57 protein-coding genes (1 of these 57 cut by a window edge) are annotated in these 57208 nt (G+C 47.8%); 25 read left to right on the top strand and 32 right to left on the bottom strand.

Annotation, left to right across the window (positions count from 1 at the left end; genetic code table 11):
* The 5 genes from ABMB67_RS14405 to ABMB67_RS14385 all read left to right on the top strand — a co-directional run.
* Nucleotides 1-508 carry the 3' portion of a CYTH domain-containing protein gene (locus tag ABMB67_RS14405; protein WP_251224323.1) on the top strand. Its footprint begins 74 nt before the window's first position, so 508 of the gene's 582 nt are visible here — the last part of the coding sequence; its start codon lies off the left edge, out of view; the stop codon is at nt 506-508.
* Between the two features lie 22 nt (nt 509-530).
* Entirely contained in the window at nt 531-1208 is a 678-nt protein-coding gene (locus tag ABMB67_RS14400) for a lytic transglycosylase domain-containing protein (RefSeq protein WP_251224324.1), read from the top strand.
* A 350-nt stretch (nt 1209-1558) separates the two neighbouring features.
* Nucleotides 1559-1945, top strand: coding sequence for a globin domain-containing protein (locus tag ABMB67_RS14395; RefSeq protein WP_251224325.1), 387 nt, complete (start codon nt 1559-1561; stop codon nt 1943-1945).
* A gap of 15 nt (nt 1946-1960) precedes the next feature.
* The gene (locus ABMB67_RS14390; protein WP_285890548.1) at nt 1961-2890 is read left to right on the top strand and encodes a ClpXP adapter SpxH family protein; all 930 of its coding nucleotides are present in this window, start codon (nt 1961-1963) and stop codon (nt 2888-2890) included.
* A 170-nt stretch (nt 2891-3060) separates the two neighbouring features.
* Nucleotides 3061-3240, top strand: coding sequence for a hypothetical protein (locus ABMB67_RS14385; RefSeq protein WP_251224326.1), 180 nt, complete (start codon nt 3061-3063; stop codon nt 3238-3240).
* 71 nt (nt 3241-3311) lie between these two features.
* Here the strand turns inward: ABMB67_RS14385 and pepF are convergent, their stop codons facing one another.
* The 4 genes from pepF to mecA all read right to left on the bottom strand — a co-directional run bounded on the left by pepF (nt 3312) and on the right by mecA (nt 8917).
* Nucleotides 3312-5120 carry an oligoendopeptidase F gene (pepF, locus tag ABMB67_RS14380; RefSeq protein ID WP_251224327.1) on the bottom strand — a complete coding sequence of 603 codons (1809 nt, stop codon included), beginning with the start codon at nt 5118-5120 and terminating at the stop codon, nt 3312-3314.
* A gap of 89 nt (nt 5121-5209) precedes the next feature.
* Nucleotides 5210-6451, bottom strand: coding sequence for a competence protein CoiA (locus ABMB67_RS14375; protein ID WP_251224328.1), 1242 nt, complete (start codon nt 6449-6451; stop codon nt 5210-5212).
* Nucleotides 6452-6614: 163 nt separating this feature from the next.
* The gene (cls, locus tag ABMB67_RS14370) at nt 6615-8126 is read right to left on the bottom strand and encodes a cardiolipin synthase (RefSeq protein ID WP_251224329.1); all 1512 of its coding nucleotides are present in this window, start codon (nt 8124-8126) and stop codon (nt 6615-6617) included.
* 143 nt (nt 8127-8269) lie between these two features.
* Complete coding sequence (gene mecA / locus ABMB67_RS14365; RefSeq protein WP_251224330.1) at nt 8270-8917, bottom strand: adaptor protein MecA; 648 nt, start codon at nt 8915-8917, stop codon at nt 8270-8272.
* Nucleotides 8918-9370: 453 nt separating this feature from the next.
* Here mecA and ABMB67_RS14360 point away from each other — a divergent pair, with 453 nt between their 5' ends.
* The gene (locus tag ABMB67_RS14360; protein WP_251224331.1) at nt 9371-10033 is read left to right on the top strand and encodes a TerC family protein; all 663 of its coding nucleotides are present in this window, start codon (nt 9371-9373) and stop codon (nt 10031-10033) included.
* A gap of 190 nt (nt 10034-10223) precedes the next feature.
* On the opposite strand, the gene spxA is transcribed toward ABMB67_RS14360, so the two are convergent.
* Nucleotides 10224-10619 (bottom strand): transcriptional regulator SpxA, encoded by a 396-nt coding sequence (gene spxA, locus ABMB67_RS14355; RefSeq protein WP_251194619.1) that lies wholly within the window; start codon nt 10617-10619, stop codon nt 10224-10226.
* A gap of 351 nt (nt 10620-10970) precedes the next feature.
* On the opposite strand from spxA, the gene ABMB67_RS14350 reads away from it, so the two are divergent.
* Nucleotides 10971-12191, top strand: a complete 1221-nt coding sequence (locus ABMB67_RS14350) for an efflux RND transporter periplasmic adaptor subunit (RefSeq protein WP_251224332.1) — start codon at nt 10971-10973, stop codon at nt 12189-12191.
* Nucleotides 12192-12195: 4 nt separating this feature from the next.
* Nucleotides 12196-15261, top strand: coding sequence for an efflux RND transporter permease subunit (locus tag ABMB67_RS14345; RefSeq protein WP_354572485.1), 3066 nt, complete (start codon nt 12196-12198; stop codon nt 15259-15261).
* Nucleotides 15262-15402: 141 nt separating this feature from the next.
* On the opposite strand, the gene ABMB67_RS14340 is transcribed toward ABMB67_RS14345, so the two are convergent.
* The 5 genes from ABMB67_RS14340 to trhA form a co-directional block, all read right to left on the bottom strand.
* Entirely contained in the window at nt 15403-15528 is a 126-nt protein-coding gene (locus ABMB67_RS14340; RefSeq protein ID WP_285890550.1) for a hypothetical protein, read from the bottom strand.
* Nucleotides 15529-15570: 42 nt separating this feature from the next.
* A complete protein-coding gene (locus tag ABMB67_RS14335; RefSeq protein WP_251224334.1) occupies nt 15571-16146 on the bottom strand; it encodes a GNAT family N-acetyltransferase in 576 nt (191 codons plus the stop codon).
* 212 nt (nt 16147-16358) lie between these two features.
* The gene (locus tag ABMB67_RS14330) at nt 16359-17555 is read right to left on the bottom strand and encodes a putative glycoside hydrolase (RefSeq protein ID WP_354572484.1); all 1197 of its coding nucleotides are present in this window, start codon (nt 17553-17555) and stop codon (nt 16359-16361) included.
* 66 nt (nt 17556-17621) lie between these two features.
* Nucleotides 17622-17852: an excisionase family DNA-binding protein gene (locus ABMB67_RS14325; protein ID WP_251224336.1), complete on the bottom strand. Its 231-nt coding sequence runs from the start codon at nt 17850-17852 to the stop codon at nt 17622-17624.
* Nucleotides 17853-17977: 125 nt separating this feature from the next.
* Nucleotides 17978-18622: a PAQR family membrane homeostasis protein TrhA gene (trhA, locus tag ABMB67_RS14320; protein WP_354572483.1), complete on the bottom strand. Its 645-nt coding sequence runs from the start codon at nt 18620-18622 to the stop codon at nt 17978-17980.
* A 227-nt stretch (nt 18623-18849) separates the two neighbouring features.
* Between trhA and ABMB67_RS14315 the strand changes: the two genes are divergently transcribed.
* Both ABMB67_RS14315 and ABMB67_RS14310 read left to right on the top strand, forming a co-directional pair.
* Nucleotides 18850-19359 carry an HD domain-containing protein gene (locus tag ABMB67_RS14315; RefSeq protein ID WP_251224924.1) on the top strand — a complete coding sequence of 170 codons (510 nt, stop codon included), beginning with the start codon at nt 18850-18852 and terminating at the stop codon, nt 19357-19359.
* 355 nt (nt 19360-19714) lie between these two features.
* The gene (locus ABMB67_RS14310) at nt 19715-20710 is read left to right on the top strand and encodes a sodium:calcium antiporter (RefSeq protein WP_251224923.1); all 996 of its coding nucleotides are present in this window, start codon (nt 19715-19717) and stop codon (nt 20708-20710) included.
* Nucleotides 20711-20800: 90 nt separating this feature from the next.
* Here the strand turns inward: ABMB67_RS14310 and ABMB67_RS14305 are convergent, their stop codons facing one another.
* Nucleotides 20801-21364, bottom strand: a complete 564-nt coding sequence (locus ABMB67_RS14305) for a TlpA disulfide reductase family protein (RefSeq protein ID WP_354572482.1) — start codon at nt 21362-21364, stop codon at nt 20801-20803.
* Nucleotides 21365-21449: 85 nt separating this feature from the next.
* Between ABMB67_RS14305 and ABMB67_RS14300 the strand changes: the two genes are divergently transcribed.
* Complete coding sequence (locus ABMB67_RS14300; protein ID WP_251224921.1) at nt 21450-21632, top strand: hypothetical protein; 183 nt, start codon at nt 21450-21452, stop codon at nt 21630-21632.
* Here ABMB67_RS14300 and ABMB67_RS14295 read toward each other — a convergent pair.
* Nucleotides 21565-22722 (bottom strand): MGDG synthase family glycosyltransferase, encoded by a 1158-nt coding sequence (locus ABMB67_RS14295; protein WP_354572481.1) that lies wholly within the window; start codon nt 22720-22722, stop codon nt 21565-21567. The two genes, ABMB67_RS14300 and ABMB67_RS14295, sit on opposite strands and share 68 nt — an antisense overlap.
* 163 nt (nt 22723-22885) lie before the next feature.
* Between ABMB67_RS14295 and trpS the strand changes: the two genes are divergently transcribed.
* On the top strand, nt 22886-23872 hold the full coding sequence (gene trpS, locus ABMB67_RS14290) for a tryptophan--tRNA ligase (protein ID WP_354572480.1): 987 nt from the start codon (nt 22886-22888) through the stop codon (nt 23870-23872).
* A gap of 568 nt (nt 23873-24440) precedes the next feature.
* On the opposite strand, the gene ABMB67_RS14285 is transcribed toward trpS, so the two are convergent.
* From ABMB67_RS14285 to ABMB67_RS14275, 3 genes are all read right to left on the bottom strand, one after another.
* Nucleotides 24441-25187 carry a YjbA family protein gene (locus ABMB67_RS14285; RefSeq protein ID WP_251224917.1) on the bottom strand — a complete coding sequence of 249 codons (747 nt, stop codon included), beginning with the start codon at nt 25185-25187 and terminating at the stop codon, nt 24441-24443.
* A 97-nt stretch (nt 25188-25284) separates the two neighbouring features.
* On the bottom strand, nt 25285-25509 hold the full coding sequence (locus ABMB67_RS14280; protein WP_251224916.1) for a YuzI family membrane protein: 225 nt from the start codon (nt 25507-25509) through the stop codon (nt 25285-25287).
* Nucleotides 25510-25533: 24 nt separating this feature from the next.
* Entirely contained in the window at nt 25534-26361 is an 828-nt protein-coding gene (locus ABMB67_RS14275) for a DUF2268 domain-containing putative Zn-dependent protease (RefSeq protein ID WP_251224915.1), read from the bottom strand.
* 134 nt (nt 26362-26495) lie between these two features.
* Between ABMB67_RS14275 and ABMB67_RS14270 the strand changes: the two genes are divergently transcribed.
* The 3 genes from ABMB67_RS14270 (at nt 26496) to ABMB67_RS14260 (ending at nt 27370) form a co-directional block, all read left to right on the top strand.
* Nucleotides 26496-26774 (top strand): hypothetical protein, encoded by a 279-nt coding sequence (locus tag ABMB67_RS14270; protein WP_251224914.1) that lies wholly within the window; start codon nt 26496-26498, stop codon nt 26772-26774.
* 85 nt (nt 26775-26859) lie between these two features.
* Entirely contained in the window at nt 26860-26991 is a 132-nt protein-coding gene (locus tag ABMB67_RS14265; protein WP_285890624.1) for a hypothetical protein, read from the top strand.
* A 22-nt stretch (nt 26992-27013) separates the two neighbouring features.
* Nucleotides 27014-27370, top strand: a complete 357-nt coding sequence (locus tag ABMB67_RS14260; RefSeq protein ID WP_251224913.1) for a hypothetical protein — start codon at nt 27014-27016, stop codon at nt 27368-27370.
* 64 nt (nt 27371-27434) lie between these two features.
* On the opposite strand, the gene ABMB67_RS14255 is transcribed toward ABMB67_RS14260, so the two are convergent.
* From ABMB67_RS14255 to ABMB67_RS14245, 3 genes are read right to left on the bottom strand one after another with little or no spacing between them, the layout of a single operon-like run.
* Nucleotides 27435-28811, bottom strand: a complete 1377-nt coding sequence (locus ABMB67_RS14255; protein WP_251224912.1) for a hypothetical protein — start codon at nt 28809-28811, stop codon at nt 27435-27437.
* Between the two features lie 2 nt (nt 28812-28813).
* Entirely contained in the window at nt 28814-30100 is a 1287-nt protein-coding gene (locus ABMB67_RS14250; protein WP_354572479.1) for a DUF58 domain-containing protein, read from the bottom strand.
* Nucleotides 30097-31059, bottom strand: a complete 963-nt coding sequence (locus tag ABMB67_RS14245) for an AAA family ATPase (protein ID WP_251224910.1) — start codon at nt 31057-31059, stop codon at nt 30097-30099. The genes ABMB67_RS14250 and ABMB67_RS14245 overlap by 4 nt, the downstream gene beginning before the upstream one ends.
* Nucleotides 31060-31282: 223 nt before the next feature.
* Here ABMB67_RS14245 and ABMB67_RS14240 point away from each other — a divergent pair, with 223 nt between their 5' ends.
* Nucleotides 31283-31954, top strand: a complete 672-nt coding sequence (locus ABMB67_RS14240; RefSeq protein WP_354572478.1) for a PspA/IM30 family protein — start codon at nt 31283-31285, stop codon at nt 31952-31954.
* An 87-nt stretch (nt 31955-32041) separates the two neighbouring features.
* Here ABMB67_RS14240 and ABMB67_RS14235 read toward each other — a convergent pair whose 3' ends face one another.
* The 4 genes from ABMB67_RS14235 to ABMB67_RS14220 form a co-directional block, all read right to left on the bottom strand.
* Nucleotides 32042-32569 (bottom strand): hypothetical protein, encoded by a 528-nt coding sequence (locus ABMB67_RS14235; RefSeq protein WP_251224908.1) that lies wholly within the window; start codon nt 32567-32569, stop codon nt 32042-32044.
* Nucleotides 32570-32582: 13 nt separating this feature from the next.
* Nucleotides 32583-33035 (bottom strand): LytTR family DNA-binding domain-containing protein, encoded by a 453-nt coding sequence (locus ABMB67_RS14230; protein WP_251224907.1) that lies wholly within the window; start codon nt 33033-33035, stop codon nt 32583-32585.
* Between the two features lie 213 nt (nt 33036-33248).
* Nucleotides 33249-35798, bottom strand: a complete 2550-nt coding sequence (locus ABMB67_RS14225; RefSeq protein WP_354572477.1) for a septation ring formation regulator EzrA — start codon at nt 35796-35798, stop codon at nt 33249-33251.
* Nucleotides 35799-35898: 100 nt separating this feature from the next.
* Nucleotides 35899-38073: a type IA DNA topoisomerase gene (locus ABMB67_RS14220; RefSeq protein WP_354572476.1), complete on the bottom strand. Its 2175-nt coding sequence runs from the start codon at nt 38071-38073 to the stop codon at nt 35899-35901.
* Nucleotides 38074-38217: 144 nt separating this feature from the next.
* Here ABMB67_RS14220 and coaA point away from each other — a divergent pair, with 144 nt between their 5' ends.
* The gene (gene coaA / locus ABMB67_RS14215; RefSeq protein ID WP_251224904.1) at nt 38218-39174 is read left to right on the top strand and encodes a type I pantothenate kinase; all 957 of its coding nucleotides are present in this window, start codon (nt 38218-38220) and stop codon (nt 39172-39174) included.
* A 221-nt stretch (nt 39175-39395) separates the two neighbouring features.
* Here the strand turns inward: coaA and ABMB67_RS14210 are convergent, their stop codons facing one another.
* Nucleotides 39396-40220 carry a CAP domain-containing protein gene (locus tag ABMB67_RS14210; protein ID WP_354572475.1) on the bottom strand — a complete coding sequence of 275 codons (825 nt, stop codon included), beginning with the start codon at nt 40218-40220 and terminating at the stop codon, nt 39396-39398.
* 423 nt (nt 40221-40643) lie between these two features.
* Here ABMB67_RS14210 and ABMB67_RS14205 point away from each other — a divergent pair, with 423 nt between their 5' ends.
* From ABMB67_RS14205 to ABMB67_RS14190, 4 genes are all read left to right on the top strand, one after another.
* Nucleotides 40644-41231, top strand: a complete 588-nt coding sequence (locus ABMB67_RS14205; protein ID WP_354572474.1) for a cell wall hydrolase — start codon at nt 40644-40646, stop codon at nt 41229-41231.
* Nucleotides 41232-41802: 571 nt separating this feature from the next.
* On the top strand, nt 41803-42453 hold the full coding sequence (locus tag ABMB67_RS14200) for a hypothetical protein (RefSeq protein ID WP_251224901.1): 651 nt from the start codon (nt 41803-41805) through the stop codon (nt 42451-42453).
* A gap of 72 nt (nt 42454-42525) precedes the next feature.
* Nucleotides 42526-45051, top strand: a complete 2526-nt coding sequence (locus tag ABMB67_RS14195; RefSeq protein WP_251224900.1) for a CBS domain-containing protein — start codon at nt 42526-42528, stop codon at nt 45049-45051.
* Between the two features lie 261 nt (nt 45052-45312).
* Nucleotides 45313-46356 carry an LCP family protein gene (locus ABMB67_RS14190; protein ID WP_251224899.1) on the top strand — a complete coding sequence of 348 codons (1044 nt, stop codon included), beginning with the start codon at nt 45313-45315 and terminating at the stop codon, nt 46354-46356.
* Nucleotides 46357-46567: 211 nt separating this feature from the next.
* Here ABMB67_RS14190 and fabF read toward each other — a convergent pair whose 3' ends face one another.
* Nucleotides 46568-47806: a beta-ketoacyl-ACP synthase II gene (gene fabF, locus ABMB67_RS14185; RefSeq protein ID WP_251224898.1), complete on the bottom strand. Its 1239-nt coding sequence runs from the start codon at nt 47804-47806 to the stop codon at nt 46568-46570.
* A 39-nt stretch (nt 47807-47845) separates the two neighbouring features.
* Nucleotides 47846-48784 carry a beta-ketoacyl-ACP synthase III gene (locus ABMB67_RS14180; protein WP_354572473.1) on the bottom strand — a complete coding sequence of 313 codons (939 nt, stop codon included), beginning with the start codon at nt 48782-48784 and terminating at the stop codon, nt 47846-47848.
* A gap of 184 nt (nt 48785-48968) precedes the next feature.
* On the opposite strand from ABMB67_RS14180, the gene ABMB67_RS14175 reads away from it, so the two are divergent.
* The gene (locus ABMB67_RS14175) at nt 48969-49271 is read left to right on the top strand and encodes a hypothetical protein (protein WP_354572472.1); all 303 of its coding nucleotides are present in this window, start codon (nt 48969-48971) and stop codon (nt 49269-49271) included.
* 122 nt (nt 49272-49393) lie between these two features.
* On the opposite strand, the gene ABMB67_RS14170 is transcribed toward ABMB67_RS14175, so the two are convergent.
* The 4 genes from ABMB67_RS14170 to ABMB67_RS14155 form a co-directional block, all read right to left on the bottom strand.
* Nucleotides 49394-49669 carry a penicillin-binding protein gene (locus ABMB67_RS14170; RefSeq protein ID WP_354572471.1) on the bottom strand — a complete coding sequence of 92 codons (276 nt, stop codon included), beginning with the start codon at nt 49667-49669 and terminating at the stop codon, nt 49394-49396.
* 66 nt (nt 49670-49735) lie between these two features.
* Entirely contained in the window at nt 49736-50059 is a 324-nt protein-coding gene (locus ABMB67_RS14165; protein ID WP_251224894.1) for a hypothetical protein, read from the bottom strand.
* A gap of 94 nt (nt 50060-50153) precedes the next feature.
* The gene (locus tag ABMB67_RS14160; RefSeq protein ID WP_251224893.1) at nt 50154-50348 is read right to left on the bottom strand and encodes a ComZ family protein; all 195 of its coding nucleotides are present in this window, start codon (nt 50346-50348) and stop codon (nt 50154-50156) included.
* 67 nt (nt 50349-50415) lie between these two features.
* Entirely contained in the window at nt 50416-51378 is a 963-nt protein-coding gene (locus ABMB67_RS14155; protein WP_251224892.1) for a BMP family ABC transporter substrate-binding protein, read from the bottom strand.
* Between the two features lie 286 nt (nt 51379-51664).
* Between ABMB67_RS14155 and ABMB67_RS14150 the strand changes: the two genes are divergently transcribed.
* The gene (locus ABMB67_RS14150; protein ID WP_251224891.1) at nt 51665-53260 is read left to right on the top strand and encodes a peptide chain release factor 3; all 1596 of its coding nucleotides are present in this window, start codon (nt 51665-51667) and stop codon (nt 53258-53260) included.
* 248 nt (nt 53261-53508) lie between these two features.
* Here ABMB67_RS14150 and ABMB67_RS14145 read toward each other — a convergent pair whose 3' ends face one another.
* The 3 genes from ABMB67_RS14145 to ABMB67_RS14135 are packed head-to-tail and all read right to left on the bottom strand — an operon-like array spanning nt 53509 to nt 55417.
* Nucleotides 53509-53700, bottom strand: a complete 192-nt coding sequence (locus tag ABMB67_RS14145) for a hypothetical protein (RefSeq protein WP_251224890.1) — start codon at nt 53698-53700, stop codon at nt 53509-53511.
* Nucleotides 53701-54612: an NAD-dependent epimerase/dehydratase family protein gene (locus ABMB67_RS14140; protein ID WP_354572470.1), complete on the bottom strand. Its 912-nt coding sequence runs from the start codon at nt 54610-54612 to the stop codon at nt 53701-53703.
* Between the two features lie 58 nt (nt 54613-54670).
* Complete coding sequence (locus ABMB67_RS14135; RefSeq protein ID WP_251224888.1) at nt 54671-55417, bottom strand: alpha/beta fold hydrolase; 747 nt, start codon at nt 55415-55417, stop codon at nt 54671-54673.
* Nucleotides 55418-55687: 270 nt separating this feature from the next.
* On the opposite strand from ABMB67_RS14135, the gene ABMB67_RS14130 reads away from it, so the two are divergent.
* Nucleotides 55688-56062, top strand: coding sequence for a BlaI/MecI/CopY family transcriptional regulator (locus tag ABMB67_RS14130; protein WP_251192572.1), 375 nt, complete (start codon nt 55688-55690; stop codon nt 56060-56062).
* A 9-nt stretch (nt 56063-56071) separates the two neighbouring features.
* A complete protein-coding gene (locus ABMB67_RS14125; RefSeq protein WP_354572469.1) occupies nt 56072-57160 on the top strand; it encodes a M56 family metallopeptidase in 1089 nt (362 codons plus the stop codon).
* Nucleotides 57161-57208 lie beyond the last annotated feature (48 nt).

Genomic DNA, 57208 nt, shown 5'->3' with positions numbered 1-57208 from the left:
GGCAGTCACCCAGCATAATCATTATTTTGAAACCGCGTCATTCGCGTTGAAGGAACAAGGCGCGGCCTTGCGAGTGCGTGAAATTGCCGGGGCTTACACATTGACGTTAAAACAGCCTCACCAGGACGGAAAGCTCGAAACGCATCAGCCTTTAGATGCCGTTGAATGGGAGCAGCTGAAAGAAGAGCAGCGGTTTCCGAACGGGGATGTTTATCAGCAGCTCTCCTCGCTGAAGATCCCGCTGGCGGAGCTTGCTTACGCCGGAACGTTGACGACAAAGCGGATTGAGCTTGCATACAAAGGCGGTCTGCTCTGCTTTGATGAAAGTCATTTTTTCGATCAGGTCGATTATGAAATTGAATTTGAAGGAATGAGCCTGACCCATGCGGAAGAAACCCTTTCACAGCTTTTACAGCAATACGGGATTTCCGCCAGCCCGGCTGAAAATAAAGTGAGGCGCTTTTTCCGCCGCAAACATCAATTGGCTGACTTTGAACAGCATCCGTAATCCTTAGAAAAGAGGTGTCCATATGAATCTGTCGTTTCTTCAGCAGCTGAATGCCATTCAGTCATTGCCGTTAGGCACATCGTCTGCAAGCCGGCAAACGGAGCCGCTCCCCTCGCTTTTTTCTGCTTTCCTGCAGGAGCAGCTGAACTCGCTCTCCTTCCAGCAAGAAGAGGAAGTGAACAGAAAAGCCGATCTCTTTCTCGATCCCGCCCTGCAGCAGCGCTTCCTGCAATTGCAAAGCTCAGCGTCGGATCGGACAAGCTATCAGCCTGTCACACAGACCGCTGAACTGAACTGGACCACTACATTGCCTGATCGTTCAGCCCGCTTTCAGCCTTTGATTGAGGCAGCTGCCAAAAAATACGATCTTGATCCGAAGCTGATCCATGCTGTCATTCAGCATGAGTCCAATTATAATCCAACGGCCAAGAGTGCTGCCGGAGCAGGCGGGTTAATGCAATTAATGCCTGGAACCGCTCGGTCGCTGCAAGTCCAAAACATTTACGATCCGCAGCAGAACATTGACGGGGGAGCAAACTATTTGCGACAGATGATTGACCGCTACAACGGTGACATCAAGCTTGCCCTCGCTGCTTATAATGCCGGCCCGGGCAATGTCGACCGCTATGGCGGCATCCCGCCATTTAAAGAAACACAGGCCTATGTCCCTAAAGTTTATAATACGTATATGAACGTGTAATAAGGCAGGCGCTTCGGAGACGTGACAAATCTAGCTTTGACCAAGGGCAGGGCAAAAGGTAAAAACGACCTTTTGCCTTGCCCTTCTTTTTGTGTTGCTGTCGTTTTAGCTTATGTCAAAAGGGCTAGTCCTTCGCACGACAACGTTTGATGCTTCCCTCTCCTTATTCCTAAGCTCCAATGAAAACAACGGCTTCTCTCTGAATAAAGATACTATTTGCTCCATCTTCCCTGTGATCGAGACAGCTTGGAATCATGAAATTTGCCGTACGCGGCTGAGGTTGCTACAATATGTACATAGTTACTATTATAGATACTGAATTTTCTTACAGAGTAAGGAGCACTTATATGATGTCTGATCACCATCCCACACCTTATGAGGCTTTAGGCGGAAGCGAACAGCTTTCGGCTTTGGTTGACCGTTTTTATTCTTATGTTGGCAAGCACCCTGACCTGGCCCATCTCTTTCCTGAGGATTTGACTGAAACAGCCCGTAAACAGAAGCAGTTTCTCACCCAATTTCTCGGAGGGCCGGCCTTATATACAGAAGAACATGGCCATCCGATGCTTCGCGCAAGGCATATGCCGTTTGTCATTACCCCTGTACAGGCCGAAGCGTGGCTGGCTTGCATGAAAAAAGCAATGAATGATGTGGGAATTACCGGGCCGATTTACGACTATATACTTGAGCGCCTTACGATGACAGCCCACCACATGGTGAACCACCCCTCATCTTAGAAAGGAGAATGACCATTGAACCAAAAAGATACATCTTCAGCTTGTGATCAGCAGCTTGGCGTTTGTGGTCTCGATCCTACGCAAAAACATGAATGGAAGCGGCCTAAGCCAATTGAACTTTATACGTTTATTGATCCTCTATGTGCAGAGTGCTGGGGCTTTGAACCGACCCTTAAAAAGCTTCAGGTGGAATACGGTGCTTATTTTCGAATTCGCACACTTGTGGCAGGCCGCTTGCTCGCTTGGAATGCGTGCAAGCAATCGGCAACCGGTCTTGCCGCAAAAAAACAGGAGATTGCTTCCATTTGGGAGAAAACCGCCTCGCGTTCCGGTATGTCATGCGATGGCGATGTTTGGATGGAATTGGAATGGAATTCTCCATATTTAACGTCAATCGCCGTGAAAGCCGCCGAGTTACAAGGCCCTCACGCCGGTGCCCGCTTTTTGCGCAAGCTGCGGGAATACCTTTTTCTCGAGAAACAAAATATTACTGAAAAAGAAGTACTGTTGAAATGTGCGGCAGAAACCGGACTCGACTATGATGAATTTGAAAAAGACCTCAGTTCCTCCGCCGCGACAAAAGCGTTGCAATGTGACATCAAAACAACGAACGAAATGGGCGTCGAGGTGGTCCCGACCTTCGTTTTTTTCAACAATAATGTCGAGGATGAAGGAATCAAAGTAACAGGGCATTATGAGTATCACGTCTATGTCCAAATCCTTGAGGAAATGCTCGGCTTCACGCCGACTGCCTCTGCCCCGATCACGATTGAGCAGTTTCTCGAGCGCTACCGTTTTGTCGCCACAGCGGAGGTAGCCACTGTATTTGACTTGTCTGAGGAAGAAGCGGAGCGCCGTTTAAAAGCGCTTGTGCTCCAGCAGAAAGCTGAAGCGGTCCCGGTCAAACACGGCTTATTCTGGCGCATGATCAAAGAACCGAAATAATCGTATGGAGAATAGAAAACAGGAGGCTGGGCGAAAGGTTGTTTTTTTACCTTTCGCCCAGCCTTTTGTCTCAAGCTCGTTTTTGCCGTTAAACAGGCACTTCTATTGTTGAAGACTCGGACATATTGTGTGGTAGAGCCGATTTTGTAGACAGGGAAAGGAGACATATGATGAAATACTTTAGGCTTATTTCCGGACTGTTTCTCATGATCGTCAGCTTTTATTTCTTTCTTTTAGCGCTGATGAATTTAGTCCCTATCATCCTCGCCGGCCCGCTTTTGTTTCTTTCCATCGTCTGGACATTATCTCCGCTCGCTGCCTATAAGCGTTTCAAAGGCTTCCGTCCGTAAAAAAACCCTACAAGCGGCGCGCGGAGCCGCTGCCATTCCTCAAATGCCAAACAGGCTATCCCGGCCTCCGTTTATTCCGTCGCTTCCAGCAGCCGCTCCATCTCCGTCAGCGTTGCTTCAAAGACGGACAATGCCTGTTCAATTGGCTCAGGCTTTGTCATATCGACGCCGGCGTGCTTCAGAATATCGATCGGATATGCCGAGCTACCCGCTTTTAAGAAGTCGAGATAACGCTCAACCGCCGGCTGCCCTTCTTCCAGCACTTTCTTTGATAAAGCAGCAGCGGCGCTATAGCCGGTCGCATATTGAAAGACATAAAAATTGTAGTAAAAATGCGGGATACGCGCCCACTCAAGACCGATTTCCTCATTGATGACGATATCGTCGCCAAAATACTTCACATTCAGGTCATAATACGTTTGCGTCAGTAAATCAGGTGTCAACGCTTCTCCGTTCGCCGCCTTCTCATGGATCACATGCTCAAATTCAGCGAACATCGTCTGGCGAAAGACCGTTCCTCGGAAGCCTTCCAAATAATGATTCAGCAAATAAAGCTTTTCCTGCGGATCTGTTGTCTTTTTAACAAGATAATCATTCAACAGGGCTTCATTCAGTGTTGACGCCACCTCGGCGACGAAAATCGTATAATCGCCGTATAAATATGGCTGATGCTTACGCGTGTAATAGCTATGCAAGCTATGCCCAAATTCATGCGCCAAGGTAAACAAGTTATTCACATTATCCTGCCAATTCATCAAAATATAAGGCATCGTACCGTAGGAACCGGAGGAATAAGCACCGCTTCGTTTCCCGATATTTTCTTCGACATCGACCCAACGGTTGTCAAACCCTTCTTTAACGATCGACACATACTCTTCCCCTAGCGGCTCAACCCCTTTTATGACAAGCTCCTTAGCCTCTTCGTAAGAAAATTCCATTTTCACATCCTTCACAAGCGGCGTATAAAGATCGTACATATGGAGTTCATCAACGCCCAACACACGCTTGCGCAGCCGGACATAACGGTGAAGCAGGTCAAGGCGGTTATGGACGGCCTCGATCAGCTGATCATAGACCACTTCCGGGATGTGATTTTTACTTAACGCCGCCTGGCGCGCTGAATCGTATTTTCTGACATTCGCATAAAATAAATCGCGCTTCACCTGGCCGCTTAACGTGGCAGCGAATGTGTTTTTATATTTGTCATACGTTCCGTACACCGCTTTAAAAGCTTCCTCGCGCACACGACGGTCACTGCTTTCCAAAAAGCGCACGTATCGGCCATGCGTCACCTCGACCTCTTCGCCGTCTTCGTCTGTAATCGTCGGGAATTTCATATCGGCATTGTTCAGCATCCCAAAGACATTGCTTGGATTATTCGTCACTTCAGCAGCCTGGGCTAAAATCGCTTCCTCGTTCTCAGAGAGCACATGAGGACGCTCTTCGTTCAATTCGGCAAACATTTGCTTATAGAGCTGAAGACCTTCGTGATCACTAATAAATTGGTTAATCAATGTTTCTTCAAGCGCCAACAGCTCCGGAACGATAAAAGAGGCAGCCTGGCCGACTTGCGTAGCGAGGCTCGCGGCGCGGTCATGTAACCCCTGATAGAAGGAATTTGTCGTATCCTGGTCATAGCGCATATGGGCATAGGCGTACAATTTCCCGAGCTTCTCCGTTATTTCATTTTGCTTCTCAAGCGCAGCGTACATCGTCTCGGCAGAGTCACCTAATGTCTGCTTAAAAGCGGTTAACTGTGGAAGCTGGCTCTGAATTTCCTTGAAGGCTTGCTCCCACTCCTCATCCGTCGCAAAGATCGCCTCTAAATTCCACGTATTCTCAACTGTCACTTCTTCTCTTTTTTTGACACGCTTTGTCATAAATTGATCGGACCTCCATGTTGGCAAAAATTTAAAAATCAGGACGCCCTCCTTCTTAATCTGAGCAAGACGCCCCTTTTTGTTCTCTGTTATATATTCGCTTTTTTTGAATTGATTCCTTTATTGTCCCCGGAATTCTCCGCTTCATCCTCCAGCTTGAAACACTTCCGCCCATACGCCGCGTCCAGCCGGAAGGCTTCCTCGATTGTCCGTGGTATAACGATGTTCCGCGCTCGTTTAAAGCGTTCCACTCCCGCCTGCTCTAAATAACCAATTTGGCAAAGCCAGGACAGGTAGCCTTTCACTGCCTGAATCCAGCCTGCCTCCTCGTGAATCTGGCGTCTCGAAAAAAGGCCATTCAACATATAAGGCTGAATGCAGCGGCTGACCATTTGCAAGGTGAAGGTGTTACTCAACGGCTGGTGCTCAAGGCATTCGAGCAGGAGAAAGGTTTGCCAATAATAAGGAGGGGCTTCAAAATAATAATAATGCGGTGACGGCCAGCCGGCTTCAACCGGAAAGAGGTTACGCGAGAGAGAATAGCGGTATAAAAGCTGGAGGAAGTATGCTTCCAATCGACTTCGGTAAGAAAAGGGATGCTGATAGCGCCAATGCTTTTTGATTTCAAGCCATTTTTGCTTCACAGTGGGCACTTGTGCCGGCTGTTGGAAAAGATCGGCAGGCTGAGTCGCTTGTAAGGGGGATTGCTGCAATGTGGCGAGTGAACGGGTTGCGGATATGGGAGTGATGTGCTGGAGAAAAACGAACGATTGCTGTTCTGGGCAGTAATAGCTCAGGCTGAGGTTATCAGGGGGATAATGGCGAAATGCATGCCATTCGAAGGCTTGAATCGAGTAAGTGAAAGAACGTTGACGTTTGAGACGGTTACCGCCTAATAACCAGATCGGGCTAATGCCGACTTCATGATAGCCGCGAGAGCGCTTGGCGATTAAAGAAACGGGAATCGGGGAGCATTGGAATTCGATGGCATACAGCCGTTGCTGATAGCGGACGAGTAAATCGGGGCGCTGATGAATGAGCGGGAGATATACTTCCAGCCCTACATCGAGAGAATGGCCTTTCAGCCAGTAATAGAGCTGCTTTTTTCCTTCCAGATGATAGGGTGTCTCCGCCTCGAGCATCGCTTTGCACACCGACTTTGTGCGATGGGCGAAGTGCCACTGTCGTTTGCCGCCAAGCTTTAACAGGAGCGGCTCTTTGCACGAGCGGCAATAAAAGTCTTGTTCACGCCGGAGCTTCTTCAGTTCAGCCAGCTGCCAGCCTTCCAGGAGAGAAATCGTTGTACCATCCTGAAATTCTGCTGTAAACATTATGTCACCACCTTTATCGAACTGTAGCTGACTACTTCGAGCCGTTTTGCCAAAATCCTGCAAAAAAATTTTTATTCTCCATGAAAGTGAAGGTCTTTCATGGAGAACGTAACGAGCGAAGCCGGGGCCTTCCCTGCATCTTCCTGCAAATGTTCAAGTGACATTACAACAATGGTGACAACAAGCGCGATGTTGATTCGATCAAGCGATAAAAAATAGAACGATTGCGGAAAAGTTCAAAGCTGAGCTGGTTTGAGTGCTCAAGGTCATAGACAAAATCACTAACGAGCTTTGTGACGCTTTTCGTCCGGTAAAGATACGCGTTCACTTCAAAATTCAAATGAAAGCTGCGCATATCCATATTGGATGTGCCGATCGATGCCAGCTCATGGTCAACGATGATCAGCTTGCTATGCATAAAGCCGCGGTTATACTCATAAATTTTCACTCCTGCTTCCAGCAGCTCAGGGAAATAAGAGCGTGAAGCGTGAAAGACAATCCGTTTATCCGGCCGGTTGGGGACAAGGATACGGACATCTATTCCGGAAAGGGCGGCAATTTTTAACGCGCTCAATATGTCATCATCGGGAATAAAGTACGGGCTGGCGATCCAGACGTTTTTCTTAGCCGATGTAATCATCGAAAAGAAAAGCTTCTTATTGACTTCCCATCTCGTATCAGGCCCGCTGGCGATCATCTGCACGCCTCCATCGGCTTTCATCGACGTTAAAATAGGTGACAAATACGTCGGGTTGAGAATTTTTTTACCAGTTTGATAATACCAATCCTGCAAAAAAATCAACTGCAACGTTCGCACTGCTTCTCCCCTGACATAGAGATGCGTGTCACGCCAATAACCGAAGTATTTGTGCTTCCCTAAATATTCATCGCCGATATTAAGGCCGCCGACAAATCCGACAATGCCGTCAATCACAATGATTTTACGATGATTGCGGTAGTTCAATTTATGATTTAAAAACGGCAGCCTCACTTTCGCAAAAGCGGCTACCTCGACACCGGCAGCCTTCAGCTCCTCTATATAGGCTTTCGACAATCGCCAGCTCCCGACAGCATCATATAAAAAGCGGACTTCAATGCCGGCTTTCGCTTTCTCAATTAGCACCTGCTTTATTTCCTGGCCGATGCCATCATCCCGGACAATATAATATTCCAGGTGAATATGATGGTCAGCCATTCTCAGCGCCTGTAAAATATTGGCGAACGTTTCTTTCCCGTCAGTCAGCACCTTCGTTTCACTCGCAAACGAAATCGGATTGTGCCCAAGGCGATGGGCGAGCCGGAACAGCAGCTGCTGATGGTCTCCCATTTTCCGCAGCTGGTCTTCATTTAACTGCTTCGTTCCTTCAATTTGGCGAAACGCTTCTTCATCCTCAATCGCCTTCATCGAAAAGGAGCGCTGTTTCCGGTGATTCTGCCCAAACAGCAAATAAAAAAAGAACCCGAATAACGGGAACGCTGCCAACACGACGAGCCACGTTACTGTTTTCGTCGGATGTCTGTTTTCAAAGAAAATCACGACCGCGATAAACGCGACCGAAAGCGTAAAAGCAATACTAATCGTCCCGACAATCCATCCCTGTAAGAAAAAACGCGACATATACAAGAAAGCCAGAACAAGCGCTAAAAAAGCCAAAATATTGAATCGATTCTTCATATAAAGTCTCCTGGCTGAATACTTGGCTTATTCATCCGGAAAAAGCGGACAAAGGCTTTTCCCCCGAATCAACCTGCAACATTTTATCCAATCTGTAAAAAAAGCGAGCTGATTGCCTAAGTAATCAACTCGCTCTACCTGAATTACTGAGAAAAAGAAGTTCGAATCACCGGAAGTGCATTGGCCTTCACAATCTCTTTACCGTATTCCATTATTCTGTAAATCGAAATGTCTGATTCGAAACCATATTCCAGTATTTGACTAAGCATGTCATCCTGCTGATCTTCGTTATATGTTTCATCGTCGAAAATAACGTGAAGATAATAAGTACCTTCAAAATGATAAAGCTCGTTGTGCAAGTCGTTTATATGGAAATTATGACTTAAGGAAATCACATCTTCAAAATCGTTAAAGCCGATGACGATTTCTAGTGGTTCGCCAGTCTTGTCTACCTTGCCTTCAGCATTGCCAGACATCAGGTCAACCAGATCCTGTTCATCATGATCCTTATCATGCGTCACCGGAATTTCCAGCTTGACATTTCCGCCGGAAACTTGACCTCTCGTCACGACAATTTCAAGCCCTTTATCTAAGGCGTGAACTTGAATCCACAACGGACCGTCCAATTCAAATTCATCATTATCGCTGGCCTCGTTCATCATTTCGAAGAAGAGCTCTTCTCCACGCTCACGATTGTACCAGATTTCATCTCTGTCAAATCCTCTGTCTTCAATATCTTTATACGTGATAAAAAATTTAATGGTCGTATCATTGACGCGTTCAATATCCATGTTCGCTCTCCCTCCTACTCGAGTCATTGGTTAATGGATTCATCCAGCAAACACCTTTCTTACGTTATACCCGTAAACCTTTCGATCAATCAACCTTGAATGAGCAGAGAACGTATGGGCTGGCTGGTCAGCAAATGGATGATCTGCTTTCTTCTATTTTATGATAAATCCTTTGAAAATGGAAATCTAAAAGCTGCATTTTTCTCCGATTTTTCAGAAAAAAATACCCTTCAAGTCTGCAAAACCCCGCCATGACAGGATTTCCTCCATTCCATTTTCATTAAAAAACTTCTCCTTTTCTCATCATAAAATCACTGCCTTAACCATATGGTGATTCTATAGACGAATAAGACAAGCCTTTCTTAATTTTTTATTGTCACTGATACATATATGAATTGTCAATGATTTTTATGAAAAAATAAAATGTTTTTACTAAAGGATGGATGATCGAACGTGGATACGGACTTTCTTATTTCACTCTTTACCATCATTGGGGTCGATATCATTCTCGGGGGAGACAACGCAATCGTCGTTGCGCTTGCCTGCAGGAATTTACCGGCCTCAATACGTCATAAAGCCATTTTACTCGGCCTCGGTTTAGCTCTTATCATTCGCATGGGACTGACGATCATCGCCGTACACTTACTGGAAATCCCCTTTTTACTCGCAACCGGCGGCGCCTTGTTAATTTACATTGCTTACAGTCTGTTGACCGAAACAGAAAACGGGCGCGATATAAACGGCGGTACTAGCTTATGGAGTGCGATCAAGGCCATCATCATTGCCGATTTTGTCATGGGCTTTGACAATGTGATCGCCGTCGCCGGAGCCGCTCATGGAAATCCGTTGCTCGTCATGATCGGTCTGCTTTTCTCGGTCCCTGTCATCATTTGGGGCAGCAAGTTAATCCTGAATCTCTTTGATCGCTTTCCGATCATTATATATCTCGGAGCCGGAATCCTTGCCTATACGGCTTCAAGAATGATCACGCACGAGGAAATGCTTGCCCCTCTCTTTCAGCAATTCGACTTTTTTGCCCTTGGTCTGCAAATCATAATGATCGCCGGGGTGATTTTGCTCGGTGCTTATAAAAAAGCACTGTCTCAGAAGAACTAATTTTGAGAATACGAAGTCATTTGTCTAAAGCTGGCAGCGGCTTCGTTCAGCACAAAGCGAGCAGGAAAGAAATCCACTTTCCTGCTCGCTTTAAAATCATTGTGCAGACTCCACTCGCTGCTTCTGTGAGCTTGAGACAAAACTAGCTTTGGACCTACTGGCAATGGCTTCACACGCCACAGCCTCTGTTTCAGTTAACCAGACGCTGTGCTTCCTGAAGGTGGAATGTTCTCACCTTGCGCGGAAGGAAGCGGCGAATTTCCGCGTCGTTATAGCCAACCTGCAGACGCTTCTCGTCAAAAATAATTGGACGGCGTAGAAGGCCTGGGTTGTCACTGATGATTTGGAATAATGTTTGCAAGGAAAGAGACTCAAGCTCAACATCAAGCTCTTGAAACACTTTTGAGCGTGTTGAAATAATTTCATCTGTTCCATCCTCGGTCATTCTGACAACCTCTTTTACTTCCTCCACTGTTAATGGTGCAGCAAAAATATTACGTTCCTCAAACGGGATATTATGTTCTTCTAACCAAGCCTTTGCTTTCCGGCATGATGTACAACTAGGTGATGTTAATAAAGTGACCATGTACGGACCTCTCCTTCCAGGTTATGAGATCTATGTCGAGCTTGAATGCCATTTTACATGTCGATACTCTAATTATACAACTCTGTCTAACTTTTGTATAGAAGAAGTTAAACTTTTCTTCTAAATAGAGATAATGAAAAATACCCTTGCAATGTTCTTCCTAAACCTATTATACAAAAAAACTTTCTAAACATATATGTTTATTTAGTTAAAAAACAATTTTTTTCTCGATCAGCTCATAGTTGTCACATGATTGTCACACTTTATAACGAAAGATTCCTTATCGTTTCTTTAAAATATAGTACGTTTTGATAAGCTAAGATTTATACATTATTTACGGGGGTGAAGCGCATGAAAAAATGGGTAGCATCCTTATCCATTCTTCTGCTCCTGGCAGGTTGTGCGACGGAGGATATTACAAATGAGCAGACAGAGCGGCAGCAGCTTCTCGTTGAACTTGCCCCTGTTCAAATCAGCTCTATTGGGGAAACACTTGAATTATCAGGACAGCTCCTTCCTACTAAACAGGTCCCATTAGTGACGGCAATGCCGCTAAAAGTAACGGACGTACATACACAAATTGGACAAGCCGTAGAAGCGGGAGACCTGCTTATTTCCTTGGATGACGGGGAAGCGCGGCGCCAGGTTAACCAGGCCAATCAAGTACTTGATGAGCTGAAGCAGGCGTTGCATCAGGCTGAGCAGATCAATCAGTCTGTTGAACAAAACATCTCGGCGGCGGCTGATCTCGAAACTGAATTGCTCGCCTCAATTGAACGAGCTCAAGAGCTTCTACAAGCTTTGGACGAAGCGGAAGGTGCCGCTGATCAGCAGGCGCTGACCGATCTGCTTCAAGCAAGTCTCGATGTCTCCCTAAAGCAGGCGGCACTGACTCAGGCAGCTGGTGCCGGAAGTCTTTCTGCTCCGCTGAACACGGCAGAGCTGTCGATGCAAATCAATCAGGCAGAGGAAGCCGTTCGTCAGGCGGAAAGCGCTCTGGCTGAGACTCGCATTACAGCTCCGATTGCCGGTACGATCGCTCAGCTTGATGTTACGGCGGGGCAAACGGCTATTCCGAATCAGCCGCTGGCCATTGTCAGCGACTTGAGTAAAATGGATGCCGCTTTTGCCGTGAACAGCTTTCAAGTTGCCAGACTCGCTGCGGGGATGCCGCTCTCGCTCAGCATTGCCGGCTGGAACGAAACGATCGAGACAGAGCTGACTGCTGTGTCGCCGGTCATTGATCCGCAGACAAACGCCTTTATGGCCCATGCGACAGTTCCAAATGAATCTCAGCAGCTAAAAGGCGGCATGAGAGTGACGGCGACGGTTGAGCTCGGCACCGTGCAGGAGGCGGTCGTTATTCCTGCTGACGCCGTTCTTTATCAGGATGGAGAGCCATATACGTTTGTCGCCGAGGAAAATCGCGTGCGCAGGCAGGAGCTTGAGCTTGGCACGCGAGACGGCGCAAGCATCCAAGTGATAGACGGAGTGAACGAGGGTGACGAAGTGGTCACAGTCGGGAAAGAGCGGCTTACAGATGGAGCCGCGATTACAGTAAGAAGCGAGTGAAAACATGAATCTAGCTAAATTATCAGTATTACGCCCTGTCGCGATGGCGATGTTTATTATTTTTCTGATTATACTCGGAAGTGTATCTCTGCGTCATTTACCAGTCGATCTCTTTCCGGAGCTGACATTTCCCGTCGTGGCGGTAACGGCCTCCTACGACGGAGCCGGCCCTGAAGAAGTGGAAGAGCTGATTACGCAGCCGATCGAAGAGCTGATGGCGAGCATTCCGAATGTCGAGTCGGTTTCCTCGACTTCCCGGACAGGCGGTGCCTTGATCCTCGTCGCCTTTGATTGGGGCACGGATATGGATTTCGCCGCTTTGACGATGCGGGAACGAATCGACCAGGTGCGAGAGATGCTGCCAAGCGAAGTAGACGCTCCGCAAGTGATGCGGTTTGATCCGAGCATGCTGCCGATCGTCCAGCTCGCTATTACGGAACCAGGCGGAGATACGGCTGAAGCCAGGCAGTTAATTGAAAATGAAATCAAGCCGCGGCTCGATGCGATTGACGGTGTTGCTTCCATACAGGTTGAAGGTGGAAGTGAGCAGGAAATCCGGATTGACATTCAGCCTGACGTGCTTGCGCAATACGGCATAACATTACAAGACCTTCAACAGCTTATTGCCAGTGAAAATATCAATTTTCCGGCAGGTGAAGTGCACGACCAAAATCAATCTTTTCCGATTCGAGTCAGCAGTGAATTCACCTCGGTCTATGATTTAGAGCAGCTTCCCATACCGACCAATGCCGGGGTTGTACTGCTCGGTGATTTATTCGCCATCAGCGAAGCCACGGCGCCTCTCTCTCAGGAGAGCTATTTGAACGGCGAGCCGGCGGTCGGTCTTTCTATTTTGAAAGCGTCCGGTACGAATACCGTTCAGATCACGAGAGCGCTCAACGATGAACTCGATGACCTGAAGCAGCAGCTGCCCGAAGGAATCGAGATTCAAACAATCTTTGATCAAAGCCGCTTTATCGAGCAATCAATCAATGCTGTCTTTTGGAATATTCTCCTAGGGGGCGGACTGGCGGCCCTTGTTCTGTACCTTTTTTTACGGAACATCCGCAGCACCTTGATTATTGCCTTATCGATTCCGATCTCGATTATGACGACGTTTTTATTTATGTATTTCTCGGGTGAAACATTAAATGTGCTCACCCTTGGCGGACTGGCGCTCGGCGTCGGAATGATGGTTGATAACGCAATCGTGATTCTCGAGAATATTTACCGCAAACGCCAGGAAGGAGAAAGCTTGCGCGAGGCGGCGATTCACGGCACGGGGGAAATCGGCGGCGCGATAGTCGCTTCAACGCTGACGACCGTCGTTGTTTTTCTGCCAATTGTCTTCGTAGACGGACTCGCGGCCCAGCTTTTTAAACCATTGGCGCTCACTGTCGCCTTTGCCTTACTTGCTTCCTTGATCACCGCGCTGATCATTGTGCCGCTGTTGTCGTCGACGTTTTTAAGAACGACCGACGAGACATCCGTCTTTCAGGTCGGCTTTGAGAAAACAAAGGCCGTCTACAAAAGGCTGCTGGAATTCAGCCTGCAGCGGCCGAAACGGATTATAGCGGTTACCGCCGCACTCCTAGCCGGCTCACTAAGCTGTATTCCACTGTTAGGTACTGAATTTCTTCCGGCCCAGGATCAGAGCTTTATTAGCATCGACGTCCGCTTACCGCCAGGGAGCGCCCTGTCTGCGACTTATCAAGTGACGGAAGAAATCAATGAAAAGCTCGCTGCTTTTACAGAAGTTGAACTGGCCTACGTGACCGTCGGCGGAACGGACAATTTTTCTCTCGGTGCCGGCTCACAGACAAACAGAGCGAGCTACAGTTTACTCTTAAGCGACACCGATAGGCGGACTACATCCGACTTGGAGATTGCCGACTCCATTCGCAGTTCCCTCGCCGCTGTCCCAAATGCGGATATTCGCGTCTCGGCGAGTGATAGCGGGTTTACCGATGATCCGATTTCAATCACCGTAAAAGGCCAGGATCTTCAGACATTGGAACAGCTTTCTGAGGCGATTGTAGCGACTGTTTCAACAATTGAAGGCGTGCGCGAGCCGACGACGAACTATGCAGACGGCAATCCGGAGGTGACCGTGGCAATCAACCGGCAGGCCGCTTCCTCCTACGGTATCACTAGCGCGCAAATTGCTTCGACGATCAGCGACGCGACGCGCGGATTAGTGGCGACACGGATTGCGAGACACGGCGAAGAGCTAAATGTCCGACTCCAGGTCGACGATGCTTATACCGCCTCGCTCGAACAGCTTGAACAGCTGTTGCTGTCAACGCCGGGCGGAGAGCGGATCCCGCTTTCTTCTGTTGCAGCAGTCGAACGTGGCGAAGGACCGAGCACGATTAGGCGATCGGACCGGATGCGTGAAGTGACGGTCACCGCGTCAATTTTAAATCGCGATCTCGGCAGCGTTATTAATGAGATTGAAGAGGCGCTGATTGAAGAGGTTCGCCCTTTGCTGCCAAACGGGTACCGGATAAGCTTCGGCGGACAAAATGAACAGATGAACGATGCCTTCACGAAGCTAAGCGGAGCCATCGCGCTCGCCATTGTCCTCGTCTACATGGTCATGGCCGGGCGGTTTGAATCCTTCTTCTATCCGTTTATCATTATGTTTTCCGTGCCGGTTACAGCGATCGGCGTCATTTTCGGGCTGTTGCTCACCAATCAGCCGATCGGGGTCGGATCGCTTGTCGGAATCTTGATATTAACCGGGATTGTCGTCAACAATGCGATCGTTCTCGTCGACTATATAAATACATTGAAAAAGAATGGGTATAGCTCATACGATGCGATTATTCAAGCAGGACCGATTCGCCTGCGCCCGATTTTAATGACGGCGCTGACGACGATTCTCGGGCTTATTCCGCTTACGTTAGGCTTTGGCGAAGGGACGGAAATCCAGCAGCCAATGGCGATCGTGATCGTCTGCGGACTTGCTGTCTCGACCTTTATCACCCTGCTGTTGATTCCGGTTATTTATTATCTGACCGATCAGCGCAAGGAAAAGCGACGGCCACACGCGGAGACATTACATTGAGGCTGCCTGCAAATGGACTTCTTTCAGGCAGACGGGTAAAGAATGGAGCCGCTACCCTTCCCCGCCTCACGCTTACACATTCTGGATTTCTAACGAAAAAAGAACGTCTGAATAGGGACTAAGCCTTGTTCAGACGTTTTTTTATGCAGAATAGCGATTCGGTATCGGCTGCTGCTTTGTTTTTTCTTTCCAATTTTTCAGATTCTTTTTCAAAAAATCCTTCACAAGCTCACGTTTTTTCTTGCGGTTTTTCGTAATTCGTTTCATTCAAATCACCCACCTGTTTTGTTATGGTGAACGATTCAGCGCCTACACGGTCGGTTGATCGCTTGCTTCGGCTGCTTCTGCATTATAAGTGACAACCTGATCAACATCCTCATAGGATTCGCCGTAAAGCTGCTTATCCTTATACGTATGAATCGCCTCATACGTATGCTTGACCTTTTCGTAGATGCTTTGCTCAGACTCGTCCTGAGGTGACCAGTACAAAATTTCAAGCTCATTGACCTCATTTGTCGCAAGAGAGCGTCTACGATAACCAACAGACTGTGCATGCGTGAACCCTTCGCGATTGTAAAAACGTTGACGCTTTTTCGTGTCACTGTCTTCATAATCAACTGGTTCTACTTCAAGGATAATCGGCTTTTGCTTTTCTTTCAAGCGATTTAACAGCTTCTTTCCCAGCCCTTGGCCTCTTGCCTCCTTTGAGACAAATAAATAATCCACAAAAATAAAATCATCTGTTTCTACATACATCATAACATGATGTGGTCCTTCATCCTTATGGTAAATATCAGCTTTTTCTTTTAAAAGAAGCTCCATATGTTCTTTTGATTTCATCTCTTCAATCGGAAAGTACTTGCTTAGCTTTTCGTACCAATTCATCAACTCAGCTCCCGTTAGTTATCTTCATTAATAGTATATTCCATTCTTGCTAATCGTTAAACGCGATCAAATCAGCATTTACTGGAAAAAGCACGGTTCTGCTTTCATAAGGAAAACTAAGGTGGAGCATCCATAGAATAAACCCCGATTCTTCCGCTTTGCTCCGTTTCAGAAAAAGGCCTTGTCCCGAGCTGCATTCGGGACGAGGCCATCTACTGTTTATAGTCTACGCCCGCTGTATAGCGGTTTGTCGCGTTCCAGAGTAAAAACTCGTTAATGCCTTGCTCATTTAAAGCACGGATTTGATCTTCGACCTCTTCTTTTCCATAAGGCTGATAGTTACCTGATCCAAGCCAGCTTGCTGTAAAGTCCTGAATCCACGGGCGTGAAACAGGAGGATTGTCAAGCTGGGCGAGGATGCCATTTTCCACTTTCGCATATTCACGCGTCAGCTCATATGGAAATAAATCAGGCTTGTCAATGCCAAAATAAGGCGTCCAATGGCTTGGATAAATCATCGATGAGATGACATCTACTTCGTTTGCGATCTTGGAAAAATTTTGTCCAATGCCGGGCGCTTCCGTAATGGTGGCCGAGTAACCGAAAATATCGACCGATACATCAACATCATACTTTTCCAGCCGCTCTTTCGCATAGGAAACAAAATCGGTCACAGCCGCGACTCTGCTCTGCACATGATCGCCGTCACCGCCTTCATACTCTCCCACACTGTATTGCAGGACGTCATCCCGTCTTTCGAACCCTTCCGGAAAGCGGACATAATCAAATTGAATTTCCTGAAATCCAAGCTTCACCGCCTCTTCCGCGATCGCAATGTTATAATCCCATACTTCCTTTAAGAAAGGATTGACAAATGCTTCACCTCGTCCATTTTTCCATATCTTTCCGCCATCAAGAAAGGAGAGCTCCGGCTGTTGCTCAGCAAGTACCGAATCTTTAAAGACGACAATCCGGGCAATTGGGTATACCTCGTTCTCTTCAAGCGTCTTCATTAATTGTTCAGGGTCATGAATGTAGTTTTTCGAAATAGGATAAAAAGGGGAATCCTCTTCAGGCCGGTATGTTAAATGCCCATGATCCTCTTTAATATCAATGACCATCGCATTCAAATCTGTCGTATTGATCAGCTCAAGCAAATTCGAAAAGCGCTCTCCACCAGCCGAATTCCCGGTGACATAAATCCCCCGAACCCCGTCCTCCGGATAAGCAAACTGATAGCCTGAATCATATAAGAAGCGAGCGACATCATTTGGCAGTTCGAGTGCCGTTTTGGCTACTGCTTTATGCTGGTGCTCCTTCCCGGTTGCGATGCTTGTCCCCGTTTCTGCTGCAAAAGCCGTTCCTGCGCCCACTAAACTAAAGACACATATCAGCATGAGCATCTTCATCCATGGCTTCCCCATTTTCCATTCACGATCCTTTCTACGTAGCTTGCTCTCCAGATCATCTATGTATTAATCTTCATCCTTGGCATCCCAGTCTTCCGGAAGCGGCTCTTCCATTTCAGCTGCCAGCTGCTTGCGCTTTACATCAAGCTGTTCCTTATGCCACATGAATTGATCACGATTGATCAGCTGCTGCTTTCCATCATGAAAAGCCTTTATATGACCAAGCTGTATTTGCTGCTGAAGATAAGCCTCCGGCAACTCTAAATATTCTGCTAACTCTGCAACGGTAACGTACATCTTCCGTTCCTCCCTTCAAATTATACCGTCAGTCGACAAAGCTTGTCATCCTTCTACCCGAAAAAAGCCGTTTTAAAAACAAAAAGACAGCGTGCGGTCTCTCACCAGCTCGCTGTCTTCTCAGATCAAATCGGCAGTACATAGAGCAAGATCATAAAGAAATGCAAAACACTGCCGGCCAATACAAATGTATGCCATACAGCATGGTGAAACCTGAATCCGCGCCACACATAAAAGATCGTGCCAAATGTATAACAAAGTCCTCCAGCTACAAGCAAAACAACTCCCGCAAAAGGCATGTTCTCAATCAGAGGATTAATCGCAAATATCGCGAGCCAGCCCATTCCGATATAAAACAACGTCGACAGAAACAGGAAGCGCTTGACAAAGAAGATTTTAAACACAATCCCCGCCGTCGCCAGCCCCCATACAATCCCGAACAACGTCCAGCCAAGCGTACCTTGAACGACGATAAAAAGCAGAGGTGTGTAGCTCCCAGCAATAAACAAATAAATCGAAGCATGATCAAAAATTTCAAACATGTTCTTCAATCTGCCGGCAGGCAAGCTGTGCAGCATCGTTGAAGAAAAATATAGCATCAGCATCGTAACTCCGTAAATCGTAAAGCTGATAATATGAAGCGCCGTGCCGTGAACAGACGAAAACACAATCAGCAGCACAAGAGCTGCTAAGCTTAACAGGACACCAATTCCGTGGGTAATGGCATTTGCCAGTTCTTCTTCTTTTGAAAACGTATGAGTAGTCGCCATCTTTTCCCTCTTTTCCTCTTCCTTTTTATAGTATACCAAATAAATGGAGATCAATCGCGGTTTTTACATGATTTTCTGCATGATGGTTGCATTGACTGACATGCGTTAATATAATAAGTAAAACCGCGCAACAGCTTTACTTAAAATGCGTGAAGCCCCGGCGCCTGTCTCGAATCAGCCGGGAATTTTTCAACTTTACTGACCTTATATAGAAGGAGGAAGGCACGGTGAGATATGTTACTCTTGTCCAATTATTTGACCATCCGATTACGCAAAAATTTGTAAAACGTTCCGGCATGGCTCATGCTGTTGCTTGTGCTTACCATGCTTTTCGCTTGGCGAAAGTGCACCATGTTGATCCCGATATGGCAACAAAAGCGGCCTTTCTTCATGATATCGGCCACTACACATGGTATCGGGACGGCCAATGGGATTATCAATTATATAAGGAATATGATATTCATGCGATCAAAGGGGCGGAACGGGCGCATAAACTGCTGATCCGCCTCGGAGAACATCCGCGCATTGCAAAAGAAATTGCCCTGGCAATTCTGCTTCATACCGATTCCTACTTGCCTGAGGGAGAGCTTGAGCTGAAGCCGCTTCAATATGTAGTCGCACTTGCCGACGAAGCGGACGAGGAGCCGGGAGGAGAGCATCATTACCGCACGATTTCAGACGAACGGGCCCGCCACCTTCTCGGCGAACTAGATAAAAAAGTAGAAGGTGACATATAAGCGGCGTGGAACGGAAAAAGCCGCCGCTCTCCCCCGAATGCAGCTGAACCTGAAAGGATTCCCCACGCTTATCTGCTTCCTGCCAAATGACAATTGCGGTTTTCTATTGACGAATACCAGAGCTTCATGCTACATTTAGTCCAACACAACTGGATACCCGAAAAGGGGAGTAGCGACCAACTGGTCAATGAGTCGTCATGACAGTGGAATTCCACTCGGTTCATTGAGCTTTCTGGCATGATCTTTTCATGTTCATAAAGTACGCAAGACCTTTTTATGAGAGCAGCGATTTACGGGCAGACTCTCATAAAAGGGTCTTTTTTTGTGGTGTTTAAAGAAAAAGGAGGCAGCTTCAATGGTTTTTGTCTGGTTTATTTTAGCGGCGGTTGTGACGGTGATCGCTGCTGTGAAACTTTCTACTTACGCCGATACAATCGGGGAAAAGACGTCCCTCGGCGGGATGCTTGTCGGCACGATTCTTCTCGCTGGCGCCACCTCTCTTCCTGAAGTAACAACGAGCGTATCGGCGATTATTCTCGACAGTCCCGATATTGCTGTCGGAAATGTTTTTGGAAGCAATATGTTTAATTTATTAATTTTAGCCAGCTTTGATTTATATTACCGCAAACAGCAAATCTTCGCTTCCGCGGACCGGTCTCATTTTTATACGGCAAGTTTAGGCCTTTTGTTGGCGATTGCGGCCCTTTTGGCATTGACGCTTCGCCTGCCCTATGACTTTCTCGGCATCGGGCTTGATACATGGGTGCTAATGATGATTTACGGAGCAGGGCTCTGGCTGATCTCTTATTTATCGAAAAAGCAGCAGGCCGCGCCCCAGCAAATCGAGGAGGAAAAGGAATCGCCCTACAATCTGTCGGCCATTCCTTTAAAGCGGGCGATCATCGGCTTTATTATCGCCGCACTTGTCATCATGGGTGCCGGCACCCTTCTTACTATCAGCGGGGATCAGATTGCTGTCATTACCGGGCTTGGAGCAAGCTTTGTCGGCAGCTTCCTAATTGCCGCAACGACTTCCCTTCCCGAAGCCGTGTCCGTTCTTGTCGCGCTGCAATTGCGCAACCATAACCTGGCGATTGGTTCGATTTTAGGAAGCAATTTGTTTAATATCTTGATCCTTGGTGCTTCAGATGTGTTTTACCGGAAAGGGACGATTATTAGCGCCGCTTCCGATGTCCATCAGATTACCGCAGCGGCAGTCGGAATCCTTTCCATTGTCGTTCTATATTCACTCGTTCGTAAGCCAAGAGAGTCAGCCTTCCGCTACGCTCTCCCTTCCTTAATCTTAATTGTTCTCTACTTCGTCTCCTCCTATCTGATTTTTATTCAATAGGACGAGAGCTTTAAGCAAAACTCATGACGGTTCCACTCATTGTTTAGGGCTGGGAAAAGGGTAAAACAACCTTTTTTCCCAGCCCTCTCTTTACTCGCGCAGCAAAATCAGATCTTCCATCATCTCATAGGTCATCCCGCCGTTAATCCGTTGGGTGATGATGCCATGCTCATCAATGACAATCGTCGTCGGGATGCCGATGATTTGATAAGCTTTCAGCACGTCTCCTTCTTCGTCAAGCAGCGGATCAAAATAGGCGCGGAAATGCTGGAGAAATGGTTTGATTTGTGACTTGTCCGTTTCCTGACTTGTCATGTTGACCGCCAAAAAAGCGACATTCTTTTCCTTCAGCCTTTTTTCCATCTCGACGATAATCGGCATTTCTTCCTGGCATGGATGACACCATGTCGCAAAGAAGTTGAGCACGACCGGCTGGCCGCGATAATCGTCGAGCGCGACCTGCTTCCCTGTTAAAGTCGGCAATTCAAAGGAAAGCGCTTCTTGTCCAATTTGCGCCCCTGTTGTCACCTGGGCGGCCACTGCTTCCTCCACCTGCTGAAAGACCGTTGTTGATTGACTATACATAAAGCCGACTCCGCACAGTATGAGAATTAGAATGCTCCGATAAAAGGTTTGCCGTTTTTTATTGTTCATCCCATTCGCCTCTTCCCAGTAAAAATTGCTATAATGTAACCTATGTCCATCATGTCATAATCATGCAAAAGGAGGAGAAAAATCAATGACCAAACTACAGCTGGCTCAAGCCGTTGCCGTTATCGCCCTCGTTATTTTCGTCGTCATTTCCTATCAGCAGGATAACCGCAATGATTTGATCTTCTTTCCATTAGTCGGCCTCAACCTGATCCTTTGGATAATGCGCCTGCGTGAACGACGTCAGCAGCGTGATGCTGACCAAGCGTAATCGCATTAACAATTTCCTTAGCAGCGTACGGCTTTTTCCGTTTCTGTGCCGATTGGATCATTCTCTCTTTCACCCGCTGATTGGTTAAAATAAGGGCAGTCTGTTCAGAGATCTGGCGGCGCGTAAACGCTCTAAGCGCCAACCCCCACTCAACCACAATATTCGCATTCTGCTCTTCATGCCCCGGAATCGGCTCGTAAAGAACAAGTGGAGTTTCACAAGCAAGCGCCTCGCTGAGTGTCAGCCCGCCTGCTTTCGTGATCATAACGTCACTGATTGCCATATACGAAACAAAATGAGCCGTATACGGAATAATGCGTACCTCATGTTTAGAGGCAGCGGGGTTGATTTTCCGCGCCGCCTGCTCGTTGCGGCCAGTCATACACAATATGGTCAGCTGCTTATCGATACATTCCAGTTCTTCCAGAATGGTTTCGTAGCTAGAAATGCCGAAGCCCCCTCCCGCCACGAGAACCGTCGCGCGATCAGGAGGAACATTCTGCTTTTCCCGAAACAGAGCTGCCTCCATCGCAGTCGGCGGCTCTGTCGGAAATGGAATTCCACTAACTTGAAACAACGCGGGCGACAGACCGTTCTGAATCGCAAATCGCGGAGCCTGTTCATCGATCGTGAAATAACGGTTCACCTGTTTATGTAGATAGGCGCGGTGCAGTTGAAAATCAGTCACCACACTGTATAAGGGAATGCTGCAATTCTGCTTTTCCTTCGCCAATGCCAGCAGCAGCGTTGCCAGCGGATGTGTTGATATAATAAAGGAAGGATTATCCCTGGCGATGAAACGCTCGACCTGTTTTGTAAAAAGACGGATCATTTTCTCATAGGAAACAAGCCATTTTGGCGACTGAAAATTTTCCGAAAAAAGCTTCCCCCATACTTCTGGACGATAGCGCAGCAGCCACGTATAAGACATACGGACACTGTGGTGGAGTAATGGATGAAGCCAATGCAGCGTATCAATCACCCTTACACGCGGAAAGCCCCGTGCTTCAAGTTCCTTCCGCAATGCAAGCGCCGCCTGATCATGCCCTTTCCCAATCGAAGCGGTAAACACAACTGGAGCTCCTGACATCGATAGCACCTCTTTCTGTAATATGCGCCTTACTTATAAAGTATGGAAAAGAAATGCGTAATTATTCAACCGTCCTTTTGTTATGTTTCCGTAAAGGATTGGTGAAAGGACAGACATTATATGATAAAGTAGAAATCATGCAATGGTGAAAGGATGAACAAGAATGAAAACCGTTTTCTCTGGAATTCAACCGAGTGGTACATTAACGCTTGGGAATTATCTTGGCGCAATGAAGCATTTTGTCGAGATGCAGGATGACTATCACTGTTACTTTTGTATTGTCGACCAGCACGCGATTACAGTACCGCAGGATCGCTTGAAGCTGCGCGAAAACATTCGCAGTTTAGCCGCGCTTTACCTGGCAGCAGGAATTGACCCCGACAAATCAACGCTCTTTATTCAGTCGGAAGTACCTGCCCATGCCCAGCTCGGCTGGATTATGCAATGTGTCTCCTACATAGGTGAGCTGGAACGAATGACGCAATTTAAAGATAAATCAGCCGGCAAGGAAGCCGTTTCTGCCGCGCTCCTGACCTATCCGCCATTGATGGCCGCCGATATTCTGCTTTATGACACGGATATTGTCCCAGTTGGCGAGGATCAAAAGCAGCATCTGGAGCTGACGCGCGACCTGGCCGAGCGTTTCAATAAGAAATATAATGATATCTTTACGGTTCCTGAAGTGAAAATTCCAAAAGTCGGCGCCCGGATTATGTCGCTGACAGAACCGGAAAAGAAAATGAGCAAATCAAGCCCGAATCCGAAGAGCTTTATCTCCATGCTCGATGACGAAGCGACGATCACGAAGAAAATCAAAAGCGCCGTCACCGATACGGAAGGCGGCATCTACGTTGACAAAGAAAACAAACCGGCCGTCACGAATCTGATTTCAATTTATTCCCTTTGCTCAGGACTTACCGTTGAGGAGATTGTCGAGCGTTATCGCGATAAAGGATATGGAGACTTTAAAACGGATTTGGCTGAAGTCGTTGTCGAAGCGCTGCGGCCGATCCAGCAGCGTTATTACGAATTGATTCAATCGGAAGAGCTCGATACGATCTTAGACCACGGGGCAGAAAAAGCCAACGAAAAAGCGAACCGGATGATTAAAAAAGCAGAAAAAGCAATCGGCCTAGGCCGGAAAAGATGAGAAAAACGATTGTTCGCATGATTTTCTGAAGATGGCACTTTACATTGGGTAGCCCCAGTCTTTATTTGTGGAGAAGCAAAAAGCGGACATCTTCCAGGAGGACGGGCATGTTGAAATACTCCGACGTAGCCGGTTCGTTCAACGCCCGCCTGCGGAAAGCGTGCCCCCATCACGGTAGCGAGGTCAAAGAGCCGAACCCTGATTACGAAACAAAAAAGAGGCTGGAAAAAGGTTGTTTTTACCTTTTTCCAGCCTCTAAGCAATGAGCGGAACCGCCACGGACTTGTGGCGTGTGAAGCCATTGCCAGTAGGTTCAAAGCTAGTTTTGTCTCAAGCTCCCTCTTTAATACCCGTTATTCTTTTTCCAGATTTTCCCGACAAAAAAGGAAAGTCCTAACGTTCCAACGAGTAAAACGACTGTAAGGATTTGCATGACTGTATGAGCAAAAGTATCCGTGTTCATTTCTATCCCTCCTATGTACAGATGTTCTTCCTTCCCATTATAGGAGAGTGGTGTGGAATTGTAAATGGAGGTCGTAAAAATGTCAACGCTTGCTCACAATCTGCATTATTTTACGCTTTCCCCATGCTCAAGCTCCCAGAGCTTCTCGAAAAATGCCTGTCCGCGGACCATCGCTTCACATAGTTGATGATGCTTGCTTGTCCACCCCGGGCGAATCTCATCATAAAGCTGCTGCCACGCTTCTTCTCTTTCAAGCATCTGAATCCGCATATAATCACGCGGGTTCCATTCCGTATACCAATAGCGCACCTCGGCATCAGTCCCCGTCGTATAAAGCTGATCGAGCGCCATATAGAGCAGCTGCTTTAATTGACGTTCCTTGCGGGTCAATCCTTTCAGCTCGGCGGGATCCGGAGAAAGCATATGGTATTCCTTTTTCCCGATTTCATGCTCAATATCAAACTCTTTCATTTCATGCTGCTGCAATAGCTCATACACCGTTTGTTCCTGCCGCGGAGTCAGGCGGCTTTTGCGAATCGGTGTTTTATATCCCATCGTATCGACCGCGATCACTTTCTCGCCGTCTGTCGCCACAAAGCAATAATCAAGCTGCAGCCGTGACATGTTTTTTCGTAAATAGCTTTGCTGGTAAACCTCTGCCAGCAATTCATCAGGCAGTTCATCTAAATAATTTTCAAGATAATCAAATAGGCGGGCACTTACGAAAACAAGCTTCGCCTGATCCAGTACCTCGATCTTGTCTTCACTGCGCCATTCATGAAACTCACAAACGTTGTAGCCATTTTCTTCGCCTTCGAACCAGTTGACCCATACGTCTCGAATATGGACCATACTAAAGCCCCCCCTTACTTCTGAATCAATTTGGTATCCACAGTATAGGCAGACTGGAACCAGTTTATTCCACAAGCTGCTAATTCCTGAGAATAATTTATTTCGGAGGGCGACGACGTTTACGGGAAGAGGGGAACATGAGGGCACCTATCGTTAAAGCGACTCCGGCCAAAAAGAGATAAAGTTCAATTCGATTGACAAGAAAAGCGAGATACATCGTAAAATGATAGCCTGTCGTCAACAAATTTAAATACGCAAGTATGCTGACACCGCCGCCAACCGCCAGCAAAATACCGGTAAGCACAAAAAATAGCCGAATCAACTTAATCACCTCCCCTGCTCTTCTTTATCGTTCATGAAACTCCGATTTTGCCAGCAGTTCCTCCGCTGGACAAGGTAACAGCTTGCTCGTGGTCGCTTCTTCATCCCACGCCGTCGCAACAAGCCGGAAGCCAAAATAATAACCAAGCCAAAGTGGAATACCGCTTCGCTTGTCACCATATAAATAACGGTAATGAAGCTTTCTGTTTGGCAAATCAAGATGTGGCTTCAGCCATTTCTCGAACCATTCCATGCTCCATGACCGGTCGTAATATCTTGTCCATACTGCCGTGCGCCCCGAACCGAACTCTTCTTTCACTGCATGTTCGGCCAGCCCTTCCATGACGATCGACTCTAATAATGTAATCTCCTGTTCCGTCACTTTTGTATGACTCAGCCGGCAGCAATGATGATATTCATGAGTCAGCAAAACCCGCAGCTCTTCTTCTTCAATCGCCGGATGAATAAAGAGAATAACCGCTTCTGGTAATGTCAGCCCCATTTTTCCCCCGAGCTGGTCCTGCAAAAAACGATTGCGCTCCTCAATCGGCAGCAAATAAATTTTCACCTCGGGTCCCGTCCACTTTCGCTGCAACGCTCGGTATTGCTCCGCGACAATCCGCCATGGCTCCTCACGCTCCAGCCATTGGGAAGAAAGAGGCTGATCCGGCTGAAGCAGGCCGGCTTGCAGCAAATGATCCTGCAGCGCATGAACATCCTTTGTCTGAAAGACATCACAAAGCGGCTTGATTAGCGTTTTCCGGGCGACATCGACCTTTTCTGTTACGCTATCCGCCTTCTTCCACTGCTCAGCATACATCCGCAGCCATCTATCCGTTCGCACCACACCCATGCTTTTCCCTCCTCTAAATTACTATATGAGAAAAAATGATAATATGAACCTTCATCTGTCCAGGTTCATCATCAATTCATGGTTTTCACGTTTTGGCGATTATGTAAAAATAAGAAGAGGAGGAGGGGATCTCGATGGCTACGGGAAGAGAACAACAGCTCGCCACCTATTACCGCTTTACGGACGAGCTTAACGAAACGTGCCGGAAAACAAACGATTTAGCGGCCCATCTCGGGATTGAAACGAGGTATATCGAATGCTCATTGTATAGAGAACAGCTCGAACAGCTTGCAGAGATTCAAACCTATTTTCGAAAAGTGGGCATGAGCGCGGCGCAAACGACAGATAGCGAAATTTTGATGATGGCTCTCAGCCATTTCCACCAGTTTGTCAAGCATATTGAAAGTGAATAAGAAAGAAGCGGGGGCTTGCATCTTGAACAAAGTCAAGCTGTGACGAATAAGATGTAGGAAAATCGTGCGCAGAGTGGGTGAAAACATGGACGACAAATTCCAACGCGGTCTTTTGTTTGTCATGACAATTTTTATCGTTATCAGCTTCCTGCTTGACTTAGGAAATGGCGAACCGAGTGACGTCCCTGCCAGTCCTTTAATCGTCTTTAATTCTTAACTAACATAAGGAGGGGTTTTATATGTTTCCAAATGGCTCACCACCTCCTTATCGCAATCCGTATCTTTACGGTCAGGGGCAGCAGCAAAATCAGCAAGGGCCCCCGCCGAATCAATTCAATCAAAAAAAACAACAGCAAGCTAAAGCAAAGAACCTGGCATCACGGCTTACTCCAAATGAAATCGCTGTGATTATCGCCTTGTTAACCGATGCTCTTCACGTGCAGTCCATTCTTGTTGACAGAGATCAAACCGTTCAAGTCCTGCTTGAAGGCTCATTGCGAAAAAGATCCGAGCTCGATAAGCTTATTGATCAAGTCCGTGATGTTCCTGTCGGCGACTTTTTATCCTCTTTATTAAATAATCCGCCTCGAAAATAACAGCCAGGTTTGCTTCGATGATCTACGGGCAAACCTGGCTGATGATGGTTGTTCATTATTTTTCTTAAGCGCCACTATTTCCTGCCGTGCGCCTTTTTTTAAGCGATCTAGCGCCAAGCATGTTCAGTAACGGCGCGTAATCCGTTTCGGTTCCGATTTTCTCTCCCCCGTAATAGACGGCGTCATATTCCTGATAGAGCTGTCTCAGCATACTTTGCAGCTCCGCCTGCTCACGTCTTTCAGCGTCACTTTCCCCTTTTTGGTCTTCCGTCAGTCTGGAGATGATTCTGTCAATATAGTCCTTCGCCGTCTCCACCTTTTGACGTTTCAAGCCGTTTTTTCTCCCCCACTTATGGACTTTGGCATATGTCCAATAAACCGAATGAAGATAATAACGCCGGATACCGGCGCGCCATCTCCGTTTTAGCCTGCGCCCTAACGCCTGTAAGGAGCTGAGCAGCCTGCTCCATAAGGAAATGCGGGTAACGCGCAGCTTGCGTGGCTTGATCCCTTTTGGCGGCTGCCAGCCTTTCAAAAATCTGGCGACAACGATGAGAGCGAGGATCGCGACCACGCTGCCGAGGCCAATGACAATCCAGTGGATCGGAATGTTGAACGGCGCTTCCTCCATCGCTTCTTCAGGAAGCAGTGGCATCTCATTGTTCTCCGCCAGCAGCATCTCGCCGCCCGTTTCGCCTGGCAGCAAACTGAGCAGCCAGTGGAGCCATTTAAGCGCCAGAGCACCAGCCGCCGTCAGCCAGCCCCAGCCCGTGAGAGCAAGCGCATAAAGTCCGTTGCGAATGATCGGCAAAAATAACACAAAGCATAGCAGGGTGATGGAAAGCACAAATAACGAAAGCACCCCATGAAACCAGCGGGACTGGCCAACCGTCCTCACCTCTACCTCCTGTCCGGCCGACTGCGTATCGCTTTGTAATGTTGTCACCATTCCGAGCAAGCTGAGAAAAATGCTGGCGAGAAACAGAAGATGAAACGTTTCGGTCGCCCACCCGTTATAGGTGAAAATCCAGGCAAACATCACATAAAAGATAATATTCCCTTCAAAGCGCCGGAGCATATGGGCCCGCTTCGGTTCAAAAAAGACGAAGCTGCCACTGCGAACATAGAGAAAAAGAAGGGCGAGGCTCAGCGAAATCCCAAGAACCCAACCACCTTGCGGCACGGCCGCCAGCCAGTTTTGCCAAAGAATGAAAAGCAAAAGCGGCAGCTGAATCGCGATCACAGCGATGTAATGAACTCTGCCGGCAAGCCCTTTTGTCATAGCGTAGCCGAGGATTGCCGCGCCGAGCCACCAGGAGACCTGGAAGGAAGCGACACTTCCCCACTCGATACTCGTGAACAGGACGATCAAGTAATAAATCCATACCGCCTCACTAAGCAGCACGATCAATGATTTTCCGATGGATGTAAACAGCTGCATCGCTATCCTCCTTTCCTCGCCGGCTGCTGCACATACTCATCAAACGGCTTAGCAAGCCGGGTGAGCCTTTGTGAATATTCGCTCTCTTTGCTATAAAAGAACTGCACATCCGCCAGCCGGTTCTTTTCCTGTTCGTACCATTGATAATGCTCCTTCGTCACCGTTCCGCAAAAAAGAAATAGCGGCACCGAACGGGGCAATTCATAGCGCAGCTTCTGCAAAAAGTCTTTCTTTCTCATTTGGATGCGCGCTTCCATTTTTGCCAGTTGATCGAGGAAGCTTGTCAATTGAGCGTTTGGCTGTAGAGAAGCGAGCGGCTGTCCTTTGTAATCAAGCGCATTTGTGATAAATCCGATCATGATCCCCTGCTTTTCATAAACCGCGGCGAACGAGGCGATAATCGACAAATAGTTCTCAAATGCTTCTTGCTTTTGCAGCTCATATTTCTTTTGCTCACTCGGATCCTCATACGCCTCGGGCTGTACTAGAAAAGCTTGTACATCAATGGCGATCATCAGCTGCTCCGTCACAACAGGCTGATAAATATTGGACTGCAGCTTCCCTGTACGGGCGCTTGCCTTCCAGTTAAACTTCCGCCATTCGTCGCCCGGCTCATAGTCCCGAATCCCGGCGATCAGCAGCGGATCTTCCAGAAAGCCGCCCTGCTTCCCATTCATCCCCCATTGCAAGGATGGGCGAAAGGCAGGTGGCCGAACAGAACGCAAAGCTGGATAAATAAACAGCACCTGCCCGACTGGAAACGGCTTCTCCTGTTCTGAAAAGCGAAATCCGTCTCCCGATCTGAGCGTGACGTCCTGACATTCATACACACCGCGCCGCTGCGCCTTCCCTTCAATCGTCCACTCAATCCGCTGATACCATAACAGCCACAAAAAGCGCACGACATATGTACGTTGCTGTTTCCCCCAGCTGACAAGTCTGCTGCCAGCCAGTTCACATTCAAGCCATACTAATGGCAACCATTTATTGTTTGTGAGCGATGCGTCAATATGAAATTCCTCTTCGGCAAAGACGCGCGACGTCGAGAATGTCAGCTGTGGCTCCAGTCCTGTCAGCGCTTTCTTCTTCCACCAGATCATACAGAAGGAAAGCAGCAGCAAAAAAGTAGAGACAGCGATCAATGGCAAAAAGCGGAACCAAATCGCCAGCGCCAGCAAAGCCAGCAGCACCCAGCTCGCTTTCGCTTCAAACAGCACGCTCGTTTCCTTTACGGAAAACTCCTCTTCTTTGGTGGGAGGAGTCGTTTCCGTACGCTCGGCCTGGCTCATGTCCGGATCACCTGTTCCTCAGGAATAGCAACCTCTTTCAATAATTCCTCCAAAATGTCATCCTGCTTACGGTCGTTCATGCGGGCTTCGGTTGTCAGAATGAGACGATGATTCCAGACTGGCACGATCAAAGCTTTCACATCATCAAGCGTGACATAGCGGCGTCCGTGAAGAAAAGCCCATGTCTTCGCTGCTTTATATAGCGCTTTACTCGCCCGCGGGCTGACGCCGACTGATACAAGCGGATGCTGCCGGGTTTTTTGAGCAAGAGCCGTAATATATTCGCGTATCGCTTCATGCACCTCGACCTGGCGGCAAGCAAGCTGCAAGCCAGCAATCTCCTCCGGGCTGAAAACGCTGTTGATCTCGGCAAACGGAACTTCATCTCCGACCTGTGCCAGCATTTGCTCTTCTTCCTCCGCTGACGGATAGCCTAACGTCAGCTTCATTAAAAAACGGTCAAGCTGCGCCTCAGGTAATGGGAACGTCCCCTCCATATCAACCGGATTTTGCGTCGCCAATACGATAAACGGAGCCGGGAGAGGATGGGTTACCCCTTCTATCGTTACTTGCTTTTCCTCCATGCTTTCCAGCAAGCTGGACTGCGTCCGCGGTAATGAGCGGTTAATCTCGTCAACGAGCAGAATATTGGTAAAAACCGGACCTTTGCGCAAATAAAATTCATTTGTCTTCGGATTAAAAATCGACCCTCCGACAATATCCGACGGCAACAGATCCGGGGTACATTGGATACGGGTAAACTGACAATCAAGACCTTTCGCAAACGCCTTGACCATCGTCGTCTTTCCGGTTCCCGGCATATCTTCAATTAACACATGTCCTTCCGTCAGCAGAGCTGTCAGCATAAGCCGACACTCCCTGCTCCGGCCAATGACGACCTTTGCGACTTCCTGCCAGAGCAGTTCCAGCCTCTGCTCTGAAAAATCACGCTCTCCCATCTGTTTTTCCTCCTCATCTCTTCATTCTATTTATTGTATCATTTCGACAACACGCGAGTCACTTTTTATCGAAATTTCTGACTTTTGCTCTCCTCTATGTAAATTGTTTCTTCCTTTTGCCTTATTGTGAAACCAGACGCTTCTTTTCTCGTATATAATAAAAGAATACAACGTTGTTTTTACCGTATCGTTGCTTCACACTTATTATATGGAGGGGTTGCCCATGTTTCGCTTTTTTAACCGGGTTCGGACGGTTGTATCCTCTGAACTGAACGCTTTGCTCAATAAAGCTGAGGATCCAGGAAAAATGCTTGACCAGTTTATCCTCGATATGGAAAAAGACATTGCCGAGGTTGAAGCCGCCGTCGCCAAACAAATCGCTAATGAAAAGCTGCTCAGCAAACAATATACCGAAGCGGCAGAACTCGTCGCCAAGCGTGAGGAACAGGCCGTTACAGCACTTGAGTCCGGTGATGAAAGCCTGGCAAGAAGAGTGCTGGAGGATAAGAATAAACAGAAATCCCACGCCGATTCGCTCAAGCAGGCAGTCGATGAAGCTGCGAAACTATCGGAAGAGCTGAAAGACAAACTCCGCGAAATGAGAGATGAGCTCCGCGAAATGAACATGAAGAAAGATTCGTTGAAGGCGCGTTCCGAAAGCGCCAAAGCGCGCGCCAAAGTCAACCGGACGATGTCCGGCATCGGCACTGGGGCGAAGAGCGGTTTTGACCGGATGGAAGAAAAAGTGATCCGCCATGAAGCCGAAGCTGAAGCGTCCGAAGAATTGCGCAGCGCCAACAAAACGCTGGATGATGAACTGGCGGCTCTCGATACAAAGAGCTCTGTTGATGATGAACTCGCCGCGCTGAAAGCGAAATTAAATAATAAAAACTAACGAAGAAGGGGCTGGGAACAAGGTTGTTTTTCCCTTTTCCCAGCCAATGAATGAAATCGCACGAGCTTGTGGCGTCGGAACACAAGACTACTCCTTGTCAGCTAATTGCTCAATTTTAAAGATATTTGTAATGCCTGTGCGGTCGGTTAATAGTGTGATGGAAACCAAATCACCTTCTGATAAATCAGAAAGCGGGATAGCATTATCCTGCCGATAGATACTCACTTCTTCCCATATATCATAGTGAAATTCACCCCGATATTTCTCATCATTGAGGGATATCCCATCAACCATTAAAGATTTCTCGCCAACTTCTTTTACCTCTGCATAGAATGTCTGGATATCAGAATGTGCCAGCACCCACACGTCTTCTTCGTAATCTTTATAGGCATTCACATATCCCGCAAAATAGCTAATCAAGATACCAATAAGTAAAACGATGATCGTCATACCAATTGCGACTTTATTTGGAGGAACCATTGAAGTACGCTTGCCCTCGGTCGCTGCTAAAGCCTTATTAATATGCCGTTTATAGACTTGAAAATAGACAGCAACGGTAGCGGCTACTATCATTAGGATTGCAACCAGCGCGAGAAAATAAATAGGAAAACCCATGTCATTGCCTCCTCTATATTCCGAAATTCTCTTTAAATATGTAATAATAGCTTCTTGTTACATCAACCTGTTTACCATTCGTCATTGTAAGGATAAACTTCGACGAAAGAGTTGGGGTAATGCGTTTAACCTTATTTCTTGCAATGACAACAGAGTTACTAATCCGCAAAAATTTTGTCGGATCAAGCAAGCTGACAATTCGGTATAACCGGTCGGTAGCTTGATATAGTGCTTCTTGCGTTTGTACCTCAACTGCATGACCGAACGATTCAATACAAACAATATCCTCTACCGGTAAAATGATCCGCGAATTTGTTCCTTTTTCTCTCACAGTCAGATTATCAATGAAGCTGTTAGCCTCACTTAATACCAGGTCGGCCGTATCATCTATTTCAATTCCTCGCTCCTCGAGTGCGTATTTGATTTCATCATAACGTTCCTTACTAATGTCAAGTTTGATTTTCAACTGGCAGCCTCCTTTCGTTCCTCGTAATAGCCCTGTTTCAAAAAGTAGTTTAGCAATCGAAATTTCGTCTTTCAATATAAGAGGAATACTTTACCGATATAGCCACATAGATTGCACATCTTGGTGGTAGTAAATAAAAAATCGAACTTCCAAATATTAGAAAGTTCGATTTTCGTATTATATCTTGACTTTGTTTCAAGCGGAGACAGATGCCTAAAACTTTCTGCCTCCTCCTCGGGAACCGAAGCCTGAACCGCCGCCTCTTGATCCGAAGCTTGAACCGCCACCGCGCGAGCCGCCACCGAAGCCGCTGCCCCCGCCTCTTGAACCACCACCGAAGCCGCCAAATCCTCCTCCGCCTCCGGAATTATGGCGGTTCCGCTGCGCTGCCGCTCTCGCCGCCTGCTGTGCTGCTCTTCTTTGCCTTTCACGGGCGATCCGGCGTTCTTCCTCTCTCATTTCTTCGACGATCCGCCTGCCAATCGCCACCTCGCTCAGCGCCTCGGCATACTGGCCGTCGTTGATATACTGGATAATCAGCCCTTCACACGCCCGGAACCGGTTCTGATACGCCCCCGTGCCAAAGCCAATTCCGAGACGGCGATCAGCCTGCTGATACGCTGATTTCAGCTCCTGCCATTCCCGTTCTGCTCGTTGTTTATCGCGAAGCAATGTTTGCAGCAATTCATCCAGCTGCTCCATCCGCTGCTGTTCCTCTGCAAATTGCCCGGCAACGAGCGTTACATCAAGCGGCTTTTGCTCGACATCGACCTGCAAATGTTCAATCCCCTGCCGCAGTTGCTCAAAGGAATAGCGCTGAACCGGAAGCCGGTGTCGGGTCGCCATCTCCTCCATGCCGCTCAGCCTTTTCTTCAAGGAAGCAATGGAGTCGGTAAGACGAATCCGCTGCTCTTCAAGTCCTTCGTAGGCTGTAAAGCAGTCGGCATGCAGCTGTTCAATTAATTGAAACATCTCGAGCAGATGATTCATTTCGGCTCGTCCTTGCTTATACTGCTGCTCATCTGGATCGATCAGCTTGGCGATCAAAGGCAGCTTTTCTTCAATAAGGCTTATCAATTCCTGCATCCGTGAAAAGCGCTCCTGCAAATAATGCCAATGATGCTCGGCATAGGATGAGCGAAGCTGCTCCAGCTCTCGCTCAAATGCCCGCTCAAGATTTTGAAACGGCAAAATCCCGTCGGTTATTTTTCGATGATCGATAGCGGTTTGATCGCGATAGGTAACAAGCGTTTCAACCCGCCGCTTCGCCTCCCCGGCCAAATCACTTATTCTTGCCTGCTCTGCTTTGGCGTGACTGACCCGGCCTTCCGCCACCGATTCGGAGAAAGTAACAAATCGTTCGCGCGCCTCATCGAGCAACGCATATGGATCTTCATCTGCTAATTTGAGGTTTTCCCGCGCGGTATAGTGACGAATCTCTTCTTCCGTTTGATCAATGTCAGCGGTCATCGTCTCTTTGCTCGTCAGCAACGCTTCGAGCGTCGCCAAATCAGAGGCGATTTCCTGCCATTTCGGCTTCAGGTTCGGCAGCAGCTCACTGGCAGCGGCAAAATCAAACGCATCATCAAGCTGAACGGCCTGATTAAGAAGAAGCAGAGCTTGATCGATGTGCTGCTTCATCGCCGGAAAGGCAAGCTCTGTTTCCTGCTGCAGTTGTTCCAGCTTCGTCTCAGCCTGTGTTGCTGCCTCCTGTAAGGCTTTGATTTCCCGCGATGTTTCAAGCTCCTTTGCCGTTAACTGTTCAAGCTCGTCTTTCAGCCCGGCTAACATCGTTTCCTGTTCTTTACTTCCTTTTTCAAAGCGTGAAGCTTCCTGTTCCAGCTTTCCTAAGCTCGTCGTCTTGCCCTGTTTGCCGGAGAAGATCGCAAACGAGCCAATCTGTTTAAAAGCAATGGCATATTTCCGTTTCTTTACCGACTCTTTCATAGCAGTCAACGTTTGCTCCTGCTCTTTAGCATTTGTCAATAAAATAGACAATTGCTCATGAAGCTCCTGAAACTGCTGCTTCGTCAAGCCTTTGCTGATCTCACTGCGCTCCAATGATTGCTGATAAGGCTCAAGCACGTTAGACAACAGCCCTTTTTGCCGCTGAACGAGCGCCTCTAGCCGTTTGGCGACCTTCTTTACCTGACCGAGCAAATAGACGATTCGCGCCGCTAACACGGCTAAAATCAAGAATGCTAACAGGAGAAGCGGACTAGTAGAATTCGGATTTTCCGGTGCGACCGGCGCAGACGGGACCGCTGCCAAGTCTTCGGCTGAACTGTCCTCTGCATCCGGCACTACACTGCCAAGCTCTTCGACTTTCAGAACGAGGTCAGCAATTCCATCGCCAAAGCGGCCATCGCCCGCGGCCTGGACGAAGGTCTCGTCTAGTAATCTCCCGAACGGATCCGAATTTGACAGCTGGGCAATCGCCTGATCAATCGCCGTGCCGGGACCGACATTCATATGAATTTCACTTTCCTCGACAGCTATCAGGATCGCGGCGTCAAACCCATCGCCCTTTACGTCCTCAAAAAGAGTCTCGGAGGCTTCCCCAATTGATTCTCCGCTCAAACTTGGTATGGTCCTGACATAATAATCAAATTCCGTTTCATTGTATTCTGTTTCCAGCTTTTCAACCTCTTCAGCTGAGAAAAACTCCCCTTGATCGTCAACCGTAACAGCAGCACTGACACTGGTCGGCAGCAAAAGCAACATCACCGCTGCCAGCGCGCCCAGCCATCGTTTCTCCTTCATCCGGTTCCCCTCTTTCCTCTCTCATCGTTTCACATATTCTCATTATACGTTAATAAAATAGAAAAAGTTTCAAGGATCATAGAAATGACGGCTTTCCTGCCTATCGTGGTGACCGCTGAGGCCGCTCGGCGAATTCCATCTTCCAGCTGTAATAATCATTTTCCTCATTTTTTTCATAGCGCAGGCGGGCGGAAAACGTCTGGCCTTTTTTGCTTTTCAGCCCTTTGACGACCGTGCTTCCCTGTTTGAGAAGCTGCTTGACCATTGTTTTGGTCGGCTTCTTTTTCATCGCTGCTAAATAGCGGTCATTTTTCCAGATGACAAATTTGCAGCCGTTTTTCCAATTGCTGCAGCCGAACCCTTTTTGCCCTTCTATCACGTTGTGTCCGCATACCGGACATGGGCCGAGTACTTCATTGTTCCGCTGCTGCCTCTTCACTTCGCGCAGCAGTACTTCCTGCTCCTGCTTAATCGTGTTGACGGATTTCGTCGTAAACGAATAAATAAACGAGAGGAACTGATCTTTCCCGACCTTTTGCTTTTCAATATCGCTGAGCGCCTTTTCCAGCCTGCCGGTAAATTCAAGATCAAACAGCTCCTGTACCGGGAATGTTTCAACGAGCTTTCTGCCAAGCTCCGTACATTGTAAATTCTTTTGCTCGGCTGTAATGTAGCCGATATCCTTCAACTTCTTGATTGTTTCCGCGCGCGTTGCCGGCGTGCCAATGCTGTAGCCGCTTAAAATTGTGGCCATCAGCTCTTCGGATTTCTCTTCCTCCTGTCCTTTGCCGCAAGTTTCCATCACATGAAGCAACGTTTTCTCCGTATGGGGACGCGGCGGCTTCGTCACGTGGGAATGGACCTCTTTCTCCGCCAGGCTGACCGTTTCCCCCTTTGTCACGAATGGGAGCAGCACTTCCTTTGTCGCGATCTGCTCGACCTTTTTCCATCCTTCCACAAGCTGGACCCTGCCTGTTGTATGAAACAGCCCTTTAATCAGGGCACCATTCACCTTCGTCGTCAGCTTCGTTTCTTCATGAACCGCAGGCGGCATAAATTGCATAATAAAGCGGTTTTTGATCGCCCGATAAACAAGCTCCTCATCCTTTGTCAGCCGCTTCGGCAAGAGGTAAGTCGGAATGATCGCGCTATGGCTGTCAACGCGCGCGCTATCGAAAATCCGTTTTGTCTTCTTAAAAACAACTTCATCCTCGTACGGCAACTCTTTTTTGACTAGCTCCAGCACTTTACGGGCCCGGCCCACTAAGCTGTCATCGAGCACGACACTGGCCGTCCGCGGATAGGTAATTGATTTTTTCTCATAGAGAGACTGGGCGACCTTTAATACTTTGTCGGCAGTCCAGCCTTTGTATTTGCTGGTGATATGTCCTTGCAGGTTTGAAAGGTTGAACAAATACGGCGGAAAGCTTCTTTTTTCCTCGACCTGCTTATCGACGACGATCGCTTCATCAGAGAGGGAGGCGGCGATCTGTTCAAGCTGCTCTTTCTCCTTGAATTTCTCGTTTCCTTCCTCCGCATATACGCCTTCATACTGCTCGCCGTTCTCCGTTTGGAACAAAGCGGACAACGTGTAATACCGCTCCGGCACGAACGTTTCAATCGCTTTATCACGATCATAGATCAGCTTTAACGTCGGCATCAGCACCCGGCCGATATTGAGCGGGCTTCCGCTCCCTTTTTGATATTTCAACGTCGTGACCGTCGTCAGATTAATCCCGATCACCCAGTCAGCCCACTGCCTGCTGACGCCCGCGTCCTGCAGCGGCTTCATCTCCTCGTTGGATTTGATGCCAGCGAGTCCTTTCACGACAGCATCGGGCGTCCATTCATTTAACAGGAGACGGTACACCGGCTTGGTGACATTGCTCGTCTGAATAATCGTGTCGCCGATGATCTGTCCTTCGCGGTCATAGTCGCATGCCGAAATAATCCCGTCGACATCCGGACGCGAAAACAAACTACGGATCAGCTTAAGCTGCTTTTTCGCGTTTAGATCCTCCTTGCCCTTTTTCCGCGCATCGCCTTTCACCTTGTAACGGAACTGCTCGGGAATAAAAGGAAAATGGTCGAGCTTCCATTTCGCCAGCCGTTCGTCATAATCTTTCACATCATATAATTGGAGCAGATGGCCGAACGCCCAGGTGATCACATATTGCGGCCCTTCATAATAGCCATCCTTTTTTCCTTTTATTTGTAAGGCATCCGCTATGTTTTTCGCAACGGATGGTTTTTCTGCAATAATTACTTTTTTCACGACGATCCTCCTTGCTTCCTCATCACTTTCATTATATCTTATAAGAGCATGCTTTTACGTTAAAAGATCTTGTCGTTCAACATGCTGCTATGTAACGAATCCTGTTTACGTGTGAGGATAACCTGACGAAAAAGGAGAAACAACATGGTTACTATTAAAAAAACGCCCCCCTTATCGGCGTACACGACGTTTAGCCGGGCAGAGTGGGCGAAGCTTTCCAAAGGTAAAACGGATCATCTTCTTTCCCCGCATGAGCGGATGGAGCTTGAAGGCATTTATGATACAATTTCCGCTGAAGAGGTATCTGAGATTTACCTTCCATTGTCACAGCTCCTCTATTTACATATGACCCAATCGGTTAGCCTTCACCAGCAGGTGAATACATTTTTGCAAAGCCGGACGAAAAAAGTTCCCTTTGTGATCGGTGTCGCCGGCAGCGTGTCCGTCGGCAAAAGCACAACGGCCAGGCTGATTCAGGCTCTCGCCTCGCGCTGGCCGAATCAACCGAAGGTCGAGCTTGTGACGACCGACGGCTTCCTCTATCCGAATGCCGTGCTGGAGGAAAGAGGGCTGATGAAGCGGAAGGGCTTTCCTGAAAGCTATGATATTAAGCGCTTAATTCATTTTCTTTATCAATTGAAATCTGGCTGCGCTTACATTGAAGCACCGCTTTATTCTCACTTGAGCTATGATGTGCTGGAGGATCAAGTGCAGAAAATTGAAGAGCCGGATGTCGTGATCGTCGAAGGAATCAATGTGCTGCAAGTAAATAAGAAAGACCGGCGGATGCCGCAGGTTTTCGTCTCTGATTTCTTCGACTTTTCGATCTATGTCGACGCCGAGGAAGGTGATATTCTGTCCTGGTACATTGAACGGTTTAAGCTTTTGCGCAATACGGCCTTTCAAAACCCCGAGTCGTTTTTTCACCGCTACCGTCATTTATCGGACAGGGAAGCGGTCGAGTTTGCGACAGATGTCTGGCATACGATTAACGGGATAAACCTGGAGAAAAACATTCGTCCGACGCGGCACCGCGCCGACCTGATTCTAAAAAAAGAAGCCGGCCATCGCGTCTCCGAAATCCGGCTGAAAAAGATGTAGTTTTGTCCGCAAAGGCTGACGTTCACCTTCGCGGACAAAACCGAAGCAATGAGCGAAGTCGCTGCATTTTTTAAAGCCTGGAGAGAAGGAGGCCACTGAAAAACCTCTTTTTCCGTAACTCGAAGAAGAGTAATGGCTACGCTCATTACGAAAAAGCTGCCCCCGGAGGGACAGCTTTTTTTAAAAGATAAGAAAGGACGCTATGCGGTTTTCTTATTCTATTATCCTTTGAAAAGCTGAACGAACATTTTTCCGTAAGGACCGCCGTCAACGATGCCGATTCCTACTTCTGTGTAGTCCCCTTTAAGGATATTCTCACGGTGACCTTGTGAATTCATTAATGCCTGATGCGCCGCTTCAACTGTTTGATTACCAGCTAAGTTCTCTCCGGCAGTACGGTACTGGATACCGAATTGTGACATCATGTCAAATGGAGAGCCGTACGTTGGTGATTGATGACTGAAGTAGTTGTTATCAATCATGTCCTGCGCTTTCACTCTTGCTACTTTTGTTAATTCAAGGTCAGCTTTCAGTGGCGCAAGACCTTGCTGTGAGCGCTCCTGATTGACAAGGTCAAGCATTTGCTGCTCTTCCTGGCTAATACCATTCACTTGTTCCTGCTCTGGTGCCTGCGGCTTTTCTGGTGCCGGTTGCTGCTGGGCAGGAGCCGGTGCTTGTTCAGCCGGTGCTGGTGCTTGTTCTTCTGGAGCCGGCTGTGGTGCTGGCTTTTCCTCTTGTGTTGGCGCCGGCTGCTTTTCCGGTGCTGCTTCTTTTTCAGGTGCTTGTTCAGGGGCCGGCTGTTTCACCGGTGCAGGACCAGCATGCTTCTTAGCTTGCTTTTGCCAGTCAACGAGCACATCTTTTAATGTAGTATGCGCGAACTTTTCCAGCAATTGATTGATCGACTCTTTATCTATGTTTTTCAACTCATATGCTTGCACCTTTGCATAAACAGGCTGATGAGTCTTTTCAGCTGCGAGTGCTTGTCCTCCAAAACCTGCTGCGATCGCTGCAGCCGCTACTGTCGTTACGAGTAATTTTTTCATAGTTGTTTCCCTCCAAAATATGTTGGTGTGTTGTGCTACAGGAACAACCGTACCATGACTTCCTGTTGAATTTCTCTGGAAAATAGTAGCTTGAAAACCAGCGGAAATTGGCTCTTTTCCACCTCTTTTCCCACGTAAAAAAAACTCCCTACCCTTTGTCACTCCTGCTTCCATTGATTTTTGACCATTCGCTAATTTACGCTTTTCCCCATTGAGCAAATTTCCAATTCTCACAGACCGGCTTGATTTTTATAGATTCCTCCAAAGTTGGTTACACAACTGTAATAAAACACCGTCGCGCTTTGTCATTGCTAGTCTCAGGCCTTCACCTCCCGCCAATGGAAAATATTACGCGGTGTTCGGGCTGAAGTATTTTGATAGTTTTATAGAGATTGCTTTTCTGAAAAAGGAGGAAAACCATCAATGAAAAAAATGATCACAATTGTAGGAATAACAGCTGCCCTCTTATGTACAGGAGGTCTCGCGACCGCAGCGGCAGGCGTCCATACTGTCCAAACCGGCGACACTCTTTATAAAGTCGGTCAGACGTATGGCGTTTCGGTAGAAGCGCTTAAACAAGTAAATGGAAAGAGCAGCTCAGTTCTTTATCCAGGAGAACAGCTCACTCTTCCGGCTTCCATCAGTCAAGCCGATAAAGATTTACTCGCTCGGCTCGTGACTGCCGAGGCAAAAGGAGAACCTTATGCCGGCATGGTCGCTGTAGCGACGGTCGTTCTAAATCGGGTTGATCATCACGATTTCCCGAATACGATTCGTGGAGTGATTGAAGAAGTGACACCTACAGGCCACTATGCGTTTTCCCCGGTGAAAGATGGTAACATCAATCAGCCGGCAACCGAACAGGCGAAACGCGCTGTTAATGAAGCATTAGCCTTTCACGGTCAGGGACAAGGCTCCCTTTACTTCTATAATCCCGCAAAAGCAACAAATCACTGGAACGCGACCCGGACAGAAACCATACGGATCGGTGACCACGTGTTTGCTAAATAAAACATACTACTATTAAGCTTGAAACAAAACGGGCTTAAAGGCTGGCAAAAGGTAAATCATATCGTGGACGATGAGGACAAATGAAAAACACAACCTCAATGAAAGACCCCTAAGGTTGCGATTGTGGCGTTTCAATTTTCTGACAGTGACGTTTCAGCTACTACGATGATACGTCTGCGCGACCCGCTCAGAAATCGTAACCAAGTTTACCTTCGCTATCACACACAGACCTCTCGAAATAAGAAAATCAGTAAGTCTTTCGTCATACGCAGAGGCTGAGACATGACATCCCTAAGAAAACACCAACGTAGCGGATGAAATAGACGAAGACTCCTGCGGGAACAGAAGCAACGGTGAGACCCACAGGGCGGTAGCCCGAGAGGCTCACCAGCTTCCCGCGGAAAGCGAAGTCTATTTCAGTAGCGGTGGATATTCCTCATGAGGTCAATTCTCCCCTTCATGTCTGTTTCATTTTTTCCCTGACGTCGATTTTTCTCAAAAAGAAGGTTGATCTCCATGAGAAGGGGAATATAGTAAGGGTAAGCAGATTATAATGAAGGCGGTGTGTTGAATGGGACGAATTTCTCGCTCTTCCCGGCTGCAAACTGAACGTATCCACGCCAATTATGTAAATCGCATGACAAATATTGAACGCGCTACTCATATTGAAAAAGTAAATCCAATTAACGAGTCCCAGCGTCCCTTCAATCAATTTTCAGAAAATTACCTCATTTCATACGACCGTTATTATCGCAGCATTCAAGAATTAAAAAAGGAATTTAAGCGCTTCTATCATCATGAAAAAGAATTGCAGCAGGCGATTGCCCGCCTCAATGAAAATGATCAGACGCTCGCCGAACAGACAAAGACGCTTGTCGAAAAGTACAACCTGGCGTTGGAGGCACTGCGCGACTTTGATGCGCTCGCCGGCACCGACCACCTGCAATCCATCCATCATATTTACACGCTCTTTGCTGAAGATTTCCAGGCCATCGGCGTAACCGAAAATGAAGATTACTCCCTTTCTCTTCATATGGACCAATTTTTATCATTTCTGCACGATGCCGAGCATGCTGCTTCTGAATTCATGGGCCGCTTTAAATCGATGATTCTGAAGGAATATCAGACCTTTATCCGCATTAAGGCGCCAGACACCCCGGCAGACGCGTATGAAAGCCAGCCTCTTCCTGTAAAAGGCCTTTTAATTGAAGAACAATATTAGACTCTCTGCTCTTGCACAACGCTTTTTTTGGTACAATAGATAGATCAAGCGTGTGCAGAAATGAGGGGTATCATGGAAGTAATTGTTTCACATATGAATATTGACTTCGATGGATTGGCCTGTTTACTGGCTGCTCATAAGCTCCATCCTCAGGCAACCGTTGCCTTAACCGATAAACAGCAGCCGACAGTCAAATCCTACTTGGCGATTTACCGCGATCAGCTGAATTTTTCTTCATACGAGCAAATTCCCTGGACATCTGTTACGAAAATAATCCTCGTTGATGTCGGCTCCCTCGACCGAACCGGCATACCGCTTAAGGAGTTGAGGGATGACATCTCTATACTGATTTATGATCATCATTTGCAAAACGAGCCGGAAACGGGTGCTGAGTACAGCCTGATTGAAGCGGTCGGGGCGGCGATTACGCTTCTCACCGAGCAGCTGCTCAAGCGCGATCATCCGATCAATGCCTTTGAAGCAACCTTGTTCGGCTTAGGGCTCTATACGGATACCGGAAATTTTACATACCCGCAAGTTACCGCAAGAGATTTGTATATCGCTTCCGTCCTCCGGGAACAAGGTATGGACGTCAGCTTGATTGAACGCTTTGCTGAACAGGTGCTGACAACGGAGGAAAAAGCTCTATTTCAAACATTGCTGACAAACAGTGAGGAACAGCAGCGTGAAGGGTTAACGATTCTCCTGACGACTCATGAGCAGGACCATTATCAGGGCGGCCTCGCCACACTGACGAGACGGCTGATGGACATCACCGACAGCGACGCGGCGATCGCGATCGTCATGATGAAAGACCGCACGTATGTCGTCGCCCGTGCTTCATCAAGCCGGATTGATTTCAACCCGCTCATGCAGGCACTCGGCGGCGGCGGGCATGCCCAGGCAGCATCGGCGACGTTCAAGCACAAGTCGTTGACGGAAATCGTGCCAAAGGTTATGGAGCTTGTGCCTTTGATTTTGAAACAAGCGGTCACCGCCTCATCCATTATGGCAAGTCCCGTTAAATCGGTCGTGCCAACGGACAAAATTGAAGCTGTTCTTGAGCGAATGTTTCAATACGGTCATACCGGCTTCCCTGTTGTCGATGAAAACGGGCAGCTCGTTGGTGTCATTTCCCGTCGGGATGTCGATAAAGCGACTCATCACGGGCTTGGGCACGCTCCGGTGAAAGCCTATATGTCGAGCCGGCCGGTCATCTTGCCGCCTGAAGCGACGATAGAAGAAATTCAGGCGACGATGATGCAGCATAATATCGGCCGCATTCCGATTGTCGAAAACGGCGCTTTAGTCGGGATTGTTTCACGCACTGATGTGATTGAGCAGCTTCACCAGCAATCTTCGGCAGTGGAGCTTACAGCAAAAGATTCTTTATTGCCGCATATGAAGGCATCCTTGCCCGCCTCTACGCTTACTTTATTGAAACAAATTGGGGAAATTGCTGATGAGCTTGACCTCCCTGTCTATTTAATTGGCGGAATCGTCCGTGATTTATTGTTGAAGCGGCAAAACGAAGACATCGATCTCGTCGTCGAAGGGGACGGGATCGCCTTTGCCGAAGCCATCGCGGCAAAGCTCGGCGGAAGCATCAAAACTCATGATACATTCGGGACGGCAACGTGGACGACTCCGGCTGATGAAAAAATCGACATCGTCACATGCCGGACGGAATATTATGAGGCACCAGGTCTTTTACCGGTCGTTCGCGCATCCAATTTACGCGAGGATCTCCGCAGGCGCGATTTTACGATTAACGCACTTGCGGTCAAAATCAACAAAGAAAACTTCGGTCAAATTCTTGACTTTTTCCAGGGACAAAACGATCTCAAGCAGCGGAAAATTCGGATTCTGCATACGCTCAGCTTCGTGGAAGACCCGACGCGGATTTTGCGCGCGGTCCGGTTCGCCCTTCGGTTCGGCTATCAATTCGATGAGCAGACTGAACGTCTCGCGAAAAACGCCGCGCCGATGCTTACGCAAATTAGTGCGTCCCGATTTTTACGCGAGCTGGAACTTCTTCACGAAGAGCAGCATCTCCTCTCCGGCGCGAAGTGGCTCGACCGGCTCGGCGTCTGGGAAGCGCTGTTCGCCTATCAGCCGACAGCGAACGACTGGAAGCAGCTTAGCGAAGTCGGCGAACAGCTGGAAGCAGAAATGGAACCATTTCTTGCTTTATTCGTACTTTTCCATCAAGCAGACAACTTCGAGCAGAAGCTGCAGCGTTATGCGCTGACGATTGCCGATATGAAGCTGCTGGGCGAATGGACACATCTTCACTCCTTCGACACCCGGGAAAAGCCTTTGCGCGAGCTGCACGGAGAGCTGTCTCATTTTTCCGATCTTGCTTTACAATTGTCTGCGTTGCTCGATAACAAGCCTTTTCTGCTTGATTATGTAAAAAAACGCCAGAAAATCACCCTCCTGCTCAATGGACATGACTTAAGGAAACAGGGGATTAAGCCCGGGCCGGTTTACTCTTCCTTGCTTCAACAGCTTTTCGGCTTGCAGCTTGACAATGCGATCCGCACCCGCCAGGAGGCGCTGGAATGGCTGAAGCAGGCCGCTCATAAGGCTGAATAGCCGCTTCATCATGGTTGGGACAGAACCAGCTTTGAGCGATTGGCAATGGCAACATTTTGCACAAACCGGCAGCTGCATTTCTTTTCCTACTTATGAAGATAACCGTTTTATCATATGATAAGAATGAGCTTTTTATTTTGGCAGCACTTCTTCCCATTCACAAGACGTTCATGATATCATCGCATTAAAATGACTTTTTTTCACAAAACTTGTCGATGTTTCTGTTATAATGAAACGTGGTAGGTGTAAGGGGGGTACGATGTGGATACTAGGATGAAACGAAGGCAGGCAGCGAGAAAAAAGCCAAAACGAAAACACAAGCTTCTCACGATGTTTGTGCTCATATTCTCCTGCCTCTTTCTTGTGACAACAGCCTATGCAGTGATGCAATTTCAAGCTGGTAAAAATGAAGCACAAGATAACTTAACAGAAAATGAAATGATTGGAACGGACGAGCTCGATGATGAGGTTGTCGAAGTCAAGGAGCCTGAAAATGATGAACCGATCAATGTTCTGTTAATTGGCATTGATACATCGGAACAGGAGCCTGCCCGAACGGACACGATTATGATCGGTCAATACGATGCCAAAAATGGTGACGCGAGGCTTGCTTCGATTATGCGTGACACCTATGTTGAAATTCCCGGGCATATGAATAACAAGATCAATTATGCTTTCGCCGCCGGCGGAGCCGATCTGTTGCGCGAAACGATTGAACAGAATTTTGATCTTGATATTCATTATTATGCGATGGTCAACTTTAATGGCTTTGTCAATGTCGTTGATACTGTGGCACCGGACGGAATTGAAGTAAATGTCGAGCGCCGGATGTATTACCGTGATTCAGCGGCTGATATGACAATTGATTTTCAGCCCGGTGTTCAGACATTGAGCGGGGAGGATATTTTAAAGTATGTCCGTTTCCGCAAAGACAGTGAAAATGATTTTGGCCGGGTCGAACGGCAGCAGCAAGTACTGGCATTATTAAAGGATGAACTTTTATCCTTTTCAGGTTTGACACGCATTCCGCGTTTAATTGGGTCGGTTGAACCGTATCTCGAAACGAATATCGGCCTTTCTCAAATGCTAAGCATTGGCCGCGATTTTGCGCTCAATCCAATTAATGACTTTGAAACGCTGCGAATTCCATTGGATAACAGCTACCACGATGAATATTATTCACATGCCGGAGCTGTATTGGAAATCGACAAAACAAGAAACGTTCAGGCTATTACCGACTTCTTTTCCGGTAAAAAGGTGCTCGCCAATGACACCGAAGCAGAAGACAACGAGCAAGAATCCTAACAAAAAGATAAACGCGGGGGCATAAGGAGAACATCACCTTATGCCCCTTTTTGTGGCTTTTGTGCCCAGATGGAGTGTTTTTGATAGCTTCGAAAATTCACAAACGCAAGATGCAGCGACCTTACGCCGTACGCAAGAGATGAACAAACAAACGGGGGTGTCCCAAAAGGTCGTTTCACCTTTTGGGACACCCCCGAAGCGGCTTATAAGCTTATTCGTATTTCTTAAAAATCAGCGTTGCGTTATGTCCGCCGAAACCAAGAGAGTTGCTCAAGACCGCGCGCAGCTCTGCACGTCGCGCTTCATTTGGCACATAGTCAAGATCACAATCCGGATCAGGGTTCACATAGTTGATTGTCGGCGGAATGATTCCTTCCTGCAGCGCCTTAACCGAGAAAATCGCCTCAACCGCGCCCGCAGCACCTAAAAGATGCCCGGTCATTGACTTCGTTGAGCTCACCGCCAGCTGATGGGCGTGCTCTCCGAAAACCGTTTTCAATGCCATCGTTTCAAACTTGTCATTATAGGGCGTGCTTGTCCCATGGGCATTGACATAATCGATATCCGTCGGTTCAAGGCCGGCGTCGGCAATCGCCTGACTCATCGCCCGCGCGCCACCTTCTCCTTCCGGTGCAGGAGCCGTCACATGATAGGCATCGCCGGTTGCTCCATAGCCGATGATTTCAGCGTAAATCGTCGCCCCGCGCTTCTCAGCCGATTCAAGCGACTCAAGAATCAGAATTCCCGCTCCCTCTCCCATGACGAAGCCGTCACGATCAGCATCGAACGGTCTTGAAGCTGTTGCCGGATCTTCATTCGTCGAAATCGCTTTTGCCGAGCTGAAGCCCGCAACAGCCATGTTCGTAATCGGCGCCTCTGATCCGCCGGTAATCATCACATCAGCATCACCGCGCTGGATCACTTTAAACGCATCTCCGATTGAATTTGTGCCTGAAGCGCATGCCGTTACCGAGCAGGAGTTAATCCCTTTTGCTCCTGTCGTAATCGACACTTGGCCGGAAGCCATATCCGGAATCATCATCGGCACAAAAAACGGGCTAACCCGGCGGTGTCCTTTTTCTAAAAACTGCCGGAAATTTTGCTCATATGTTTCCATTCCACCGATCCCGGAACCAATCCAAACACCGACACGCGGGGCAATCTCTTCCGTAATTTCGAGGTTCGCATCTTTTAACGCCATTAACGATGCCGCAACGGCGAATTGGGTGAAGCGATCCATCTTCCGCGCTTCTTTTTTATCGATAAAGGCTCCTGGATCAAACTCATTGATTTCCGCCGCCACTTTCATCGGAAATTCCTCAGCATTGACACGCGTCAGCAGGCCAATCCCTGATTGTCCCTCAACAGCACGCTTCCACGTCGTTGCAGCGTCTAACCCTAATGGTGTTACCGCGCCAACGCCGGTGATCACGACACGTCTTTTTTCCATGTCTTTCCTCTCCTTTGCTACAATTGATCTTTCAGCTTGTTACTTCCCCCATCGCAAGGCTACTGAGCCCCAGACGAGTCCAGCTCCAAAGCCAACGAGGACAACAATATCTCCATCCTTTATTTTACCATTTTTTAATTCATCGACCAATGTCATCGGAATCGAAGCTGATGATGTGTTCCCATATTTATGGACCGTTTTCGCCATTTTTTCCTGAGGCAGCTCCAACCGTTCCCGCGCCGCTTCCATAATGCGGATATTGGCTTGATGGGGGACGAGGAAGTCACAATCCTCTTTCGTCAATCCCGCCTTTTCCAGAACTCGTAAGGAAGACTCGCCCATTTGACGAACAGCAAACTTAAAGACCTCTCTCCCGTTCATCTCTAAATATTTGTCCCGCTGATTAATATGCATCGCCCCGGCCCCATCGGCTCCAAGTTCAAAGGCCAAAATTCCTTTTCCTTCAGATACAGGACCAAGCACAGCCGCGCCGGCGCCATCGCCGAATAAAACAGCGGTATTACGGTCGGAAAAATCAGTGATTTTCGAAAGCTTCTCCACTCCGACGACCAAGATATGGCGGTAAGCTCCGGTCTTGATGAACTGCTGCCCCGTGGCAAGGCCATAAATAAAGCCGGCACACGCCGCGCTAATATCCATAGCGGCCGCTTTTTTAGCACCGAGTCTTTCCTGAATTAACGTCGAAACGGTCGGAAACGGCATATCCGGTGTAACCGTCGCGACTAAAATCAAATCAATATCCTCCGCCGCTATCTCCGCCTGTTCCAGCGCATCCTTTGCAGCGAGATAAGCCATATCGGACGTTTCAATATGATCAGGAGCAAAACGACGCTCTTCAATTCCAGTGCGGGTGCGAATCCATTCATCAGACGTGTCAAGCTTCTGTTCAAAATCAGCATTTGTTACTACTTGCTCTCCCACATAACTGCCAATGCCTAAAATTCCTGCATGTCTCATCTTTCGTTCCCCTTTCGCGGTCGATCGCACGATTCTTTTTGGGTTATTATTAGTACCTGCTACTAATTCTATCCTATGTTGACTCTCCTGTCTATATGAACCTCTTTTGAATTAGGCGATCGGATTCACACGCAGATTCGTCCTCTTCCATACACTAAAATGAGAGAAGAAAGGAGGAGCAACTATGGCTGAACAGCAAAAGCCGCGGCGTGATTTTTTCGATGAATTTATGTTTGGACGTCCTATTTCCGAACCGCAGGCAGACAATCAACAACCAGAGCCACAGGCGGAAGAACAGGAAAACACAGCGCCGGCAACGCCGCCGACTCAATTAGAGCAGGTGCTGACGCTTGTCCAGACGTTAGGCCCGACAATCGACAAGCTGGCCCCGCTTATCGGCGCCGCTCACACGTTTTTTACGAAGCAGAAGAAGGAAGAGCCTTCTTCCAAAAAGCCGTCCGGAAAACAGGCGAAAAAGCAGGAATAAGCAGCTTAAACCAAGGCAGGCTACTAAAATGAAACCGAGACTTTTTCAGCAGCATTCTATGTAAAACGAGGTGTCCCTAAAAAGGCGTTAGCCGATTGAGACACCTCTTTTCCTTATTATGCTCATCTATAGTAAGGATAGACCGGACCGTACTGAGGACCATAGCTGGGACCGTAACCCGGACCATAGTTCGGGCCATAACCAGGTCCGTAGCTTGGGCCATAATTCGGACCGTAATTTGGACCGTAAAAGACATTTGGCCGACCATAGCCATAGCCCCCGAAAAGAAATGGACTGACCGCGAGTCCCGCTATAAAGGGAAGCACAGGAAAAAAACGTTGATCCTGTTGCTCATACCCGGCGTTTCTCATCATCGGTTGATAAGGGAGATAGCTCATGCTTCACCGCTCCTTCCGCTAGGTTCTCTTTATCCTATGAACGAGCAGAAAGAATGGAGCCTGTCGTTATTTTTCTTTCTTTTGCAGCTCTTCCATCATATCAACAAAAAATCCGTCCAGCTGACTTTTCAGCTGCTCGTCTTCCTCGCTTTTCGGCGACATGCCTTTTACCTCTTCATACGTTTGCAAAAACCCTTCAAGATCCCCAGTGCGGATTTGAGCGATACTGTACGATACAAACAGTCGTATATGAGGCGCCTCGCTTTGTCTCATTAATTCGATAAACGGGCGTAGCTTTTGAATCGCTTCTTTGTCCTTCTTCTCCTTGACCAGCTGATAGCCTTGTTTCATTTCTTCAGCAAACGCTTTAAGTCTCGCCGTCTTGTCCATCTTATTTCCTCCTTGCGCTCATAAATTTAAACAGAAGAAAAGCCCGGATCAGGTGCTTCCCCCTGTCGAGCTTTTCTTTCATGTACAGCTTTTCTTACTCTTTCTCCAACGCAGAATGCTCCTTGCCCAGCTCATATGCTTCGGACATGACATTTAACAGCAGCTCAAGCATCGGCTGTAAATCTTCCATATTTAATTCGATTCCTTTTTCATCGAGAAACTTCTTTCCTTCAGGCAGGTGCTTCATTGCAATTTGCATAAATTTCATATTCATTTCCGGAAGATTCATACATTATCCACCTCTTAAGATCATTCTCTCATCTACGATACTATGATGAGCAGGTGAACGCAAGTAGTTAGGTTAAGGGCGATTCCGGCAAGTCTCCCGTTTCAATATACGTCTTGACTGCCTCTTCAAGCTCCAGCTTTATTTCTTCCGGTACAATTGGACTAAAACGGCCAAGTGTAATGACTCCATCTTGAAAATCATAGCTCTTGTTCCCTGCCGGCAGTTCATCTTTTTCATATTGGTCAGCGACCAGTTCATACAGCACATCGACATGCTGTACCGTGCTTGTTAACACAGTTGATTCACCCAAATCAGATTGGTCGCCGACAAAGCCGATCGCATACAGCCCTTGATTCTTCGCTTCCTCAATCACCGCCACATGGTAGCCATCGCCGGCCGGATAGAACACATCGACATCTTTCTGTTGCATCTCTTTAAAATAAGTCAAAGCGCGCTCTTCATTTGTCCAGCTTTCGACAAATTCAACCTCCACCTCGATTGCCCCGTTTTCTACCTTTGCCCCTTCCTGGAAGCCTTTGACCTCCGGCTGCCATGGAAAGGCGGCGATAATACCGACCACCCCGGTTTCCGACATCGATGCGGCCATCATCCCGGCAAAATAACCCATCGCATAGCTGTCGAATTGTAGGCTCGTGACATTCTCACCTTCTACATCCCCGTTAAAGCTGACAAAATGGATGTCTGGATAATCCTCGCCAAGCTCGGAGAAAAATTCAGCAAAAATCCTGCCATGTCCGAATACCAATTGAACATCATTGGCGGCAAATTCCGCCACGGCATTTTTTACTTTTTCGAGCGTATTCATATCCTCTTTAAACACAACTTCACTCTTTCGGTTAGTATGAATATTTAAAAGTCCCTGATATCCTTTGCTATTCCATCCCTGGTCGTCAATCGTGTTTTCGAGCAGCAGTCCGATTTTCGCCGGTGAAGATGAAGAAATCGGATTGCTGCAGCCTGCCAGCAGAATGATCAGCAAAGTGACTTGCAAAATCTGTGGAATTCTCATGTTGACACGCTCCCTATTGATTTGCCCTTTTCTATTATAATGGATGAATGAAATGATTTCCTGTTAGTAATTGGAAGGCTTCCTTTTTAGCGCTTTCCTACTCTATCGAATTGATCACCTTCTTTCGTCCTAGTTATTCGTTATTCTATGACGATACCCTTTTTGTTTTATCCTTTCTTGGACAGATGTAATCTGATTGTAATGTTTTTTGGCGCAAAGATGAAACATTGAGCGAAGGCTGGTATAATGGATAAGACTATTTGAACGAGAAACGAGGAACATATTTATGACGTACACGGAAGCTGTGCAATCACGGCGGACCTTTGCGATTATTTCGCATCCCGATGCCGGAAAAACGACTTTAACGGAAAAACTGCTGCTGTTTGGTGGAGCCATACGCGAGGCTGGATCCGTTAAAGGGAAGAAAACAGCCAAACATGCGATGAGTGACTGGATGGATATTGAAAAGCAGCGGGGAATTTCCGTGACAAGCTCTGTCCTTGAATTTCAATATGACGGCTATCACGTCAATATTCTTGATACACCGGGGCATGAAGATTTCAGTGAAGATACGTACCGGACGCTAACAGCGGCTGACTCGGCGACGATGCTGATCGATGCGGCCAAAGGCGTCGAGGCGCAGACGAAGAAGCTCTTTAAAGTATGTAAAATGCGGGGCATACCGATTTTTACGTTTATGAACAAGCTCGACCGCCAGGGACGCGACCCTTTTGAGCTGATGGAAGAGCTTGAGAACCTGCTTGGCATCCGCTCGTATCCGATGGGCTGGCCAATCGGCATGGGACAGTCCTTCTCAGGTGTTTATGACCGTCATGAGAAGCGGCTGGAACTGTATAATCCGGAAAACCCGAAAGAAATTGATGTCATTCAATTGGAAGGACCGGATGATCCGAAGCTTGATGAAGCGATTAACGACCCCGAGCTCGTTGCGCAGTTTCGCGAGGAGCTGGAGCTGCTTGATGTCGCCGGAGATGAGTTCGACCTTGAGCTTGTTGCCAAAGGAGAACTGACGCCGATTTTCTTCGGCAGCGCAATTTCCAGCTTTGGCGTGCAAACATTCCTTGAGCACTTCTTAAAGCTTTCGCCGGCACCGACGCCAAGAGAAAGCTCGAAAGGCTTGATCGAGCCGTTAACCTATAAAGAGTTTTCCGGATTTATTTTCAAAATCCAGGCCAACATGAATCCTGCTCACCGCGACCGGATTGCTTTCTTGCGGATCACGTCCGGCAAATTTGAACGCGGGATGGCGGTCAAGCATGTCCGCATCGGAAAAAACATCAAGCTCTCGCAGCCGACGCAATTTCTGGCGCAAAACCGCAGCATCATCGACGAGGCTTACGCCGGCGATATTATCGGTCTCTTTGATCCGGGCAACTTCCGGATTGGCGATACGCTCGTTGAAGGAGACAGCTTTGAATTTGCGGAGATGCCTCATTTCTCGCCTGAATTCTTCAGTGCGATCACAGTTAAGGAAGCATTAAAGCATAAATCCTTTGAAAAAGGGCTGCACCAATTAACGGAGGAAGGCGCCATTCAGCTGTTTAAAACGTTTAACCGCTTCAATGAGCAGCAAATTGTCGGCGTAGTCGGAGTCCTGCAGTTTGAAGTGCTTGAGCATCGGCTGAAGCATGAATATCACGTTGACATTCAGCTTGAACGGCTGCCGTTTTCATTGGCGCGCTGGGCAGACGGCCCGCCGGAAGCGCTGGAAGCCTTTAAAAAAGCCCAGCGTAATCTCGTAACCGACCGCGATGGCCGGATTGTCGTGCTGTTTGAAAATGATTTCCAAATGCGCACAGCAACGGAGAAGTATCCTGATATTACATTTTACGAGAATTCTTTCTTCCGTTCCACGATCTAAAAAAACGCCTGTGGCGTTTTTTTGAAGCACTGTGCAGAGCCGTTACAACGGTCTTTGTTCACCATGAAAGTGAGGTTCTTTCATGGTGAACGTAACGTGCGGAGCCAGTGCTCTTCCTCGATGCTTCCTACACTTCCTCCTGCGAATGTTTTTACGAATCAACCTAAAAAACGTTAAGGGACTGGGACAGAGGTTATTTTTTACCTTTTGCCCCAGTCCCTACCTGATTTTGGCTCGCCCTCACTTGCCTATTCGGAAATCTTCCTCCCCGCTCGCTTGCGGCTGCGCTGATAAAGGATTTCCGCCAGCGCCCCTAAGCCGATCGCGCCAATTACACTGATCCCCTCCGGCAAACCGAACATTCGTCGCAAGAGCAAAAAGGAAATCACTGTCACGAATGCAAAGATGACGATTCCGATAAAGGCCCGTTTCATATCCACCTATTCACGCCCTTTTTGCAGTTGCTGCTGTTTTAGCCATTGTGTCATATGTTCCCGCTGCTTGGCAAGCCCTTCCTGCAAGGATACTTTCGCCTCGAAGCCAAGCATGTCTTTACTTTTCTCAGCCGATAATGACGTCTCAAACCGCGGCGAGGCCGTCAACGGATGATCGGGCGCCACATGTTCGACTCCGCGCACCCACTGGTTGGCTTTTCCCGACGACAGCTGATACACCTCGTTCACATGCTTCGTTTTCCCGGCGAGCATAAAAGCGTCCACGACATCATCGACATACAGCACATCGAGCGTTGAACGATCCGACTCTACCTCCTCCTTGCCGGAAAGCAGCTGGTAATACGTCATATCAGCGCGCTGCCACGGCCCATAGACCGTCGGCAACCGTAAAATGACATACGGAAGGCCGCGCTGCTCGGCATATTTGCGAATGACATTCTCCCCGGTTAACTTCGTAATTCCATAGGGCGAAGTGGGATTGGCAGGCGTCCGTTCGGTAATCACGCCAGGACGCTCGCCATACACATCGACGGTCGAAGCGTAAATAAAGCGCGCTTCTGGCGGACATGCCTGCACGAGGGTCCGGGTCAAATTAACATTGTTTTCAATCGACTCGGCGAGTGGCGGCCATGTATGATCGGCTGACGTATCGGCGGCAAGATGATAAAGCGCGTCGATCCCGGTCAGAAGTTTTTCCAGGTCGGCATTCTCTGCTTTTTCCTTGATGATCGTCAGCAAGGCATTCCGTCCAAGTCGCAATTCCATTTCTTCCTGTTTTTCTTTTTCAGCTTCATTCATTTGATCGATCGCAATCACTTCCACTCCATTGAGAAGCAGCCGCTCACAAAGATGAAAGCCAATAAAACCAAAGCCTCCTGTGACAACAACTTTCTTCATTCTTCCCCTCCTTTTTCAACTACCGAACCCGGCCAAAAGGTTCACTCCCAGCACCGCGCTACAACACCTCTTCATACTTTTGGTAAAAAGGAAAGGCGGATTGCGCCTCCTTGTAAAAGGAACGTTCATTGCTATGAATCCGTAAATTAATCAGGCATCCGTCAGCCGCTAGCTGCTTTTGCAGAGCGCGGCTATGGGCGTGAAGAGGAAAACGTTTTTCCTGAACATGACAATGAATCGAGAGAGGCGGACATTGCCCGCATGTCAGTGCAGGAACTTGATTTCGCACCCAATCCTCCTGAATATCACGTTCCGATTTCAGATCATAGGCCAGCTCCAGCTCTTTGACAAAGCGCTTATAATACAGCTTATTCTCCCTCTCCTGTTCATAGTACGAGCTAAGCGAGAGGCAAGGGTTGATTAAATAACAGGAACGAATTTGCTCTGAATGCGTATGGATCCACCTCAAAGCAAGTAACCCGCCGGCTCCTTCCGCAAAGAGGTGAATTTTTTTATTAAGAATTTCTCGTTTTAAAATGAAATGGTACAGATGCTCAAGCAGTTCAAACGCTTTAGGGCTTCCCCAATGCTTATCATAAAGAGAAGAAGCAAAAACCGTATATCCCCGCTTCAGGAGATCCTGAATAAATTGTTCCTTCTCAGGATGATGGAGCCATTCACTGGAATTACTCGTCACCGTCATCCCATTATCGCCAATCAGGCAAACGGCGAAACCACTCGGCTGCTCTGGAAGATAGAGAACGTTCCATTGGTCCCCAATGCGAAAATACCGTACATGCTTCATTGGTTTACGTCTCTCCCCATTTTCGAAGTTCCTATAATTCATGTATTCTTATTACGTTATGCATCCTTCGCTCATTTTGAACCATTTTTCGACTAAGAAACCGCAAGCTGCCAACAAACGCTCTCTTAAAAAACGTATATAACAGTCGATCCAAGCAATGCCTGCAGATGATAACCAGCACTTTACAATCTACTAACTATTGTAGTAAAATTTAATCACTACATATCGTAGTGATGGTTCACGTAGAACATTACCGGAAAGGAGTCCGCCATGAAACAAATTAAAAAGCTCTCCGATACTGAAATGGAGCTGATGGAAGTGATTTGGGCGTGCGATCCCCCTGTCACCTCCAGTGAATTGCTTCGTATTTTCTTAAAAAGAGACAAAACATGGAAAGCGCAGACGATCTCAACCTTCTTGTCCAGATTGGTGGACAAGGGACTGCTCAAAGCGACGAGAATAGGCCGGACGAATCACTATGCTCCTTGTCTGTCACAAAAAGCGTACAAGCTTTGGGAAACAGAAAATGTGCTCGATGCCCTCTATGAAGGGTCGGTGAAAAACATGATTTCTGCTTTATATGATGGCGACAAGCTGTCTGATGAAGATATTTCAGAGCTAAAGCAGTGGTTTTCTGGAAAGTAGGTGAACGAAATGAATGGTGCTCTCGAAATTCTTGTCAGCTTAACGATCGCCGGCAGCGTCGTCGTCGGCTGTCTCCTTCTGGTAAGCCTGCTTCCCGCCAGCTTTTTTCCAGCGAAATGGCGCTATTTTCTCGGAAAGGTCGCCCTTGCCTTTTTTCTTGTTCCGGCAGCACTCTTGATTCATTGGCTGTTCAAATTATATCCAAGTAAGGCCGGAACTCCGTTGATTGAGCAGCAACCAGTAAGTCGGCAGCTTACTAGCTTTCTTCCAGACTATCTTTCTGCGAATCTCGCCCTCATCATGCTAGCCATATGGGCAACAGGAGGTATCATCTATTCCCTCTGGCAGCTGTATTGTTATCGCAGATTTTCAAACGAATTGCACCGTCACAGCACGCCCGTCCGAGAGAACAGCGAGATTCATCACGAGCTTCTCCTTATGAAGCAGAAGCTTGGGATCAAAGACGATGTTCAGCTCCTCTATAGCTCGGCTGTCCGTAGCCCGGCACTTTTCGGACTACGGAAGCCGATCATCCTGCTGCCAGAGGAGACCTGCGCGCAGCTGAATATTCGCATGGTGTTTCACCACGAGCTGATGCACGTAAAGCGCAAAGACCTGGCTGTCAAATCACTGGTTCTCACTGCGAGTGCCTTACACTGGTTTAATCCATTCGTTCACCTTCTCCGCAAAGACATTCACAAATGGAGCGAGCTGTCCTGCGATGAAGAAGTCGTGAAAGACATGTCCTATGAAGAACGGAAGCAATACGGGGCCATGATCCTGAACATTATGGAAGGCAGACGACTCCCGCTAAGCTTTTGTACTTCCTTATCGGGCACTGGCAAACAATTAAAAAGGAGGCTGGAAATGATGCTGAATGTGAAAAAACGGAAAAAATCCATCATCGCCGCAGCGGCTGTAACAGCGATCGTCGCTGGAGCGATTGGCACGGCAACCGCAGTATGGGCGGTGACAAACACACCAGAGGTCAAGACCGAAATAAGTGAAGAAGAGGGATTGCACAACATAAATATCCAACCGCCGGAAGGTCTGTATTTGGCAAGTAGGAAATGTATGATTTGGCAGTTAAAAATGTAGCTACTTGCCAACATCCTTTTTTAACGATTGAGTAATGATTCTTTGTGT

This window comes from Halalkalibacter oceani (assembly GCF_040544555.1).
GTDB classification, from domain to species: domain Bacteria; phylum Bacillota; class Bacilli; order Bacillales; family Bacillaceae_D; genus Halalkalibacter; species Halalkalibacter oceani.
This window is presented reverse-complemented; position numbering and strand designations above follow the sequence as displayed.

What these genes read in the sequence shown, in the direction of transcription:
- ABMB67_RS14400 (WP_251224324.1), top strand. Translation starts at nt 531, where the DNA reads ATGAATCTGTCGTTTCTTCAGCAGCTGAATGCCATTCAGTCATTGCCG.
- ABMB67_RS14395 (WP_251224325.1), top strand. Translation starts at nt 1,559, where the DNA reads ATGTCTGATCACCATCCCACACCTTATGAGGCTTTAGGCGGAAGCGAA.
- ABMB67_RS14385 (WP_251224326.1), top strand. Translation starts at nt 3,061, where the DNA reads ATGAAATACTTTAGGCTTATTTCCGGACTGTTTCTCATGATCGTCAGC.
- pepF (WP_251224327.1), bottom strand. Translation starts at nt 5,120, where the DNA reads ATGACAAAGCGTGTCAAAAAAAGAGAAGAAGTGACAGTTGAGAATACG.
- ABMB67_RS14375 (WP_251224328.1), bottom strand. Translation starts at nt 6,451, where the DNA reads ATGTTTACAGCAGAATTTCAGGATGGTACAACGATTTCTCTCCTGGAA.
- cls (WP_251224329.1), bottom strand. Translation starts at nt 8,126, where the DNA reads ATGAAGAATCGATTCAATATTTTGGCTTTTTTAGCGCTTGTTCTGGCT.
- mecA (WP_251224330.1), bottom strand. Translation starts at nt 8,917, where the DNA reads ATGGATATTGAACGCGTCAATGATACGACCATTAAATTTTTTATCACG.
- spxA (WP_251194619.1), bottom strand. Translation starts at nt 10,619, where the DNA reads ATGGTCACTTTATTAACATCACCTAGTTGTACATCATGCCGGAAAGCA.
- ABMB67_RS14350 (WP_251224332.1), top strand. Translation starts at nt 10,971, where the DNA reads ATGAAAAAATGGGTAGCATCCTTATCCATTCTTCTGCTCCTGGCAGGT.
- ABMB67_RS14345 (WP_354572485.1), top strand. Translation starts at nt 12,196, where the DNA reads ATGAATCTAGCTAAATTATCAGTATTACGCCCTGTCGCGATGGCGATG.
- ABMB67_RS14340 (WP_285890550.1), bottom strand. Translation starts at nt 15,528, where the DNA reads ATGAAACGAATTACGAAAAACCGCAAGAAAAAACGTGAGCTTGTGAAG.
- ABMB67_RS14335 (WP_251224334.1), bottom strand. Translation starts at nt 16,146, where the DNA reads ATGAATTGGTACGAAAAGCTAAGCAAGTACTTTCCGATTGAAGAGATG.
- ABMB67_RS14330 (WP_354572484.1), bottom strand. Translation starts at nt 17,555, where the DNA reads ATGAAGATGCTCATGCTGATATGTGTCTTTAGTTTAGTGGGCGCAGGA.
- ABMB67_RS14325 (WP_251224336.1), bottom strand. Translation starts at nt 17,852, where the DNA reads ATGTACGTTACCGTTGCAGAGTTAGCAGAATATTTAGAGTTGCCGGAG.
- trhA (WP_354572483.1), bottom strand. Translation starts at nt 18,622, where the DNA reads ATGGCGACTACTCATACGTTTTCAAAAGAAGAAGAACTGGCAAATGCC.
- ABMB67_RS14310 (WP_251224923.1), top strand. Translation starts at nt 19,715, where the DNA reads ATGGTTTTTGTCTGGTTTATTTTAGCGGCGGTTGTGACGGTGATCGCT.
- ABMB67_RS14305 (WP_354572482.1), bottom strand. Translation starts at nt 21,364, where the DNA reads ATGAACAATAAAAAACGGCAAACCTTTTATCGGAGCATTCTAATTCTC.
- ABMB67_RS14300 (WP_251224921.1), top strand. Translation starts at nt 21,450, where the DNA reads ATGACCAAACTACAGCTGGCTCAAGCCGTTGCCGTTATCGCCCTCGTT.
- ABMB67_RS14295 (WP_354572481.1), bottom strand. Translation starts at nt 22,722, where the DNA reads ATGTCAGGAGCTCCAGTTGTGTTTACCGCTTCGATTGGGAAAGGGCAT.
- trpS (WP_354572480.1), top strand. Translation starts at nt 22,886, where the DNA reads ATGAAAACCGTTTTCTCTGGAATTCAACCGAGTGGTACATTAACGCTT.
- ABMB67_RS14285 (WP_251224917.1), bottom strand. Translation starts at nt 25,187, where the DNA reads ATGGTCCATATTCGAGACGTATGGGTCAACTGGTTCGAAGGCGAAGAA.
- ABMB67_RS14275 (WP_251224915.1), bottom strand. Translation starts at nt 26,361, where the DNA reads ATGGGTGTGGTGCGAACGGATAGATGGCTGCGGATGTATGCTGAGCAG.
- ABMB67_RS14270 (WP_251224914.1), top strand. Translation starts at nt 26,496, where the DNA reads ATGGCTACGGGAAGAGAACAACAGCTCGCCACCTATTACCGCTTTACG.
- ABMB67_RS14265 (WP_285890624.1), top strand. Translation starts at nt 26,860, where the DNA reads ATGGACGACAAATTCCAACGCGGTCTTTTGTTTGTCATGACAATTTTT.
- ABMB67_RS14260 (WP_251224913.1), top strand. Translation starts at nt 27,014, where the DNA reads ATGTTTCCAAATGGCTCACCACCTCCTTATCGCAATCCGTATCTTTAC.
- ABMB67_RS14255 (WP_251224912.1), bottom strand. Translation starts at nt 28,811, where the DNA reads ATGCAGCTGTTTACATCCATCGGAAAATCATTGATCGTGCTGCTTAGT.
- ABMB67_RS14250 (WP_354572479.1), bottom strand. Translation starts at nt 30,100, where the DNA reads ATGAGCCAGGCCGAGCGTACGGAAACGACTCCTCCCACCAAAGAAGAG.
- ABMB67_RS14245 (WP_251224910.1), bottom strand. Translation starts at nt 31,059, where the DNA reads ATGGGAGAGCGTGATTTTTCAGAGCAGAGGCTGGAACTGCTCTGGCAG.
- ABMB67_RS14240 (WP_354572478.1), top strand. Translation starts at nt 31,283, where the DNA reads ATGTTTCGCTTTTTTAACCGGGTTCGGACGGTTGTATCCTCTGAACTG.
- ABMB67_RS14235 (WP_251224908.1), bottom strand. Translation starts at nt 32,569, where the DNA reads ATGGGTTTTCCTATTTATTTTCTCGCGCTGGTTGCAATCCTAATGATA.
- ABMB67_RS14225 (WP_354572477.1), bottom strand. Translation starts at nt 35,798, where the DNA reads ATGAAGGAGAAACGATGGCTGGGCGCGCTGGCAGCGGTGATGTTGCTT.
- coaA (WP_251224904.1), top strand. Translation starts at nt 38,218, where the DNA reads ATGGTTACTATTAAAAAAACGCCCCCCTTATCGGCGTACACGACGTTT.
- ABMB67_RS14210 (WP_354572475.1), bottom strand. Translation starts at nt 40,220, where the DNA reads ATGAAAAAATTACTCGTAACGACAGTAGCGGCTGCAGCGATCGCAGCA.
- ABMB67_RS14205 (WP_354572474.1), top strand. Translation starts at nt 40,644, where the DNA reads ATGAAAAAAATGATCACAATTGTAGGAATAACAGCTGCCCTCTTATGT.
- ABMB67_RS14200 (WP_251224901.1), top strand. Translation starts at nt 41,803, where the DNA reads ATGGGACGAATTTCTCGCTCTTCCCGGCTGCAAACTGAACGTATCCAC.
- ABMB67_RS14195 (WP_251224900.1), top strand. Translation starts at nt 42,526, where the DNA reads ATGGAAGTAATTGTTTCACATATGAATATTGACTTCGATGGATTGGCC.
- fabF (WP_251224898.1), bottom strand. Translation starts at nt 47,806, where the DNA reads ATGGAAAAAAGACGTGTCGTGATCACCGGCGTTGGCGCGGTAACACCA.
- ABMB67_RS14180 (WP_354572473.1), bottom strand. Translation starts at nt 48,784, where the DNA reads ATGAGACATGCAGGAATTTTAGGCATTGGCAGTTATGTGGGAGAGCAA.
- ABMB67_RS14175 (WP_354572472.1), top strand. Translation starts at nt 48,969, where the DNA reads ATGGCTGAACAGCAAAAGCCGCGGCGTGATTTTTTCGATGAATTTATG.
- ABMB67_RS14170 (WP_354572471.1), bottom strand. Translation starts at nt 49,669, where the DNA reads ATGAGCTATCTCCCTTATCAACCGATGATGAGAAACGCCGGGTATGAG.
- ABMB67_RS14165 (WP_251224894.1), bottom strand. Translation starts at nt 50,059, where the DNA reads ATGGACAAGACGGCGAGACTTAAAGCGTTTGCTGAAGAAATGAAACAA.
- ABMB67_RS14160 (WP_251224893.1), bottom strand. Translation starts at nt 50,348, where the DNA reads ATGAATCTTCCGGAAATGAATATGAAATTTATGCAAATTGCAATGAAG.
- ABMB67_RS14155 (WP_251224892.1), bottom strand. Translation starts at nt 51,378, where the DNA reads ATGAGAATTCCACAGATTTTGCAAGTCACTTTGCTGATCATTCTGCTG.
- ABMB67_RS14150 (WP_251224891.1), top strand. Translation starts at nt 51,665, where the DNA reads ATGACGTACACGGAAGCTGTGCAATCACGGCGGACCTTTGCGATTATT.
- ABMB67_RS14140 (WP_354572470.1), bottom strand. Translation starts at nt 54,612, where the DNA reads ATGAAGAAAGTTGTTGTCACAGGAGGCTTTGGTTTTATTGGCTTTCAT.
- ABMB67_RS14135 (WP_251224888.1), bottom strand. Translation starts at nt 55,417, where the DNA reads ATGAAGCATGTACGGTATTTTCGCATTGGGGACCAATGGAACGTTCTC.
- ABMB67_RS14130 (WP_251192572.1), top strand. Translation starts at nt 55,688, where the DNA reads ATGAAACAAATTAAAAAGCTCTCCGATACTGAAATGGAGCTGATGGAA.
- ABMB67_RS14125 (WP_354572469.1), top strand. Translation starts at nt 56,072, where the DNA reads ATGAATGGTGCTCTCGAAATTCTTGTCAGCTTAACGATCGCCGGCAGC.